This is a genomic window from Candidatus Cloacimonadota bacterium (assembly GCA_034722995.1).
Taxonomy (GTDB): domain Bacteria; phylum Cloacimonadota; class Cloacimonadia; order JGIOTU-2; family JGIOTU-2; genus JAGMCF01.
This window is the reverse complement of record JAYEOL010000022.1, coordinates 1-57,671: the sequence shown is the minus strand read 5'-3', so window position 1 is coordinate 57,671 and position 57,671 is coordinate 1. Positions and strand designations below refer to the sequence as shown.

Annotated in this window: 56 protein-coding genes, 3 tRNA genes and 1 pseudogene (1 of these 60 running past the window's edge); 15 read left to right on the top strand and 45 right to left on the bottom strand. The window is 32.8% G+C overall.

Features of this window, described 5'->3' with window-relative positions; genetic code table 11:
• The 9 genes from U9R23_02935 to U9R23_02895 all read right to left on the bottom strand — a co-directional run.
• On the bottom strand, positions 1–77 hold the 5' end (the start) of the coding sequence (locus U9R23_02935; GenBank protein MEA3475388.1) for a DUF86 domain-containing protein. Its footprint begins 373 nt before the window's first position; 77 of the gene's 450 nt are visible here — the first part of the coding sequence; its start codon is at positions 75–77; its stop codon lies beyond the left edge, outside the window.
• 43 nt (positions 78–120) lie between these two features.
• Entirely contained in the window at positions 121–273 is a 153-nt protein-coding gene (locus U9R23_02930; GenBank protein ID MEA3475387.1) for a hypothetical protein, read from the bottom strand.
• An 8-nt stretch (positions 274–281) separates the two neighbouring features.
• Entirely contained in the window at positions 282–1,301 is a 1,020-nt protein-coding gene (locus U9R23_02925; GenBank protein MEA3475386.1) for a Gfo/Idh/MocA family oxidoreductase, read from the bottom strand.
• Positions 1,302–1,402: 101 nt separating this feature from the next.
• Positions 1,403–1,942, bottom strand: coding sequence for a UpxY family transcription antiterminator (locus tag U9R23_02920; GenBank protein MEA3475385.1), 540 nt, complete (start codon positions 1,940–1,942; stop codon positions 1,403–1,405).
• A gap of 27 nt (positions 1,943–1,969) precedes the next feature.
• On the bottom strand, positions 1,970–3,130 hold the full coding sequence (gene metK / locus U9R23_02915) for a methionine adenosyltransferase (protein MEA3475384.1): 1,161 nt from the start codon (positions 3,128–3,130) through the stop codon (positions 1,970–1,972).
• Entirely contained in the window at positions 3,127–3,681 is a 555-nt protein-coding gene (locus tag U9R23_02910; GenBank protein MEA3475383.1) for a DUF6036 family nucleotidyltransferase, read from the bottom strand. The genes metK and U9R23_02910 overlap by 4 nt, the downstream gene beginning before the upstream one ends.
• Positions 3,666–3,896 carry a hypothetical protein gene (locus U9R23_02905; GenBank protein MEA3475382.1) on the bottom strand — a complete coding sequence of 77 codons (231 nt, stop codon included), beginning with the start codon at positions 3,894–3,896 and terminating at the stop codon, positions 3,666–3,668. Before U9R23_02905 ends, U9R23_02910 begins: the two co-directional genes overlap by 16 nt.
• Before the next feature lie 36 nt (positions 3,897–3,932).
• The gene (ahcY, locus tag U9R23_02900; protein MEA3475381.1) at positions 3,933–5,192 is read right to left on the bottom strand and encodes an adenosylhomocysteinase; all 1,260 of its coding nucleotides are present in this window, start codon (positions 5,190–5,192) and stop codon (positions 3,933–3,935) included.
• Positions 5,193–5,301: 109 nt separating this feature from the next.
• A complete protein-coding gene (locus U9R23_02895; GenBank protein ID MEA3475380.1) occupies positions 5,302–5,613 on the bottom strand; it encodes a hypothetical protein in 312 nt (103 codons plus the stop codon).
• Between the two features lie 474 nt (positions 5,614–6,087).
• Here U9R23_02895 and U9R23_02890 point away from each other — a divergent pair, with 474 nt between their 5' ends.
• Positions 6,088–6,288, top strand: a complete 201-nt coding sequence (locus U9R23_02890; protein MEA3475379.1) for a hypothetical protein — start codon at positions 6,088–6,090, stop codon at positions 6,286–6,288.
• Between the two features lie 333 nt (positions 6,289–6,621).
• Here U9R23_02890 and U9R23_02885 read toward each other — a convergent pair whose 3' ends face one another.
• The 13 genes and pseudogenes from U9R23_02885 to U9R23_02825 all read right to left on the bottom strand — a co-directional run bounded on the left by U9R23_02885 (position 6,622) and on the right by U9R23_02825 (position 18,597).
• Positions 6,622–6,864: a hypothetical protein gene (locus U9R23_02885; protein ID MEA3475378.1), complete on the bottom strand. Its 243-nt coding sequence runs from the start codon at positions 6,862–6,864 to the stop codon at positions 6,622–6,624.
• A 116-nt stretch (positions 6,865–6,980) separates the two neighbouring features.
• A pseudogene (gene alr / locus U9R23_02880) lies at positions 6,981–8,138 on the bottom strand (alanine racemase).
• A gap of 8 nt (positions 8,139–8,146) precedes the next feature.
• Complete coding sequence (locus tag U9R23_02875) at positions 8,147–9,298, bottom strand: amidohydrolase (GenBank protein MEA3475377.1); 1,152 nt, start codon at positions 9,296–9,298, stop codon at positions 8,147–8,149.
• Between the two features lie 3 nt (positions 9,299–9,301).
• Complete coding sequence (locus tag U9R23_02870; GenBank protein MEA3475376.1) at positions 9,302–10,786, bottom strand: aminotransferase class III-fold pyridoxal phosphate-dependent enzyme; 1,485 nt, start codon at positions 10,784–10,786, stop codon at positions 9,302–9,304.
• Between the two features lie 38 nt (positions 10,787–10,824).
• Positions 10,825–11,646 carry a hypothetical protein gene (locus tag U9R23_02865; GenBank protein MEA3475375.1) on the bottom strand — a complete coding sequence of 274 codons (822 nt, stop codon included), beginning with the start codon at positions 11,644–11,646 and terminating at the stop codon, positions 10,825–10,827.
• Positions 11,646–12,596 carry a phosphoesterase gene (locus U9R23_02860; protein MEA3475374.1) on the bottom strand — a complete coding sequence of 317 codons (951 nt, stop codon included), beginning with the start codon at positions 12,594–12,596 and terminating at the stop codon, positions 11,646–11,648. The genes U9R23_02865 and U9R23_02860 overlap by 1 nt, the downstream gene beginning before the upstream one ends.
• 12 nt (positions 12,597–12,608) lie before the next feature.
• Complete coding sequence (locus U9R23_02855; protein MEA3475373.1) at positions 12,609–14,183, bottom strand: APC family permease; 1,575 nt, start codon at positions 14,181–14,183, stop codon at positions 12,609–12,611.
• 294 nt (positions 14,184–14,477) lie between these two features.
• On the bottom strand, positions 14,478–15,575 hold the full coding sequence (locus tag U9R23_02850; GenBank protein ID MEA3475372.1) for an alanine racemase: 1,098 nt from the start codon (positions 15,573–15,575) through the stop codon (positions 14,478–14,480).
• Positions 15,563–16,021 carry a GNAT family N-acetyltransferase gene (locus U9R23_02845; protein MEA3475371.1) on the bottom strand — a complete coding sequence of 153 codons (459 nt, stop codon included), beginning with the start codon at positions 16,019–16,021 and terminating at the stop codon, positions 15,563–15,565. Before U9R23_02845 ends, U9R23_02850 begins: the two co-directional genes overlap by 13 nt.
• 525 nt (positions 16,022–16,546) lie before the next feature.
• Complete coding sequence (locus tag U9R23_02840) at positions 16,547–17,221, bottom strand: Ig-like domain-containing protein (protein MEA3475370.1); 675 nt, start codon at positions 17,219–17,221, stop codon at positions 16,547–16,549.
• Positions 17,222–17,603: 382 nt separating this feature from the next.
• A tRNA-Ser gene (locus U9R23_02835) sits at positions 17,604–17,694 on the bottom strand.
• Positions 17,695–17,850: 156 nt separating this feature from the next.
• Positions 17,851–17,940, bottom strand: a tRNA-Ser gene (locus tag U9R23_02830).
• Between the two features lie 141 nt (positions 17,941–18,081).
• Positions 18,082–18,597: a nucleoside deaminase gene (locus tag U9R23_02825; protein ID MEA3475369.1), complete on the bottom strand. Its 516-nt coding sequence runs from the start codon at positions 18,595–18,597 to the stop codon at positions 18,082–18,084.
• Positions 18,598–18,727: 130 nt separating this feature from the next.
• Here U9R23_02825 and U9R23_02820 point away from each other — a divergent pair, with 130 nt between their 5' ends.
• The 14 genes from U9R23_02820 to elbB all read left to right on the top strand — a co-directional run bounded on the left by U9R23_02820 (position 18,728) and on the right by elbB (position 36,355).
• A complete protein-coding gene (locus tag U9R23_02820; GenBank protein ID MEA3475368.1) occupies positions 18,728–20,017 on the top strand; it encodes a cation:proton antiporter in 1,290 nt (429 codons plus the stop codon).
• 151 nt (positions 20,018–20,168) lie between these two features.
• Positions 20,169–20,993, top strand: a complete 825-nt coding sequence (locus U9R23_02815; protein MEA3475367.1) for a PTS sugar transporter subunit IIA — start codon at positions 20,169–20,171, stop codon at positions 20,991–20,993.
• Positions 20,994–21,571: 578 nt separating this feature from the next.
• Positions 21,572–22,885, top strand: coding sequence for a PDZ domain-containing protein (locus tag U9R23_02810; GenBank protein ID MEA3475366.1), 1,314 nt, complete (start codon positions 21,572–21,574; stop codon positions 22,883–22,885).
• Between the two features lie 154 nt (positions 22,886–23,039).
• Positions 23,040–24,950 (top strand): S9 family peptidase, encoded by a 1,911-nt coding sequence (locus tag U9R23_02805; protein ID MEA3475365.1) that lies wholly within the window; start codon positions 23,040–23,042, stop codon positions 24,948–24,950.
• Positions 24,951–24,995: 45 nt separating this feature from the next.
• On the top strand, positions 24,996–25,802 hold the full coding sequence (locus U9R23_02800; GenBank protein ID MEA3475364.1) for a DUF4097 family beta strand repeat-containing protein: 807 nt from the start codon (positions 24,996–24,998) through the stop codon (positions 25,800–25,802).
• Between the two features lie 269 nt (positions 25,803–26,071).
• On the top strand, positions 26,072–26,644 hold the full coding sequence (locus tag U9R23_02795) for a DUF4390 domain-containing protein (protein ID MEA3475363.1): 573 nt from the start codon (positions 26,072–26,074) through the stop codon (positions 26,642–26,644).
• On the top strand, positions 26,641–27,804 hold the full coding sequence (locus U9R23_02790) for an ATP-binding protein (GenBank protein MEA3475362.1): 1,164 nt from the start codon (positions 26,641–26,643) through the stop codon (positions 27,802–27,804). Before U9R23_02795 ends, U9R23_02790 begins: the two co-directional genes overlap by 4 nt.
• 139 nt (positions 27,805–27,943) lie before the next feature.
• Complete coding sequence (locus tag U9R23_02785; GenBank protein ID MEA3475361.1) at positions 27,944–30,019, top strand: hypothetical protein; 2,076 nt, start codon at positions 27,944–27,946, stop codon at positions 30,017–30,019.
• A 125-nt stretch (positions 30,020–30,144) separates the two neighbouring features.
• Positions 30,145–31,497: a sigma-54 dependent transcriptional regulator gene (locus tag U9R23_02780; GenBank protein MEA3475360.1), complete on the top strand. Its 1,353-nt coding sequence runs from the start codon at positions 30,145–30,147 to the stop codon at positions 31,495–31,497.
• A 64-nt stretch (positions 31,498–31,561) separates the two neighbouring features.
• The gene (locus U9R23_02775) at positions 31,562–33,382 is read left to right on the top strand and encodes a DAK2 domain-containing protein (protein ID MEA3475359.1); all 1,821 of its coding nucleotides are present in this window, start codon (positions 31,562–31,564) and stop codon (positions 33,380–33,382) included.
• A gap of 10 nt (positions 33,383–33,392) precedes the next feature.
• Positions 33,393–34,274 (top strand): DegV family protein, encoded by an 882-nt coding sequence (locus U9R23_02770; GenBank protein MEA3475358.1) that lies wholly within the window; start codon positions 33,393–33,395, stop codon positions 34,272–34,274.
• Between the two features lie 11 nt (positions 34,275–34,285).
• Positions 34,286–34,879, top strand: a complete 594-nt coding sequence (locus tag U9R23_02765) for a glycerol-3-phosphate acyltransferase (GenBank protein ID MEA3475357.1) — start codon at positions 34,286–34,288, stop codon at positions 34,877–34,879.
• A gap of 44 nt (positions 34,880–34,923) precedes the next feature.
• Positions 34,924–35,670 (top strand): Mut7-C RNAse domain-containing protein, encoded by a 747-nt coding sequence (locus U9R23_02760; protein ID MEA3475356.1) that lies wholly within the window; start codon positions 34,924–34,926, stop codon positions 35,668–35,670.
• 13 nt (positions 35,671–35,683) lie between these two features.
• On the top strand, positions 35,684–36,355 hold the full coding sequence (elbB, locus tag U9R23_02755; protein ID MEA3475355.1) for an isoprenoid biosynthesis glyoxalase ElbB: 672 nt from the start codon (positions 35,684–35,686) through the stop codon (positions 36,353–36,355).
• Positions 36,356–36,708: 353 nt separating this feature from the next.
• Here elbB and U9R23_02750 read toward each other — a convergent pair whose 3' ends face one another.
• The 23 genes from U9R23_02750 to U9R23_02640 form a co-directional block, all read right to left on the bottom strand.
• Positions 36,709–36,861: a hypothetical protein gene (locus tag U9R23_02750; protein MEA3475354.1), complete on the bottom strand. Its 153-nt coding sequence runs from the start codon at positions 36,859–36,861 to the stop codon at positions 36,709–36,711.
• Positions 36,862–36,973: 112 nt separating this feature from the next.
• Complete coding sequence (rmuC, locus tag U9R23_02745; protein MEA3475353.1) at positions 36,974–38,278, bottom strand: DNA recombination protein RmuC; 1,305 nt, start codon at positions 38,276–38,278, stop codon at positions 36,974–36,976.
• A 62-nt stretch (positions 38,279–38,340) separates the two neighbouring features.
• Positions 38,341–40,134, bottom strand: coding sequence for a FlgD immunoglobulin-like domain containing protein (locus U9R23_02740; protein MEA3475352.1), 1,794 nt, complete (start codon positions 40,132–40,134; stop codon positions 38,341–38,343).
• Between the two features lie 347 nt (positions 40,135–40,481).
• Positions 40,482–41,321 carry a 5'-nucleotidase, lipoprotein e(P4) family gene (locus U9R23_02735; GenBank protein MEA3475351.1) on the bottom strand — a complete coding sequence of 280 codons (840 nt, stop codon included), beginning with the start codon at positions 41,319–41,321 and terminating at the stop codon, positions 40,482–40,484.
• Positions 41,322–41,428: 107 nt separating this feature from the next.
• Positions 41,429–41,629 carry a hypothetical protein gene (locus U9R23_02730; GenBank protein ID MEA3475350.1) on the bottom strand — a complete coding sequence of 67 codons (201 nt, stop codon included), beginning with the start codon at positions 41,627–41,629 and terminating at the stop codon, positions 41,429–41,431.
• A 243-nt stretch (positions 41,630–41,872) separates the two neighbouring features.
• Positions 41,873–43,111 carry an ABC transporter permease subunit gene (locus U9R23_02725; protein ID MEA3475349.1) on the bottom strand — a complete coding sequence of 413 codons (1,239 nt, stop codon included), beginning with the start codon at positions 43,109–43,111 and terminating at the stop codon, positions 41,873–41,875.
• Entirely contained in the window at positions 43,104–43,853 is a 750-nt protein-coding gene (locus tag U9R23_02720; GenBank protein ID MEA3475348.1) for an ABC transporter ATP-binding protein, read from the bottom strand. Before U9R23_02720 ends, U9R23_02725 begins: the two co-directional genes overlap by 8 nt.
• Positions 43,854–44,087: 234 nt before the next feature.
• Positions 44,088–46,073: a FlgD immunoglobulin-like domain containing protein gene (locus U9R23_02715; protein MEA3475347.1), complete on the bottom strand. Its 1,986-nt coding sequence runs from the start codon at positions 46,071–46,073 to the stop codon at positions 44,088–44,090.
• Positions 46,074–46,295: 222 nt separating this feature from the next.
• Entirely contained in the window at positions 46,296–47,651 is a 1,356-nt protein-coding gene (locus U9R23_02710; GenBank protein ID MEA3475346.1) for a phosphomannomutase/phosphoglucomutase, read from the bottom strand.
• A 285-nt stretch (positions 47,652–47,936) separates the two neighbouring features.
• Positions 47,937–49,646 carry a choice-of-anchor Q domain-containing protein gene (locus U9R23_02705; GenBank protein ID MEA3475345.1) on the bottom strand — a complete coding sequence of 570 codons (1,710 nt, stop codon included), beginning with the start codon at positions 49,644–49,646 and terminating at the stop codon, positions 47,937–47,939.
• Positions 49,647–49,704: 58 nt separating this feature from the next.
• Positions 49,705–50,304, bottom strand: coding sequence for an RdgB/HAM1 family non-canonical purine NTP pyrophosphatase (gene rdgB / locus U9R23_02700; protein MEA3475344.1), 600 nt, complete (start codon positions 50,302–50,304; stop codon positions 49,705–49,707).
• A gap of 120 nt (positions 50,305–50,424) precedes the next feature.
• Complete coding sequence (locus U9R23_02695) at positions 50,425–50,763, bottom strand: four helix bundle protein (protein ID MEA3475343.1); 339 nt, start codon at positions 50,761–50,763, stop codon at positions 50,425–50,427.
• A 145-nt stretch (positions 50,764–50,908) separates the two neighbouring features.
• A complete protein-coding gene (locus U9R23_02690; protein MEA3475342.1) occupies positions 50,909–51,406 on the bottom strand; it encodes a YkvA family protein in 498 nt (165 codons plus the stop codon).
• Entirely contained in the window at positions 51,403–51,918 is a 516-nt protein-coding gene (locus tag U9R23_02685) for an NUDIX hydrolase (GenBank protein ID MEA3475341.1), read from the bottom strand. Before U9R23_02685 ends, U9R23_02690 begins: the two co-directional genes overlap by 4 nt.
• Before the next feature lie 5 nt (positions 51,919–51,923).
• Positions 51,924–52,484 (bottom strand): elongation factor P, encoded by a 561-nt coding sequence (efp, locus tag U9R23_02680; protein ID MEA3475340.1) that lies wholly within the window; start codon positions 52,482–52,484, stop codon positions 51,924–51,926.
• Positions 52,485–52,526: 42 nt separating this feature from the next.
• Positions 52,527–53,126, bottom strand: coding sequence for a recombination mediator RecR (recR, locus tag U9R23_02675; GenBank protein ID MEA3475339.1), 600 nt, complete (start codon positions 53,124–53,126; stop codon positions 52,527–52,529).
• On the bottom strand, positions 53,123–53,449 hold the full coding sequence (locus tag U9R23_02670) for a YbaB/EbfC family nucleoid-associated protein (GenBank protein ID MEA3475338.1): 327 nt from the start codon (positions 53,447–53,449) through the stop codon (positions 53,123–53,125). The genes recR and U9R23_02670 overlap by 4 nt, the downstream gene beginning before the upstream one ends.
• 198 nt (positions 53,450–53,647) lie before the next feature.
• Positions 53,648–54,724, bottom strand: a complete 1,077-nt coding sequence (locus U9R23_02665) for an AI-2E family transporter (GenBank protein MEA3475337.1) — start codon at positions 54,722–54,724, stop codon at positions 53,648–53,650.
• A 1-nt stretch (position 54,725) separates the two neighbouring features.
• Positions 54,726–55,220 carry a cyclic nucleotide-binding domain-containing protein gene (locus U9R23_02660; protein MEA3475336.1) on the bottom strand — a complete coding sequence of 165 codons (495 nt, stop codon included), beginning with the start codon at positions 55,218–55,220 and terminating at the stop codon, positions 54,726–54,728.
• Between the two features lie 10 nt (positions 55,221–55,230).
• Entirely contained in the window at positions 55,231–55,914 is a 684-nt protein-coding gene (locus U9R23_02655) for a small multi-drug export protein (protein MEA3475335.1), read from the bottom strand.
• On the bottom strand, positions 55,902–56,591 hold the full coding sequence (gene pcm, locus U9R23_02650; protein MEA3475334.1) for a protein-L-isoaspartate O-methyltransferase: 690 nt from the start codon (positions 56,589–56,591) through the stop codon (positions 55,902–55,904). Before pcm ends, U9R23_02655 begins: the two co-directional genes overlap by 13 nt.
• A 45-nt stretch (positions 56,592–56,636) precedes the next feature.
• Positions 56,637–57,395, bottom strand: a complete 759-nt coding sequence (gene surE, locus U9R23_02645; GenBank protein MEA3475333.1) for a 5'/3'-nucleotidase SurE — start codon at positions 57,393–57,395, stop codon at positions 56,637–56,639.
• Between the two features lie 149 nt (positions 57,396–57,544).
• Positions 57,545–57,621 (bottom strand) — tRNA-Asp (locus U9R23_02640).
• Positions 57,622–57,671 lie beyond the last annotated feature (50 nt).

The window sequence follows — 57,671 nt, the reverse complement described above, 5'->3', positions numbered from 1 at the left end:
CGCTTTCTAATATTTTTTAATCCATTGAAACATCTAACTAATCTTTGCAAGTGATCATTTATTTTATAATCCAACATATCCTAATTTCTCAAGAAAAGTTTTATCAAACTGGTCACGAAATTATTTAAAATCTAAATCACTAAGAGGTTTTAAGTTACCAGTTTCAGCACTATTAGATACATAAAAAGCTACTATGTTTTTATCATTCTTTAAAAGTTTTACCAACTCTGGAAATTTTTCTAATACATTCTTGGGAAGTTTATTGAATTTCATTTTGAATTTTAAATTTTTTCCGGTTGCCCATTATTTTCTAAAGACTTTTGAGCAGCAACCAAAACTTTAAGCACATCCAGTCCATTCTGCCCATCAGTCAAAGGTTTTTCATGATTCATGATACAATCTATAAAATGGCTGTCCTCTCTTTTTAATGGTTCACCAAGATTGATTTTCGGAATAGTTATATCACCATCGTGAAGAATAAGAGATTCAGCAAAGGAATCATAAGTTACATGAGATGCATCCACACCTTTGTCGTAGATTCTGATTTTCTCCCGTATTTCCATATCATCAAAAGTGACCATTTTTTTGCTTCCTACAATAGTAAATTTTCTGATTTTATGTGGGTCAAGCCAGCTAACCTGTCCTGTTGCTATGACTCCATTTTCAAAATAGATAGTGAAAAATACGACATCGTAAATCTGCTCTTTTTTCTGCAAAAAACTTTGTCCCGTTGCAGAAACTCTAACAGGTTTTTCATTTATAAGAAAAAGCATAATAGAAATATCATGCGGTGCAAAACTCCAGAGTGCATTTTCTGTTGAACGAACCTTGCCGAGATTTACTCTTTGAGAATAAATATAAAGCACATCACCAATTTTTTTGTCATCAACTAAATTTTTTAAATAATCAATAGCAGAATGATATAAAAGAAGATGACCGACCATCAAAATTAGTTTATTTTGATTTGCTAAATCAACCAACTCTTCAGCTCCATTAATGTTCAAAGTGATAGGTTTTTCAACAAAGCAGTGCTTTCCCGCAATAAGTGCATTCTTTGCAATTTCATAGTGGGTTTCTGCGTTGGTTGCTACAACCACAGCGTCTATGTCAGGACTGATAATAATCTTTTTATAGTCATTTTCCGTATTAACATCTGGAAATTGCTTTTTTACTCTTTGGAGATTTTCTGGAATTAGATCACATACACAAACAAGTTCACAATTTTTTAATGAATAAAAAGTTCTTACATGGTTAAAACCCCATGAGCCAGAGCCGATGACAGCAATCTTTGGTAAATTCATAATATCCTTTCAAGTAGGCGCACTTCGTCCCCGTCAGTTGCAATTTTTATTTTTCGCAACTGATTAGTATTATGCAAATTACATAATTTATTAAATAAAATTTAGACTAAATAGATATCCCGAGTATCAATTTCAACAGCTACAGCTTGTTTGATTAATTCAAGGTTGATAACAAATTTGTATTTCCCCTTATAATGTGATATTTTTCCCTCAAAATCTTTAAAAGGACCTCTTATAATTTTAACTCTTTTTCCTTTTTTTAGAAAAGAATGTGGAAGTAAATTAGCACTTTGTTCTTTTATATTATATATTTGTTGTAATTCGCTGATAAATTTTTTCTGATTGAATGCTTCTATGAATTTACATATATGACCTGTATAGTATAAATCTTTTTTAGATTTAGAATCACATCTACAAAAGATATAGCTTGAAAATAATGGTTTTTTAAAAATAACAACTCTGTTTTTATAATGTCTAATACTGTCCTGCAAAGGCAAATAATATGATATTTTATAATCTTTGCAACTTTTTGCCACTTTCTTTTCGTGCCGTGATTTGGTATAAATTGCATACCATTTTGTTCCATCATTTGGAATATCCAAATCACCATAAATTTCAGCAACTTCAGAATTATTATTCATGTTGCTTAGCCCTTTTTAGTAAGTAAATCAGACTAAATATTTATTTATTTCTTTTACCTTGTCAACTTTTTCCCATGTAAAAGTCTCTTCTGTTCTACCAAAATGGCCGTAAGCTGCTGTTTTTTTGTAAATTGGTCTTTTTAGATTTAAATATTCAATAATTTCAGCAGGTTTAAGCGGAAAGACTTTTCTGACGATTCTTGCTAATTCTTCATCAGGTATCTTTCCAGTCCCAAATGTATCTATAGTTACACTTACTGGTTCTGGCACGCCAATGGCATAAGCTAATTGCAGTTCGCATTCTGTCGCAAGATTGGCAGCAACTATATTTTTCGCAATATATCTTGCCATGTAAGAACCGCTTCTATCAACCTTAGACGGGTCTTTGCCTGAGAAACATCCTCCGCCATGACTCCCTTTACCTCCATAAGTGTCTACAATTATCTTCCTGCCTGTCAAGCCAGTATCACCCATCGGACCACCTATTACAAATCTACCAGTTGGATTAATATGAATCTTAATATCTTCATTCCACAAATCTGACGATATTACATGTTTAATAACTTGTTCTGATATATCGTTTCTCAGTTGTCCAATTTCTATATCAGGTGAGTGATGAGCAGATATTACAATATCAACAATCCTTTGTGGAATACCATCTTCGTATTCAATAGACACTTGAGATTTACCATCTGGCTTTAAGTATATTAGTATTCCATCTTTCCTGACTTCAGCTAATCTTCTCACTAATTTATGAGCTAACATTATTGGTATAGGCATAAGCTCTGAAGTTTCATTGCAAGCATATCCAAACATCATACCCTGGTCGCCTGCACCCTGTTCGTGAGTATCTGTTTTATTAACACCTAATGCTATATCAGGAGACTGCCTATTGATTGTAGATAATACAGCAGTTGTCCGATAATCAAATCCTAACTCTGGTTTAGTATAACCAATCTCTTTAACAGTTTCTCTTACAATTTTGGGAATATCAACATAACATTTTGTTGTTATTTCTCCACCGACTAACACCAATCCTGTTGTAACAAATGTCTCACAGGCAACTCTGCCTTCGGAGTCACATCGTAAAACTTCATCCAAAATTGCATCAGAAATCTGGTCAGCAATTTTATCTGGATGTCCTTCTGTGACCGATTCAGAAGTAAATATGTGTTTACTCTGATTCATCTTCCTTCCTTTCTGAACTCATTGAACTTTTTCATTATTGTATTAGTCTCTAAAAGAAGTGAGAGCTCCTCCACTTCTGTTTCTAAATATTTCCAATCAATTTTTTCCATATTGCTTTTCACTAAAAATTTAACATCATCAATATCCTTTATCCTATCTGAAACAAGTTTCATTATTATCAAATTTTCCAGAGTTATTATTCTTGTGTCAATATCAAATATCTTTATCTTTTTTGCCTTCTTTATAGCGGCATCTTCAAAGGATATCAAAGAAAAGACTAAATCAATTGTAACATTAGTTTGTTTATCCTTTATAGGTAAAACTTTTGTTTGCTGGATAAATTCAAGAGGATTCTTGGGTAAAATTGTATATTGCCTTTCTAATTGGCTTATGAGTAAAGATTGTCTGTTATTCTCACAACTAATCAGAATGTCTATGTCTTGTGTTGCTCGTGGATTACCATAAAAAGAATTAGCAAGTCCTCCAATTACAGCATACTCTACCCTATTTTCACTTAAATGGCTGATGATCTTTCTTAATGTTTTTTGCATGATGTAAATTTCTTTTGTAAATTTTGGTAATATTCCATCTTATCCCAATGAATCTTGCCTTTTTCTTCAGGATGTAATCTGTAGAAAGTCAACATCAAGGCAAAATATTCGTTTACCCTTTCTTCAGGAGACATCTTGCTAATACGGGTTAATGTATATGCTGTCTTCCAGTTGTTAAAATTTTTCCACTTTTTGGCAATATCAGCATACTTCATATCAAGTTATTTGTAATTTGAATTATATCATTTTATTTATGTTCCAATTGACCAGGAGGCTAAATACTTCTTCTGCTCTTTTGTCAGCTCATCTATCTTTATATTCATAGATTCAAGTTTAAGTTCAGCAATATGGTCATCAATATCTTTAGGAACAGGCATTACTTTAATTGGTAATTTCTCACCATTTTTGAATTTTTTAACAAAATATTCAGCAACTAAAGATTGATTAGCAAAACTCATATCCATAACAGCAGCAGGATGTCCGTTTGCAGCAGCCAGATTTATCAGTCTTCCTTCTGCTAAAACATAGATACTCTTGCCATCAATTTTATATTCATCAACAAATTCTCTGACTTTTTTCTTGCTCTCACAAATTTTATTTAATTCTTTTAAATTTATTTCCACATCAAAATGTCCGGAGTTGCATATAATCGCTCCATCTTTCATTTTCTTTATATGATGAATATCAATAACATTTATATCTCCTGTAAGAGTAACGAACAGGTCGCCAAGGGGGACTGCATTAATCATTTTCATCACACGAAAACCATCTAATACAGCTTCAATTGCCTTCAGATGGTCAACTTCTGTGATAATGACATTTGCACCCATACCTTTAGCTCGCATTGCAAAGCCTCTTCCACACCAGCCATAACCAGCAATTACAACAGTAGAACCGGCAATAAGCATATCAGTAGCTCTTATAATACCATCAATTGTACTTTGTCCAGTGCCATAACGGTTATCAAAAAAATGTTTTGTTTTTGCATCATTTACTGCAATGATTGGATATTTCAAAGCACCATCATTATGCATACTATGAAGTCTAATTATACCTGTAGTGGTTTCCTCACTACCACCAATTGCATCTTTGCATTTTTCAGGATATTTTGAATGAATTGTTGAAACCAAATCACAGCCATCATCTTGTGTAATCTGCGGATTAAATTCCAATACGCTGTCAATGTGCTCATAATAAGTTTTATTGTCCTCACCAGTGATTGCATAAACATCAATATCAAAATATTTAACAAGTGCAGCAGCAACATCATCTTGAGTTGAAAGTGGATTAGAAGCACAAAGTCTGACTTTAGCTCCGCCTGCTTTTAAAGTCCGCATCAAATTAGCAGTCTCAGTAGTTACATGTAAGCAGCTTCCAATTCTAATATTTTCCAGGGTCTTTTCTTTTTCAAATCTTGTTCGTATTTTTCGTATTACGGGCATATTTTTTTCAGCCCATTGGATTCTTTCTAATCCTTTTTTGGCTAGGCTTAAATCTCTTATATCATACATAGATTTTTATCCTTCCTTATTTATTTGTTTTATTAATCTTCAAAATTTATAGAAAAATAGCTAAACTGATATTTCAGCCAGCTATTTTTACAGCAATAAAAGGAATTGCTTATCTTCCCTGGATTATTGATTTCTTGCCTTTTTTTTGCACAACAATTCGTATTCTATGACCACGACGCTCTATGCGCTGCTCTTCTTCACCTTTCTTTGAGGGATTATCCCCTTTCTTTTTCATGGGACCAAATACATCATCTGTCTCATTAGAATCACATTCTAATATTGTAGATTCAGGAGTTAATATTCTAAGAACCGGTAAATCAAGCCTGAATGACAAATCAGGTATGGATTCAACTTCATTAGAAAAGTATAATGTTGGCAAAAACAAAAAACCAAGTATTATAATAATTATTTTTTTTCTCATTTTTCACTTTTCCATTGAAAAGTACACTGAAATTGTCTCTTTAAATTTTAATGTCAAGCAAAAATTAATTCTTTTTAATTTACACTTCTTTTTAAATAAATTATTTTGATTAAATATAATACAAGTTTTCTCTCATTTATTTATTTTGGTAACTTGCATTATATAATTGAGTTGTTAACGAATAAGATAGGATGTTAGACTGGAATATGCAGTATAATTATTAGTTAGACAGAAATTCTTTTATTATGAACAAAAACTTCAGTAAATAAGGTATGTGATGTTAAAATATCCGCCAGTTGGCGGACCAAATATTTTGAAAGTAAGTTTTTGATAAAACGACCTTATCTTAAAAAGGAATAGTATATTCGGGTTTTAGAGAAACCAATTAAAGTAGAAAGACAGGAAGGTAATAGATATCCTTTTTGGGTATAATCCCTGAGTTGGGTGACAAATTTCTTCGTGTGATGACTTTAGATGATAAAAAAACAATTCATAATACCTTCCCGGATAGGAGATTTAGAATTAGACAATATTCCTTTTCCCGATAACATAGAAGTAAAAATTTTTATTACTCCTAAAATAAAACTATCAGAAATGTCTTTCAATAAAATTAGAGAGTTAAGAAAATCTATTAAAGGTAATATTTCAAAAGAATTTGATTATTTCGATTTCTAATTTACCAAAAATTGAGTTTCGTTTAACTTTTTTAAAAAAAGTAAGGGCTTTAGAAATAGATCTTTCCCATTGGAAATAACTTTCACTTTATTTTGATTGGGGATATCCATTCTCCGTAGCAGTGCTACTGCGAAGGATGAAAAGCCATCCACAATTATCCCCGAGTAAATCGGGGAAGGGATACCTGTCAGTTGGTGGGTAGAAACAGGTTTATCCTCTTTCGGATTTAAAAGATTTAGGTGGAGAGTTTAGCATCTAAAATGGCAACTTCATTTTACCATTGTCAATGATGCCTGCTTTTAAAATATGAAAACTAAACTGTTTATAAAAAGTCTATAATTCAGTATTGAATAAAATCTGCCTACACTTAACACATTCATCCTTCAAATCTAAACTCAAATCTAAAATAGGACGGATTATCATTGGTTTTCCAATTTCTTTACCCTGATATTGATATTCTAGATGAACCATTAGGTTTACCAAAAAAGCATCAGCAATTCCATCACTTATAACACTAAGATAGCCAATAAGTTTTGAACCATCACAAACAGAATATAGACAGTAAGCTTTTAGCATCTATTTTATCCCCAATTATTCCAATATCAGAAACAAAAGGTTCTGATAAAGTTCCGTCATAGATGGTTCCGTTTTTAATAATGATGTCGAACATAAAAGAGATATATTATTTATAATTAGTTATTAGTTACATATCTAGGAATTTCCATAGGCAATCTGGAGAGCAGTTCATAATTCACAAAATTTGATAATTCTGAAAAAGATGCTACGCTGATTTTATTTTTCCCTTGTCTACCAATTAACACCACTTCATCACCTTTTTGTGCTTCTGGAGTTGAGCTTACATTTGCAATGAACATATTCATATTAACCATACCAATAACAGGTGTTTTTTTACCTCCGATCAATACAAAACCAACATTACTCAGGCTACGTCGATATCCGTGGAAATAACCGATAGGTATAGTGGCAATTTTTGTTGTTTTTGTGGTTAGAAATGAGTTTCCATAGCTAATAAATTTTCCTGGTTTTATAATTTTTATGCTCATTATTTTACTTTTCCATTGAAGAATCTGATGTAATGGGTCACGGGTAAACTTTGTATCATCATCAAGTAGATTATACATTTTTGTTTCCATACTTGGCCAGAAACCATATTGAGCAATTCCGATACGAACCATATCCATCCGTGAGTGAGGATAAATTAGAGCAGCAGACGAACTAGCAGTATGACGATATTTTGGAACAATTCCTTTTTCTGCTAACAAACGAGTAAGTTTATTGAATTGTTTAAATTGTTCTTGAACTCTAACATAATTTGCAATTGTTTCTGCTCCTGCATAATGAGTGCAAATACCTTCGATAAAAAGATATTCTCTATTCTTCAGGATTAAATGAACAGCTTTTTCCAGCTCCTCGTTTTCAAATCCTGTTCGGTTTAGTCCTGTTTCTAATTCAATATGAATTTTCGCTTTTTTATTTATTTTTTTTGCAGTTTTTATTGCTTGCTCCAAACGATCTAACTCAAAAACATAGAAAGAAATATCATTTTTAATTGCCTAGTTCAAATCAGAATTGTCTATCATTCCCATAATCATCAATGCTGTATTGGGATTTTTTACTTTATAAGCTATTTCAGCTTCATAAGCATCAAAAACGGCAAAATAATCTATACCGCATGATTCTGCCATTGGAATAAATTCTTTTATCCCGTGTCCATAAGCATTTACTTTTATTACCGATGCAAACTTCACGGAATTTCCAAATCTTTTTTTTAGATATTTTATATTTTGCTTGAGAGCTTTCTGATCTAATTCTATGTAAGAAGAATGCATTATCTTTTTCATTTTCTCCTTTGAACCTCATTTATTATTTCAAAAAAGATGTTAATCCCATCTTCAATAATATCATCGGGAAAATCATAGTTTGAATTATGCAGTTGCGGAATATCTTTCCCTGAACCTAAACCGAAAAAAGCTCCTTTGAATTTTTGTGTAAAATAGGAAAAATCCTCAGTCCAGGCGAAAGGATGTTTTTCATATATGATCTTTTTCCCGAGGTTTTTCGCAGCAGCTTCGATAATATCTACAGATTCATCATTATTAACAATTGCCGGGAAATATTCAACCCATTCTATTTCATAATCCAAATTAGCTGTTATTGCTTTTTCTTTTACAAGTGAAATTGCTTTTTGAGTCATAATTTTCATATCTTCATCTTTGTGAGAACGGAATGTAGCCATAACTTGAGCATATCCAGGCGAAGTACCGAAAGCCCTTTCTCCTAATTTCGCGTGAATTATTGTTATCAGAGCAGAATTGTTTAAAGAAGTAAACTTCTGTGGAATTGCTATCAAGCCTTTAATGATAGCAATCATTGCAAGAACTGGATTATTGCCGCTTGCGGGCTGTCCAGCATGAGCAGATTCACCTTTTAATCTTACTATCATTCCTTTAGAAGATGATGCAAAAATACCTTTGCGAAGAATTATTGAACCTTTTTCAAATCCGGGAAGATTATGAAACGCAAAAATAAAATCTGGTTTGAGTAATCTGAATTTTGGGTCTTTTAGAACAAGTTTTGCACCTTCTGCTATTTCCTCTGCTGGTTGGAATAAGAGGATAATTTTCCCTCTTAGATTGCTGATTTCCAGTTTTATTTTCTCTGCAAGTCCGACAAGGATTGTCAGGTGTCCATCGTGACCGCATTTGTGCGAAACTCCGGTATTCCCGCTTTTATAAGAAAAATTATTTGATTCAATGATAGGCAAAGCATCGAGTTCCGCACGGAACATTATTGTTTTTCCGGGTTTCTTTGAATCAAAAATTGCAGCAGTTCCAAATCCACCAATTTTAGTGATGATTTCGTCCGGAGAGAGTTTTTTCAATATCTCAATAATATATTCGGATGTATTTTTTTCTTTTCCTGAAAGCTCTGGATTTTTATGTAATTTCTGTCGGAAATCTATGAGTTTAATTTTCTCCCCTTTATTCATGAATTACATGTCTTCTAATGCTTTCTCAATTGCAGATAATAAAAATTTTCCTTCAATTTCAGAAAGAATCAAAGGAGGAAGAAATCTAACAGTGTTATTCGTTGATAATGATGATTTAACTCTATATTTAACAAGTAAATCCTGGAATTTGTTTACATCATCTGCTGAAGGTAAATCAAAACCGATCATCATTCCCATACCGTGTGGATTTGAAAAAATATCAAATTTTTTGTCAATTTTGTCTAATCCATCAAAAATCTGCTTAGACCTTTCTACAACATTTTTTGTTATATTCAATTCCCGCATTTGTCTCGTTGCTATCAGAGCAGCAACCATAGCCATTGGATTTCCTCCGAATGTTGAACCATCATATCCGCCTTTCATTGCATCGGATATTTTATCGTTTGAAACTACAGCAGTAACAGGATATCCGCCACCGAATGATTTTCCAATTACCATAATATCAGGAATAACATTATAAGTGTGACTTGCGAACCATTCTCCTTCTTTTTCTGCTACGCGACCAAAACCGGTTTGCACCTCATCACAAATCATTACTCCATTGTATTTATCGCATATTTTTCTTATCCTGCTAACAAAGCCCTTCTCTAGAGGATTAATACCAGCTTCTTCTCCTTGTACCAGTTCTAAAATAATTGATCTTGCTTTATTTTCTTTAAACAAATCTTCTATTTCATCAATCTCTCCCGGTTTAACAAAATGAACCCAATCTTCATTCTCCAATCCAAAGGGTTTTCTATACTTTAAATTGTAAGTTACAGCTAAAGCACCATGAGTTCTACCGTGAAAGCCATTTTCTAATGCAATGACACCACGATGACCAGTGAAGGCTTTTGCAATCTTGATTGATTTATCTACAGCTTCACCACCACTATTTTGCCAATAAAAATTCGTAAGTCCTTCTGGCATCATTCCCATGATTCTTTTCAGAAATCGAGATCTGGGGATGTGCACTCTATCTTCTTTCATAGAAATTAATTGAGATGCCTGATTATATAATCCTTTGGCAATTTCTTCATTATTCATACCAAGATTTGTAGCACTATAGTTACTATCCATATCTAAATATGTTTTTCCTTGATTACTTACAATCCACGCACCTTCTCCACGAACAGGAATAATATCTTTTTCAAGGTGAGATACAGGAATTTTAAATTTCTCATGAAGTTCAATTGCTTCTTGTGTTGAAATTTCCGAATCCTGAAACATTAATATTATTCTTTGCAGTTGATCATAGTTGATATTCTCTAATATTAAATCACAAATCGAATTAGCTTTTTCCTCTTCTATTTGTGCTCGTTTATTCTTAACATTGAATAACTTATTATTACAGATATTTTCTGCTTTTTCTTCTCCTATGACCATTTTTAATACTTCTTCGATTCTTTCAATCGAAACATTTATTCTTTCCGGATGTTCATTAACATCATTAATAAATGTTTTACATAATTCATTTTTTGAAAACATTTTTTTCTCCTAGTTTTATTAATTATTAATTTTGGTTATCATCTCTCAACTTCTTCAACTTCTCGATACCATTTCATTTTATCACCAATTTTAGAACGCATTTTCCATTTCAAAGTTTTAGGTTTCTCTTCTATTAGACGAGATAAAATATCTAGTTTTTCTTTTACTTTATCGGCGTCATTTTTAGTAAGGTGTTCATTAGCAAATTTTCTTGTCTTTTCGATGTTGGAAGTTGCTGTCTTCCACCAGCCCCAATCTCCGGAACATAATTTTGCTAAATAATGTCCGTCTATCTCATCAGTATTATTGTCTGTTTTGGAAATTGGAAACTGGCTGAGAAGAACCACCGTATCTACTAAATCCTTCTTGTTAATTTCGACAATTTGAAGCTTCCCTAAAAGTAGATCAATCAAACTTACTGTTGGATAATCGATTTTTAATCTTTTCTTAAGATCAATTTCATGACAAAATCTCAATTTATTAATGAAAATATCTGAATGAATGTTTTCATCAGGATGATAGAAAATTCTTCTTTTATCACCGAACAGTCTTAAAATATTTTGATTTTCTGTCCAGCCAAGTTCAAAAAAGACATCCTGAACTTTTATAATCTCTTTTGAATAAGTAATAAAATCAATATCAGCGAGATAGTGTTGATTTTCGTACTCTATATATTTATAATCAGGGCATTTTATTCGGAAAGCAAGTGAACCGACAACTCGTATTGTGACATCAAATTCTTTTGCTTTTTCCATAATTTCATTGAGGACTTTCAGAAAAGCGGATTCTTGCTTTCTTAAAGATTTTTCATTGATTTCAATTCCATCAGGAATACAGGGAATATCTTTGGCGATCATCATTAACCTTCTACTTTCCAATAATTGATAATTTTCTTATCTTTTATTTCGACAATAAATCCACGCAAAATTCCTTCGCCATATTCAGAGCCCGGATTCACAACCGGAGTATTTCCGATCTTATCATGACCGTATGATTCGTGAATATGTCCGTGAAGCCCAATTAATGGCTGATATTTTTCAATAGCTTCTGTAACAGCTTTACAGCCGACATGCACAAAATTTACCTGTCCGGCAACAGTTACCGGTTTTTTATTTGCATCGAGTTCTGGAGCAAGATCGAGCATGGTTCCATAGGGAGGTGCGTGAAAATTGAAAATTGATTGAGATGGGTCATCGAGTTTTTTAATAAGTTTCTTAAGACGTTTTTTCATTCCTTTCTCATTATCTTCTCTTGGTGTGTCCCACGGAGTTGGATTTACATAATCGAGACTTATAGTAGGAATTCCCAGAATATCAATTGCATCATCCAGACACCAAATTACTCCTTTATCTCCAAAGGATTTTATAACTTCATCGATTTCATGATCATCATCATTTCCGGGCATAGCAACTACATCAACTTTGGAAAGATCGATCTTAGCGATGAGCATTTCCATCCAATAATGAATTCTATCTTTTATCATTTGCATCATCAGTTTTTCAACTTGTTCAGGATTATTTTCAAGTTCTTTAATTTTGTCGGAATTGCATCTCAATGTATAAGCTCCTGCATCCTGAATTCGCTTTTCCATTTCATCCGCTTCTTTTCCTTTTTCCAGAGTCCAATTTCTCCCAAAATAATAGGCATTGTATTTACCTTTTCCTTTTTCAATTAAGGGAACAAGTGATTTTCCAGTTAGATCACCACATAATAGAAGTGCATCAACTCCATAAAGTTCGGGAATCCGCAGCCATTTTCTCCAAACACTATTTGCGCCGTGAACATCAACTGAAAAGAATAATTTCGCCAAAAATAAACTCCTCTATTCAGGTGGAATTTGTGAATATATTTTACTCACATCCACACCATCTTTTTTGTTCTTATTTTGCTGAACTAAATAAACGACCATTCCAATCAACATCACACCAATTAAGGTTAGCATTATAACTGGTGAGAAATTTCTGATAGACAGATAGATAAAAAACCAGCCAACAATAAATGTAAATGCACCTAATATACTCATGACCGGAATTTTGAAGATTTCCCATTTTACCGGTGAACGATTATAAATCTCCGGTTTATGATATGGAAGCAACATTGCGCTTAAACCATATGGCCAGAAAATAAAAAAGGTGGTAACTGTTAATATCGAAAGAATCACATTTACAGAAAGCAGCATTATCAAAACGCCGATAAAGCAGAAAACCGCATTCAAATGAACAGCATTTGTGGGAGAACCTGTTTTTCTGTTTACTTTTGCAAGTGATTTCGGAAATGATTTATCCATTGCTAAAGCAAAAGCTAACCTGGAATTTGCAAGAAATCCGGGAAGAATGGAATTTGCAAACCATAAGGCTATGGAAACTGCAACGATCAAGCCGAACCAGACATTTTTGGCAATTGACATAAAATAGAAAGGAATGGATGGTTTAACAGTTTCTCCCATAATTCCAGCAAGAACTTTTGGATGATTATCAAAAAGAAAATCGTAGCAACCTATAAAATTTCCGAATGCCTTATAAACAGCAACTACAATTATCACATAAAACAATCCCACAAAAATAGTTCCCAGCATAAAACCTCTTATCATACTGGTTTTGGGAGTTTTTATTTCACCGCCTGCATAGTTGATAATCGTAATACTGGAATATGCCCAGATTACTACGATAAGAGAACTGATGGTTGTTCCCCAGTTAAAGTTATGAGCTTTCCAACCCAATTCAGCAGCTTTTTGTTGAATGGCTTCAAATGCTCCTGCTCCCCATGTTTGATTAAAAGCAGCAGATACACTCTCGATTCCACCAGAAAGGAAAAACCAAAAAATTGCGATTACTGTCCCAACTAAAGGAATAAAGAAAGCAATCCGCATTATTTTTTTAACTTTTCTAATTCCTGTGTAAGCTATATACCAGAAGAAAATTACCCAGATAGTTCCACCGACAAGTTGACCTGCTGAGGTCTGCATTATTTTTCCTGCATTCGCTAACCAGCCAATTCCGCTGCTTAAGGCTGCTGTAGAAAATCCCGAACCTATCAAACCAACCACAAGATAACCCAGAACTCCACTGGAAATTCCATATCCAATAAATAATAGCCAGGAACTTATGAAACCCATTGTTGGTCCTAAAACTCTACTAATCGCAATATATAAACCACCTGAACGCGGCATTGTTGCTGAAGTAATTGCAACTAATAGCATAATCGGTAAAAAAATGAAAAGCCCGATCAAAAAAGCTAAAGGTAAACTTGCTCCCGGAAAATCTGCTGCCGTTGATACAGAATAGAACATAACACCGGATGCAGCAGGACCTGCAACAACAAAAATAAATACATCAAACCAGGATAATTCTCTAACGAGTCCTGAGGCGCGCCTTGTAAAAATTATTCCTTCTTTCATCTTTCCTCCAATTCTTTTTAACTTAATGAGTTCTGCAAAATAGAAGTGGAAACCGCTGAAGCGGTTGTTGTTTGGTTTATGTTATATTTTGTCCCACAGTTGATCCGACAACTGCCGGATAATGTCATATAATGTATTGAATTAACCCGCAACTGTTTACTCCGGCTCAAACGGATCAGTTGTGGGAAGTAACAACGAAACGAAAAGAAAGTTTCAACCATTTTAATGGTTTTTGAAATTTTCCTTAATTTTGCAGAACTCATATAAATATTCTAAATTTTGCGAAAATATTGTTTAAACAATTTTCTTTTCAACAAATTTCGAACTCATCAATCTTGCAACAGCCATATAACTGGGATGAAAACTTATCTGTTTACCAACTCTATATTTTGTTCTTTGAAATTTTGTTAAATTAGGACCTATATCATAAACAGTCATATCGGAAGTAGTTCCAATGAAATTTATATTTTTATCTTTTAGTGTAAGTTCATTCACATCAACATCTAAAATCCCAAAATCGAGAATAGCTTTATAACTTTTTGGAAATGAAGCATCTTTTCCCGCTTCTTTTATATGACCAACACTGCCATCACTTATTATACCATCAGGTTCAACTTCCTTTTCCTCTAATTCAATAATGTTTGCTTTAAATTCAAATGCTTCAGTAGAAAAATTGCGAAATTTTTTATTATTAAAAGGAGATGTCCCAAAAAATGCTGCTTCCCCTATTCTGAAATGATTTACAGCTTTTGGAATTTTGTGCTTTCCTATTAATGGAAGTGTTATGGAACTCCCTCCGGAAATCAGGTTTAATTTTTTATTGAATTTCGTTTCTAATAATTGTTTATAAAGCGACAATTGTATCAATTTATCATAAGTCGGTTCAATTCCATACATACAACCTAAATTAGTTCCTAAACCAATAACTTTAACGTTGGAGAGTTCAAAGATATTTGAATAAAAATCAACAATATTTTCCCGAATAATTCCTTCTCTTAATTCTCCCATTTCAATCATGATAATTATTCTGTGAATCTTATTGTTTTTTTTTGCTTCTTCATTTAATGCTAAAATAGTTGAAAGAGTTGTATTAAATGAAATATCTGCGAATTTGATGACAGATTTAACATTTTTGATAGCAGTAGGTTTGATATACATTGTAACTATGTCCGGAGCGACTTTCTTTATTACTTTCAAATTTGAGAGTCTTGAATCACCGATCGAATGGACCTTTTTTATCAGAGGATTTGAAAGTATCGAATGCAATAATTCTTTATGACCGGAAAGAACTTTTACAATTAATGACCACTTGATGTTATTATTGCCCAAATATGTATTAATTTTATCAATGTTACTAATAATTCTGTTTTTTTTAATAATTACTTCTGACATTTTTTATATCTCATTTCAACATATTTTGTTGAAAAACCAATTCTTTTATAAAGTTTTATTGCAGCTTTATTATCATATTCTACATGTAAAGAAATATCTCCCTCCGAAATATCAAGCGCTTTTTCCATAAGATATCTTCCTATACCCTTAACTACTCTATAATCTTTATGAACCGCAATATAAACTAAAACATTTTCAGGAATATATTCAGTCATTCCAGTTTTATTTATTACAACAGCTCCTACAATTTTTCCCTTTTCTATTGCAGTAAGAATAAATCCACCTTTTCCGCTTTCTTTGGAAAAAGCATAATCAATAGATTTAGAAATTGCACTTTTGGTATCTCTAAAACGGTCTAAATGTTCATAGAGAAAATCAACAATTGAATTTTTTGTTATTGTTTCATTTAGATGATCTTTCGTTTTTAAAATTTTGATTTCAAACATAACTCCTCATATAAATTACTTTTTTAATGAAAAATCGGGCAAAAATGACTAAAATATTTTCAAGACATGAAAAAAAACCAATAAAAATCATTACAAACACATCTCCAAAAACACAAAAAAAATATTTCTTGTCAACCAAGAAATTTTATTAAGTTAAAAAATCTTAATAAATCTGTGATGTTTTTGATTATAATGAAGTATTATTCTTTCCCTCTTCATTCTTATTTTACAAAAATCTAAAACATAAGTAACTGTTTTTATTCGTCAAAAATTGGGTATCTACAAGGCTCTTATATTATTAAACAGATATGCTTTCTTTAAGAAGAAAACTGCAAAAAATTTAAAAGGGCTCTGATTTCTTGACAGATAAGTGTATACAAGATTACTTTTTTTTAAATTATTAGTATGAATTTTTATCAATCTTTATTCTATACAGGAAAGTTTATTTTGTGTTCACACTATTTAATTACTTTAATAAATTGTTTGGGCAACAATATTAAAAATAGATGCATTTTTAAATTAGACTTACTCGTCCGTTAAAATAAAATGGAAAGGTGGACTATATTCACTCCAAAGAGTCCATATATTTTGGACTTGTACTGTCCAGGTATAATGACCAAGACCAGCAGTATCAGGAATACTGAAATTGAGAGTTGTATCAGGGTGTGCAGGGGGTAAAGTTTCGGTTGTCTGTTGTATAAATGTAAAGGTGGTATCGTCTTCTTTTACAATTTTCATAGTATAGTACTGAGCATCAGGAAGACTTTTCCATTTGAATTCTATCGGATTTTGCACTTCACTACTATCTTCAGGCTCCAGTAATGTGGGATATCTCTTAGCATCTTCTGAGACTGTAATAGTTATGTTATCAGATCCCGGAATATTATTAATATCATAGGCTGTTGCTTCAATAGTATGCTTTTGCCCATCTGCCCAATAAAAATCAGACCATTCGCATTCAAATGGTTGGGTCTGGTCAGTATATATCCCTTCATCATCTATACTAAATGAAACATTATCAATATCTTCATCGGCTGATACTTCTATTTTTATCAAAGTAGTTGATGTAAAAAGTGTATCTCCATCCACAGGTTGGGTTATCGTAACAGAGGGAGTTGTGGGATTATTATCTGTGCTTGATGAGCAATTAACTATAAATAACATAGTCAAAGATAATATTAATACCATAAATTTTTTCATAGTATCCTTTCTTTAAGTTTTTTCTGTATATTTTTAAAATATCAAATTTATTCACCTTTTTGTCAAAGCTTTAATTCATTTTTTTATACCATTAATATCAATCTCATCTCCAGCATCATTTTGGGGAAACCTGATGTTTTATTTTTACCAGAACTATTATTATATTCTGTTCGTGTCAGTTAGTGCATACCCGGTGAAATAATCCTGATATATCAGGATTATTTCACCCGTCTGGGCGCCTGTCGGGGCTTGGCCCCGCCAAGACTGGCCGAGCCTGACAGGGTAAATTCGTGGCTCAATCTTATAATAAAATGGCTTGCCATACGACACTCCTCCTCCATCCCGATACATCTGGATGGCGAGTGGAAGTTTTAACGAATTATGGCGGAGAGAGTGGGATTCGAACCCACGTTCCCGATAATCGGGAAAACGATTTTCGAGACCGTCCCATTCAACCACTCTGGCATCTCTCCAAGAACTTCTTTAGCCATGAACATACACGAACTGGCACGAATAAAATATAATATTACCGTACAAAATAGATATTATAATAATTTGTGCGAGTTCGCGTTAGTTCGTGGCTCAATCTTATAATAAAATGGCTTGCCATACGAAGTTTTAACGAAGTATGGCGGAGAGGGCGGGATTCGAACCCGCGGTTCCGTTTCCAAAACACACGCTTTCCAAGCGTGCTCCTTCAGCCACTCGGACACCTCTCCTTTTTGTAGAGCGTAGAGCATTGAGCGGGGAGCATATATGAGTTGGAAACTTCTATATCTGATCTGCATTTCACTCTCTTCGCATTTCGTTCTACTCCTAACTTCAATTATTTATGTTAATTTGCCTGCCTTGCCGTAGTCTTAACGCCCGTTCTCCGTAGTCCCGATTTCATCGGGACGAAGGGTGAAAAGGCAGGTGGTTGAAATTCTCTTTTCATTAAAAAATCTCTTCAAGAGTTCACTGGATTCTTTTGCGAAAATACCAGATTTTACTTCGGGATTATGATTAAATCGCCTATCTGAAAGCAAATTATATAAAGACCCACATGCCCCGTTTTTCTCATCAAAAGTACCAAAAATTACTGATTTTATTCTTGAGAGAATAATCGCACCAGCACACATTGCACATGGCTCGAGTGTTATATACAATCTGCAATCACATAACCACTTTCCCAATTCCTGTTGAGCCAATTCAATAACTAATTTTTCTGCATGAGCCAGAGGACTATTTAATCTCTGCGTGCTATTATGAGCTCGGGCAATAAGTTTATCATTGCATACCAAAACTGCACCTATGGGAATTTCATCTTCTGCAAAGGCAGTTTGTGCTTCTTCTAATGCAATATTCATCCAATATTCATCTGAAAGTTCTTTCATATTAGATACAAACTTTCTTATGATTCTATTTTCTATGTCAATTTTTTAACACTTTTTTAACTTTATCTTGACATCAATGTCCAATCCACAAGAAAAATCTTCCCATAAAATTTCTTAAGAAAGATAGATTATGTCAACAACTTTATCTGCTATCTGCATCATTCTCAAAGATGGACTAATCTGGCTGAGAACAGCAGTTAGTCAGCATATTCTCTTTGCAATTGGAATCCTGCTAATTGCTGGATATATACTTGGCAAACTTGCTGAAAAAGTAAAACTTCCTGTAATTACTGGCTATATTATAGCAGGTATACTCTTGGGAGAATCTATTGGTGCAGTGATTGAGCTCAAAATGGTTCATGCTCTACGGCCTATTACAGAAACTGCATTGGGACTGATTGCTCTTGTAATTGGAGGTGAATTCTCAAAAGTAAAATTAAAAGCTATCGGCAGGAAAGTTGCGATTACCACATTTTTCCAAATAGGAATGACCTTTCTTATAGTAAGCTTAGCATTAATTTTAGCCGGATTTAAGTCTGAATTCGCTCTCCTTTTAGGAGCAATTGCTACTGCAACAGCACCGGCTGCTACAGTGGTTATTGTCCAAAGTTTGCGAGCACGTGGAAAATTTGTTGACTATCTTTATGGTCTTGTGGCTCTAGATGATGCAGGCTCAGTGCTCCTTTTTAGTATTGTTCTTGCTTTAGTAGGCTCTATAATTTCAAAAGCTAATGGTACCTCAGTTGCTGTTGGAATTACGATTGCAAAGGCGTTCTGGGAAATATTATTCTCACTCATCATTGGATTCTTGGGAGGATATATTCTGCATAGGGTAACTTACAAAAGACAGAATAAAAGTGAGATTATGATTGTCTCTCTGGGTATTGTCTTTATTATAATTGGACTGGCGCATCCACTCCATATCTCACCACTTATGACAAATATGATGGTGGGAGCAACTTTGGTAAACCTATCTGCAAAGAATGAACGTATTTCAAGAATATTAGAACCGCTTACTCCACCGATTTATGCTGCCTTTTTTGCTATTGCTGGAACAGAATTACAGCTTGGTATCTTTACAGGTCCAAAAATTTTATTCTTTGGTCTAATATTCATTCTGGCAAGACTGATTGGTAAATATTCTGGTGTATACTTAGGTGCATCTTGTAGCAAATCAGAACTAAATATTAGAAATTATCTTGGCTTCTGTATGTTTCCACAAGCCGGAGTGGCAATTGGATTGGTTCTAATGGTTCAAGCATCACCGATTATTGTTCATGCAAGCATTCAAATGCAAAGCATTGCAGTAACTATGGTAAACATTGTTATATTCTCAGTTTTTGTAAATGAATTATTAGGTCCAGGTCTATCTAAATGGGCAATTATCAAGGGTGCTGAATTGGGAGATGATGTATATTGAACTATAAAACTATAGAAAAATAAATTAGTAAATTGGTAAATTAGTAAACTGGTAACTAGTCCACGAGTTCACAAATTCACGGGTTTACTAATTATCTTCGTGTCTTTGTGGTAAATACTTATCTACCTGTCGGTAGGCAGGAAGGAAAATTATGAAACTATATGAGATATTATCTAAAGAATGCTGTAAGGTAAATTTGCATTCAAGGAAAAAAGAGGATGCACTAAAAGAATTAGTAAGTCTTCTTAAAAATTCTCCAATTTTGGATAACATAGACGCGCAGACAATCTTGAATTCTTTCTGGAAAAGAGAGAAACTTGGTAGCACAGGATTGGGCCAGGGCATTGCAATTCCACACTGCAAAATGGAAGGGCTCTCAGATTTCGTATTAGCAATTGCTACATCTGAGAAAGGTGTTCAGTTTGAGGCACTTGATAATAAGAAGGTCCATATATTCTTCCTTATGGTGGGACCACCTGACAAACCTAATGACCATTTGAAACTACTATCTGCCATTTCTTTAATGTTGCGAGATGAAAAGATCAGAAATAAACTGCTAAAGGCACCAACTCCAGAAGAACTCTATGAAATAATAGTTATGGCCTGTGGAGAAGGAATAAAAAAGCCAGTGCCTGCTGAAAAACAGAAACTGTTAATTATCATCCTTTATGAGAAAAGATTTTTGGAAGACATCCTTGAACTCTTTATTGAACTGGGAATAAAAGGTTCAACTGTGATTGATTCCATTGGAATGGGAGGAATTCTAACTAAAGTCCCACTGTTCGCTGACTTTATCAATTTTCTGGGACAGCATAAGAATTACAGTAAAACAATTTTAGCTCTTGTAAGTGAATCAGAACTTTCTACTTTGGTAAAGGAAGTGGAGGGATTAATCGGAGATTTGGATAAACGTGGTGGTGCTGCTCTGATTGCTCTTGATATATTATTTGCCAAAGGAACAATGGAATATATGTAATAGAAATTGCAAATTACAAATGACAAATTACAAATGAGATGCCTAAGGTAGATGCCAAACCCCGATGAAATCGCAGGAAGATGGTCTTTGGCAGGCAAGCGTCTCTGTCGGAAAGTTCAAAAGCTAATCCACAAAATGAGTTATAATTTTGCAATGGAAACCTGAGTTGGTTAGTAAATACTAAATAGTGAATTATGATAGATTCAGATGCTATATCAGAATGATATATTAATATATCAGATTTATAGAAATCACATTTAAAAATGAAATATTCGTTGCACATTCTAAATATATGTAATCAACTGTATGGAAGTAAATTAACGCACATTTTATATTTTTGGCACGAAAATTGTCTTATAAAAAGGTAAAGATAATAATGGAGGTACCAAAATGAAAAGGTATTCAATATTAGAAATCTGGCGCAGGCGAGTTGCATTATATAACTTGCCAAGGAAATTAACTTAGCTTCTCCCAAGCTAAAAGAGCCGGCTCTTAAAAAGCAGTTAAGTTAATTATATGGGTAAAGTAAATAGTAAAAAAACAAAAAATATCCCGTCAATCGGGAAAAAGGAGAAAAAATGCTGAAACGAAGTGTAAGTCCCGACTTGTCGGGAAAAAAATTAACACTCATCGTAGTAGCCTTGTTTATAATGGCCACAAGTATCTTTGTTCATAATACTGTGTGGGCACAAGAACCAAATGAAGAGGTTGAAAAAGCCTTAGAAGAAGCTGATAAAGAAGTAGAAGAAGCTATGCAAAAAGTGGAAAAAAGTCTCTCTGAAATATCCCCATCATCGGAAATAGAAATTGAAGAAAAGAGCGAGTCTGCTGAAACACCTTTTATGGGTGTCTATCTTGATGACATTGACTTTGAAGATGCTTATGAAATGCACTATGACTATAACTATGGTGTGCTTTTAGATGGAGTTGTAAAAGGTGGTCCTGCTGATAAAGCCGGATTAATGGAAAGTGATATAATTATGGAATTTGATGGGCAGAAAGCAAGATTTGAAGACCACCTGACGAGATTAATTAGAAGCAAACAGGTAGGCGATAAGGTTGAAGTCAAATTCTTCCGAGATGAAAAAATAATGACAACTACACTCACTCTGGGTTCCAGAACGACAAAGAAAGAAAGAGAGTATGAAGAAATTACAAAAGAAGGAAAAGTTATTCGTAAAAGGAAATTGTCTGCTGGATACGGCGGTGGAAGCTGGATTCCTGTATGGTACCAACCAGACCTTAAAGATATTAACAATATTCTTTCTAATCTTGGCTACAAAAAAGAGACCTTTTCTGAAAATGGATTTCTCTTACAAGGTGGTGGAGGTAAAGGTAATGTAGGCAAAGGCTGGTTCATTGGTGGAATGGGTGCAAGTTATGAAAATTCAGAATCCACAAGACACAATTGGATACACTATAATAATGAAGGTATTTTAGATACAGCTAATGTTTCCAGAAACGCAAAATACAAAATCAATTTTTGGGGTGTAACTTTGGATAAGAGATTTGCACTATCAAGAAAATTTGTGAGTTCTGTTGGATTTCTAATAGGAAGTGGAAAAAATAAAATAACGGTCTCTCAAATTGATAAAGCTGATATTGATAATTTTGATTTTGAAGATGACCCCAGCGAACAAATGGACGAGTTCTATGATTACAAAAGCACTCTTTCTTTGGAACAGAAATCTATTGTATTTCAACCAAAAGTTATGATTATGTGGCGAATAAAAAAATGGCTGGGGATTCGTGCAGAAGCAGGATATATGACAAGTTATTCACCGAATGGATGGAAGGCAAAACGCAATGGAAAATCTGTTAAAATAGTTAATGGACCTGATACTTCTATGAATGGCTATACATTCACCATCGGTCCCTGGTTTGGATTCTAAGCTCCTTCAATCTATTAGCCCCGTCTGAAAATTGGCGGGGCTTTCTTTTATCTTTCTTTATTATAATTACTGGTGAAAAACTATTTTATAAAAAATATAGACAATAAAAATTTGGTCATACTGAATTAATCTCATAAATAAAAAAGGAGAAAAAATGAGTATTAAAAGAGTTACAATTGCTTTACTTTTTCTATTTATAATTGTATCCTGGGGATGTTCTTTTCAGGAACGACAACCTATAATTATTCCTATGAAGGACTTCTTTAGAAATCCTGAGAAAGCAAGTTTTCAACTTTCGCCTGATGGAGAGCACATCTCTTTTCTACAACCCTGGGAAAATCGTATGAATGTTCATATTCAAAAAATCGGAGAAGACAAAGTAACAAGAATTACTGACGCAACAGAAAGGGATATCTGGTATTACTTTTGGGTAAATAATAATCGTATTGTATTTCTACAGGATAAAGGTGGCGATGAATTTTTCAAATTATACGCAGTGGATATTGATGGCTCAAATTTGAAAGTATTAACTCCGTTTGAGAAAGTAAAGATTAGAATGGTTGATGACCTGGAAGATAATGAAGAAGAAATGATAATTTCTACGAACAAACGCAATCCACAAATCTTTGATGTGTATCGTATCAATATAAATACTGGTAAAATAGAAATGATAGCTAAAAATCCAGGCAACATTTCATATTGGGTTACAGACCACGATGGTAAATTGCGTATTGCAATAGCTACCGATGGTGTAAACAAAAGTTTATTATACCGTCCTACGGAAAAAGAACCCTTTCAGGTTATTGAAAAAACCTCTTTCAAAGAAACTATTGCCCCACTATTTTTTACCTTTGATAATAAAAACCTTTATGTATCTTCTAATATTGGTCGGGATAAAGACGCTATTTATGAATATGATTTAGAGAATAAAAAACTGGGAAAATTGATATATGAAAATCCAGAAGTTGATGTCGGCAGATTAATGAAATCTCGTAAGCGTAAAAAAATTACCGGGGTTAATTATTATACAGATAAAGCTCAGGTGCATTTTTTGGATGATGAAAGAAAACAATTACATGATGATTTAGAGAAATTGCTACCTGAATATGAAGTTGCTACTTATGATTTTAGTAAAGATGAGATGAAATGTCTGATTGTTACTTATAGCGACCGTAAACGTTCTACTTACTATTATTACAATCGTGAAACAAAAGAACTGATGAAGCTTGCTGAAACGAGTCCATGGATAAATGAAGACGAAATGGCTGTAATGAAACCAATTACTTATAAGTCCCGTGATGGATTGACAATTAATGGTTATTTAACATTACCAAAAGGAGTAAAACCGAAGAATCTTCCTGTTGTAATAAATCCTCATGGTGGTCCCTGGGCACGAGACAGATGGGGATATAATCCGCAAGTCCAGTTTCTTGCAAATCGTGGATATGCTGTTTTACAGATGAATTTCCGCGGTTCTACAGGATATGGTCGTAAATTCTGGGAAGCAAGTTTCAAACAATGGGGCAAAACAATGCAGGATGATATTACAGATGGTGTAAACTGGCTGATAGAAAAGGGAATAGCTGACCCGAACCGAATTGGTATCTATGGAGGTTCTTATGGTGGATACGCTACTTTAGCAGGTCTAGCTTTTACTCCCGATTTGTATGCCTGCGGTGTAGATTATGTGGGAGTTTCTAATATATTTTCCTGGATGAAAGCATTTCCGCCATATATGAAACCTTATATTGAAATGATATATGAAATGGTAGGAGACCCTGAAAAAGATAAGGAATTATTAGAATCTGCATCCCCTCTTTTTCATGTAGATAAAATCAAGGCTCCTCTCCTTATTGCACAAGGAGCTAATGACCCAAGAGTTCCAAAAACCGAATCAGACCAAATAGTGGAAGCACTTGAAGAAAAGGGTATTGAAGTGTCTTATATGGTTAAAGATAATGAAGGACATGGATTTATGAATGAAGAAAACCGTTTTGATTTCTACAGAGCTATGGAAAAATTTCTGCATGGACATCTTGGCGGTAGAGTGGAGAAACAGAATTAAAGAAATTCGTAATCTCAAATACTGAATTAAATTTAAGGCGTTCTTATGATAAAAGCAAAATTTCTAAAGCTAAAAATTATTATCATACTTTTTATATTTCTTTTTTCTCTTTCCGCTTGCATAGAAATTCACATTAATGGTGAATCTTTTAAGTATGGCGATAAAGTAAAAGTCAAAGGAGTTGTATTAGAAAATAAAAGAACCATCCCGATTAGAGACTCAAAAAATTATGGAAAGTTCAATGCTGAAATTCATCACGGAAATATTGAACTTATAGGAAATAATATCTACGATTTAGAAGTGGAGATCTACGAAATGACCACTGACGATGTTACTTTGTTTTTTGATAATGGCATACTTACAGCTAAGACTAAATCCGACGCACCTTTTGCAATTGGAAGTATAAAGGGCACTGTGCCTAATGATATTGAGATTTCAATAGACTCTGGTGCTGGCAATTTTCAGCTAAGCGATTTTACTGGCAGTGATGTAAATTTTGATTCAGGCGCAGGAAATGTAAAGATTAGAGACTGCAATATAAAAAATCTAACTGGTGATACGGGTGCCGGAAATGTAAAAATGTCAAACTTAAGAGCGGAAAATATTGATATTGATACAGGTGCTGGAAATATAAGACTGACTGATGTAATATCACGAAGCATTGATTGTGATACAGGTGTTGGAAATATTTCGGCTACTACCTGTGCAGCTCACAATGTCTATCTTGATACAGGTATTGGAAATATTTCAATTTCGGATTGCCAATTCAAAGAGAAAAATATTTCAACTGGGCTCGGTAGAATCAAAAATACAAATATAAAACCAGAAAAGTCAAATGTAAAAGAATTATAACTTCTACTTAGGGGGTGTAATAAAACAACATATTCAAATCTAATACATAAGTAACTGTCTTATGGAAAGTTGTGAAAAACAAACATACATTTTATTCTATTATACCCCCTTAATATCAAATTTTATAATTTATTAACCACAAAAGGGAACTGGCAAAATGCTTGATTCCCTTTTTTATATCATGAATATTTTAATATTTTAAAAATAAAACTTGCCAAAAAAAATTCGAAAAATGAATCTATGTAATAAATTCATCTGAGACATAAATTATGCTAAGTGCAATAACACAAAAAATAACCTCATTAATCGTTGCTGCTGGCTCTCTATTTCTATCATCAGTAACAGGTACAAATGCTGTTTTTAAAGATGTTGAAATAATCAGATATGACAATAAAATTGTATGCTCAGCAACTCTTTCTAATTGCTTTAATGAAGAATTGGATAAAATTTTTCTATCTGGTGAGATAATCAGGATAAATTTTGTAATCCAGACTTTTGAAAAAGGTAATAAAGAACCAATTGATGAAAAGAACTTCTATCACCACATTAAATACGACCTTGTTGATCAATATTTTGAAATATATCTTTCTGAAAAGGATGATGATATTATCTCAGAAGATATTACTGAATCAAAAACAAAACTTGCAAAAATAGAAGAATTTGAAGTTATTAAAACTGACCTTTTGGAATTAGGTAGAAAGTATTACATAAAATTAACTGCTTCAATGGAACCTATATATTTAAATGCTCTGAAAAAAAATATTGATTTGATGATATATTGGAATAATAAAAAGGCTTCCTGCAAATCAAAAGTATTTGAGAAATCTATATTAAAATCATGAAATTACCTTCTTTCAGAATTCAAATACTAATAATTTTTCTTATACTATTTTCAGCTTTTGCGATTTTTACAAGAAATTTTTTTATTAACGAATTTCGAGGATATGTTAATGATATCAAAGCCATTGAACTGGAACAAAAGATCCGTAATATTTATAATAAACACAAAGATGTTGTAAAAAAAGAAGAAGTTGAACCGGCTCTTTCCGATTTATATCAAATACAATTAGCTGCCGATCATTTTGAAAAAAACATAAAAATATATTCTATATCTATTGTTATTTTTATCGTCCTGGTAGTTTTTGCTATATTTATGATTTTTACCAGCATGATAACCAGACCTCTAAGTCGGTTGCAAGAAATGACAGAAAAAGTAGCAAAAGGTGATTTGAGTGCCAGAGCTAAAGAAAGCAAATATTCTCCAATTAACAAATTAATTGTTACCTTCAATAGAAGAATCAGTGAATTAGAAGCAAGCCGCGATAAACTAATCCAAGCGGAAAAAGATATGATGTGGCGTGAAATGGCTCAAGTTATAGCTCATGAAATCAAAAATCCACTCACTCCGCTGCGATTATCTGCTCAAAGATTAGAACAGAAATATTATAATAAAAATTCTGACTTTGATAAAGTTTTCTCGGATTCAATTGAAATTATAAATGACGAAATAGATAATCTCCAAACTTTAGTGCAAGAGTTTTCAAAATTTGCCAGAATGCCTTCTGCCAATTTTATCCATTATAATCTGAATGACCAGATTAAAGAAATTGTAACTCCTTATGAGAGTAAGGTAAACATCCAACTTGACTTAGACGGAAATCTGCCAAAGTTTTATGGTGATAAGATGCAGATGAAACAGGTATCTGTAAACTTGATTCAAAACGCAATTCAATCAATCAAGGGTAGCGATGGTGCAATATCAATTATTACAAAATATGAATCCCCAAAATTCATCATCACAATAGAAGATAATGGAGAAGGAATAAAGGATGAGGATATCAATAGAATTTTCCGACCATATTTTACAAAAAGAGAAAAAGGAACTGGGCTTGGACTTGCAATTGTAAAAAGGATTGTCAGCCAACATAATGGCAGAATTGAGGTGGAAAGTGAGAAAGGAAGAGGAACGAAATTTACAATAACCTTCCTTCCAAAGGGTTGAATTCCCAATTCAATTGGGGATTCGGAATGGTTGTGTAATCTGTCATGGAATGGTCCATGACATCCAAGTAACTTAAGTGAAGTTGAAATGAAGCAAAACCGGATAAACCCGAAGTAAAATAAAGAAAGGTTATTTTCAAGTGAAAAAATATCTTTGCATTTTGAGTTTTATTGTAGTAATTTCAATGTATTTATACGGATTTTCAATCCCATTTTCAGAAAACGAAATAAAAACTGAAAACAATCACCTGTCCGAGTTTGTCCGTGTTAGTCCTGATGACTCACTCACCTGTCCGCTTGCAACCGATGTCTGGCTCTGGCATAATGGGAAGAATCTATATGTTCTATGGGAAGCAGAAATTGATGAGAAATTTGTAAAAGGAACTTTTGCTGCAAATGACACCTGGATAGATGCAGATCTCTTCCGCCTCCAAATTATTACAGATATAAAAAGTTATTATGCTTATATGTATTTTGCCTATCCTTTGGGAAGCAAAAATGACGGAATTCGTAAATCAGATATGGATATTGATTCTGATTGGAATAGTTCTTATGAATATGAAAATGATATTTCTGACAATCTCTGGAAATGCTTGATGACTATTCCCTTCAGAGATTTGCGTTTCTGTGGCAATCCTCCACATAATTGGAAAGTCATTCTTACGCGTTATCAATATGTAAATGACTTTTATTATTCCATTCCTCATCTAACTACAAAAATGAAAAAGGATTATTTCAGAAAAGCAAAGGATATTACAATAAACGAAGGAATTGAAAAGAGTAGAAATTATCGTTTCAGACCATATTTAATAACAAAGTATAATATGATAGAGAAAACTGCTTCATTTGACGCGGATAATGTTGGTCTGGACTTTTCCTTTAATCCAAATTTTTCTACGAAAGTAAAATTAAGTATAAACCCAGATTATTCTGATATTCCAATGGATACCGAAGAGGATATCTATAATATGCGATATGCACCCACCTATGAGGAAAATCGCTATTTTTTCATTGAAGATCTGAATGTCTTTGGCATTGGAAATAATAGTAGTGAAACAATTTTTTATTCCAGACATATTATGCAACCAAGATACGCTTTCAAAATTACTGGCAATGCAGAACACTATTCGTATGGTTTCCTTTCTGCTTTAGATAAGAAGATAACAACAAATGGAGAGATTACAAATCCTGATGATTTATACAATATGGCAGCATATAAACAAAAAGGTGAGAATGCCAGCCTTCAACTCACTCTGCTTAGTAGAATGAACAATGATTATCACAATGAAGTACTTCATATTCAGCCGAACTGGGAATTTATTAAAAATCATTCTTTGTGGGCGGAAGTCAATCTTTCATTAAAAGATTCTGCAAAAATAAGTAATAAAGGCTATTATAGTCTTTTTGGCTATAATGGATATGAAGGAGATATTGGTTGGTCAACTTGTTTTGCTAAAGTTAGCAAGAACTATACAGCTGATATGGGATGGATAAATGTTACTGATTTATATGCTTATAACCTAAATGCATGGTATGACACTAAACCCAATAAGAAATATCTTAAAGAATATGGTTTGTCCTTCTGGTGGCATAAAGCAATGGAAAATAAAACTGATAATTTGCTTGAACACAATGGAGGAATAAATTTCTGGTTAAATACTCCACAGAAAATAAATTGTTGGACTAATTTTAACTTAGGAAGAGAAGGTTATGAAAACGAAATCTATAAATGGCATCAATTTTCCACTGGTGGTTCATGGAATAAACTTAATTGGTTAGGTTGTAGCTTCTCTATCGGGAAATGGAAATCTCTGGTCTACGACTTGAGCAGAACCTATAACAGCACTGGACTTGATTTTGGTTTATGGGGAGACATCAGCAAATATGCTTCATATAGCCTGAATCTCTCCAAAAGAATCTATTATGATTTCCCTAAAAATGCAGATTCATTAGGATTGGATGACGATTATTGGATTGGTAATGGAAGTTTAAATATAAACCTATCCAATAATCTATCTTTAACAAATGGTTTGCGGTTTAATAATTATGAATCTGAAGACCAAACAATGCATTTTGGCTTCTTCACAAATTTCCGCTGGGAATTTAAAAAGTATTGTAATTTGTATTTGGGCTATAAAACTGTGTCCAACGAAATTGATAATAAAGTAGAAACTGGGTATAAACAAACTTATATGAAAGTTAGCTATACTTTTTAGTATGGAGTCCTTTTCTCCAGAAAAGGGCTATTCTCAATCTGGAGATTGAAAATCCAAATATAAAATCTTTCTGTCCCTGCATCCGCTGGGATTGGGTCTTTGTGGCAAAAATAGCGAGGTAATCAATGAACATATTAGTCGTTGACGACGAAAAAAATATTCGCCGAACACTTACAAATATTTTAGAAGACGAGCATTATAAAGTCATTACAACTGAAAGTGGCGAAAACGCATTAAATATATTATCAAAAGAAATTATAGATTTAATGCTTCTTGATGTAAAACTACCAGGAATGGACGGCATAGAAGTTTTAAAACTGATTAAAAAAGATTTTCCTGGTATTGATGTAATTATGATTTCCGGACATAGCACAATTAAGATTGCTGTTCAAGCAGTAAAAATGGGTGCTTATGACTTCTTAGAAAAACCACTTTCTTTACATAAGATTGTTATCTCAGCAAAAAATATAGCTGAAAAGAGAAAACTATTCCAAAAATTCCAGCAGGAATCCAAGGATTTAGAATCACAATACAGAATGATAGGTGTTTCTGCAGAATTTTATAAAATACGAGATATGATTAACAAAGTTAGTGCCACTGACAGTAAGGTTCTAATCAGAGGAGAAAGCGGTACTGGAAAAGAGCTTGTTGCATTTGCTATTCATAATAAAAGTGCAAGAAAAAATACTCTATTTGTAAAATTTAATTCTGCTGCAATCCCAAATGAACTCGTAGAAAGTGAACTTTTTGGATATGAAAAAGGAGCATTTACTGGAGCTAATAAGCAAAAATTTGGTAAACTTGAAATTGCTGATGAAGGAACTCTGTTTTTAGATGAAATTGGCGATATGAATCTTAACGCACAGGCAAAAATTCTACGAGTAATCCAAGAAGGCAAATTTGAACGAGTCGGAAGCAATAAAACCATAAGTATTGATGTTAGAATCTTAGCTGCTACAAATAAAAATCTTGAGAATATGATTGAATCAGGAGAATTCCGCGAAGACCTGTTCTATAGATTGAATGTAATCCCAATTATAATTCCCCCATTAAGAGAAAGAAAAACCGATATCGCTGTCCTATTAAATTATTATCTTGACTATTTTGCAGCAGAACTAAAAGTTCATCCCAAAAAGCCTTCAAGCTCAGCAATGAAAATCTTGCAGAATTATAGTTTTCCCGGTAATGTACGAGAATTAAAAAATTTGGTTGAAAGATTATACATCTTAACAAGCGAAAATACAATTACAGAAGATGATGTTAAACCGCATATTATTAATTATAAAACAAAAAATTCGAATCCTCCATTTTTTGAAACAAAATCTTATTCTAAAGCGAGAGCTGAATTTGAAGTCTATTATTTAAAAAAGCAATTAGAAAAATTCAATTGGAATATAAGCATTACTGCGAAAAAATTATCCCTTCAGCAATCAAATCTATCACGAAAAATAAAGGAATTAGGAATTGAAAAGCACTGATTCAGTTTTCAAATTCAAATGTAATTTAATAATGAATTAAATCTTAGTTTTCCATAAATATTCTATGGCAAAAAAAATATCAAAAGAAAATGTTTTAACAACAAGTCAATTAGACAAGATTATTCGTGATGGTTTCTACTTTCTTTCCATAAAGAAGAATGCTATTAATAATCTCAATGTATTTCCCGTTCCTGATGGCGATACTGGCTTGAATATGTATCTTACACTTCAGAGTCCTTTAAATGATTTAAAGAAATATAATCTAAAAAAATTATCTATAATTCAATATCTACAGATATTTGCAAATAACACAATTCTCAATAGTAGGGGTTGTTCTGGGGTTATTTTAGCACTCTTTATTAAAGGTATAACAGAAAAACTCCAGACCATAAAAAATTCAAATGATATACTTAACAGCGATGTGGCTTCAGCTTTAAAAAATGCCTATAGATTAGCTTACAGGGAAACAACTAACCCAAAAGAAGGCACAATCCTTACTATGATGAGAGTGTTTTCGGATTCCTTTTCTAATCTTTCTTCCGATGACAAAGACCCAATTGGTATTATTAGAACTATACTACCTATCATGGAAGATACATTGAGTAAAACTCCTGAAATGTTGCCAATTCTGAAAAAAGCAGGGGTTGTTGACTCCGGAGCATTAGGTTTTCTTATAATTCTAAAAGGAATGTTTATTGGTATGGAGTATAATGGGACAATAATTAAACCTCTTGCAAATATCTCAAATATCCTTATGATAAATAGATATATGAAATCAATCTTTCTGAAAAATAAACATAGAAAAAAAAGTAACATCATCAAAACCATACTTATGAGTTTTCCCACCAAAAACATCAATAACTTATCACTTGCCAATATATTGAAACAGGCTAATAACCTTCTGCAAAAAGACGATAAATCAATCAAACAAAATATTATACAAAAAAGTAATGCTTTATCTGAATCATGGAATCCAGATTTAGTTTACAGATATTGCACAGAATTTATCTTGGTATCCGATAGAATTACTAAGAATAATTTACAGAGAAAATTAGAAAGTATTGGTGACAGCCTTATTATTATTCAAGATAAAAATCATTATAAAATTCATATCCATACAAATAAGCCAAAAGTCTTACTAAAACAGTGTTCTGATTACGGAGAAATCTCCTCAACAAAAATAGATGATATGAAAAAACAACACCGCAATCTAATATCTGAAGATAAAGCTTATTATGACAAAGACAAAGCCGTGCTGATTATCGTAAATGGTGATGGCTTTGCAAAAATATTAACAGGCTTGGGAGCAACAGATATCCTTAATTACAATAAAACTAAACCTTCTGTTAATCATATACAAAATGCCTTATTGAAAACAAGAGCAAAAAATGTTATTATTGCTTGTGATGATAAAGACATCTTGCCATCAATTAAATCCGCTATAACATTCGCTAAAAATAATGTTGAACTCATTGAAACAAAGGATATTATACAAACCATAAGTATGATGTATAATTATTCAAATACAATTGATATTATTAATAATGCAAAAATAATGAGAAGTAATCTTAATAATATCAAACATTGTAAAATTGCTCGTGCAACAAGAAATTTTGAAGAAAATGACTTCTTTGTTAATAAAGGTGATTATTTTACAATCTGTCAAAATAAAATCATTCTTTCAGGAACAAAAATTATTGATGCAATTATTCAATCTATTAATAAGATAAAAAAGAATGAGTCTTTGATAACTTTGTATAAAGGTAAAATTAAAATAATTGATAATAATTTCTTACCTATTTTAAAATCAAAATTTAATGGTATTGAATTTGAAAAATATTATGGTGGACAGAGAAAATACAACTATTACATAACTTTTGAATGATGGAGATCAAATGAAAAAGAAAATATTAATTATAACCGAAGATAATCTCGGAATGGCAAATAATCAGATTGAATATGATGATATTAAGTTTCTTAGATATCCTGTAATAATTAATGATAAAGAATATCGTGAAAGTGAAGAATTTACTGCACAGTATCTAATCAATCGTTTCAAAAAAGAAAAGATTTCAGTTCATTCGCAAGCTCTCATAAAAAAAGACCTGGTAGATATCATTGAAGAAAATAAAAACAAATATAACATCATCATACATGTTGTTATGGGAAGTAATATGTCTGCTGCTACTTTTCGGATAGCAGAATCAGTTAGAAAAGAATATGAAAAGGTTATTCCTATTATTAATATTGATACAAAACAAGTCGTTTCTGGCGTTGGCTCAATTCTTATTAGACTTACAGAAATTTTACAAGATATTGATGATATTAATGATGTAGAAAAACTTATAAAAGAGGTTATTGAAACAACATATACATATTTTGTATTGCCTGATTTAAATTTCCTATATCGTGGTGGTAGGATTGGAAAAGCAAAATCTCTTATGGGTTCATTATTAAGAATTATTCCAGTCGTTGGCTTGTTTGGAGAAGAAGAAGATCCAAAAATTATGCCTATTGGTAAAGCAAGAACTTTTTCTGGAGTTAATAAAATAATAATTGACAACATAAAATCAAAAATGAAAAAATATAATTTAGAAAAGATTAAATTAGTTACTTTATATGATACAGAAGAGAATAAATCAGATGCTCTTAAAAATTTAAAAGAGCAAGTAAAGAATGAAATAAATTTTGAAAAGATGGTTATAGGTAAATTAAGATTTGTAGAAGCTGTTTATATAGGACCCAAAGGATGGGTAATTACATTTGTTCTTAGATAATAGGAGACTTAATGGATGAAACACTTTTAACATTTATTTTAGCAATAACAGCCTATTTTCTCGGTTCAATATCTTTTAGTTATATCATTACAAAGAAGGTTGCTGGTAAGGATATTCGCAACATTGATATAAAGAATGCAGGAGCTTATAATGTCGCACTAAATGTCGGTAAAAAATATGGTATTATCGTTGGAATATTAGATGCCTTGAAAACACTTGTTATTGTTTTGGTTGGGAGCTTAATTGGGCTAAGTCCAATAAATACTATCATTGCTGCATCATTGGGCATAGTTGGTCATTGCTTCCCGATCTTTCACAATTTTTATGGCGGTAAAGGTGCTGCAAGTGCAATCGGCATTTTTGCTTACTACATTCCATTTGAATTGCTAATAAGTCTTATACCTGCTGTAATTATTGCACTCACTATTCATAAATTAGGGACTACACCAATTTTCATTATCGGATTTTCACCTATTATTTCCATTATCACAAAAAGACCAGCATCTATTATTTTAGCTTTAACATATATCGCATTACTTACAGGTATATTAAATGCAATAATAATTATTGCAAAAAGAGAGAAGAAAGTAATGGCTGAACGATAAAAATAGGACCATTTTAAATTCTTTCTAAAATTTTATTTTCTAACATGAAAACAGTACATTTGAGATTTTATGAAGAATTAAATGATTTTCTGCCATTAGAAAAAAGAAAAATAAGATTTTCTCACTCATTTAAAAATAATCCATCAATCAAAGATATGATTGAGTCTTTGGGAATTCCTCATACTCAAGTTGACTTCATTCTTTCTAATAACAACGCTGTTGATTTTAATTATATTGTTCAAAACGGAGATGAGATTTCTGTATATCCTGTTTTTGAATCATTAGATATACAAAATATATCAAAATTGCGACCAACACCTTTACGACAAATAAAATTTATTGCTGATGTGCATCTGGGAAAGTTGGCTCGGTATTTAAGGATGCTCGGATTTGATACACTTTATCAAAATAATTATACCCCAAACCAAATCTTAAAAATATCTAAATTAGAGAAAAGAATTATATTGACTAAAAGCAGAGAGTTGCTAAAAAGAAAAGAGGTAACTCACGGATATTGTATTACCGAATCAAATCTTGAAATACGATTGAAAAGAGTTCTAAACCGTTTTAACCTTTATGATAGCATCATTCCTTTTTCCAGATGTATGATTTGCAATACAAACTTGGAATCAGTTAGCAAAGAAAAAATTATTGATAGAATTCCAAAAAAAGTTAAAGAATGGCAGAAGGAATTTAAAATCTGCCCTAACTGTAATAAAATTTATTGGAAAGGAACTCATTACGAAAGTATGATGAAATTTATCAATTCTTTGAATAAAAATAAAACATAATTTAGGAGAAACTATGGCATTATATACTAACAAAAAAGTCGGCGTAGTCCTTGCTGGATGCGGAGTTAAGGATGGAAGCGAAATCCACGAGGCTACATTAACTTTGCTTTATCTGGATAGAGCAAAGTCAGATGCAATAATTATGGCTCCTGACTGCAACCAAATGGATGTGGTCAATCATCTGACTGAAGAAGTGATTTCAGCTGAGTCCAGAAATATACTTATTGAATCTGCCAGAATTGCAAGAGGGAATATTAGAGATATTAAGAAAGTTAATAGTGGTGATATGGACGGCTTGATTTTCCCAGGCGGATTTGGAGCTGCCAAGAATCTCTGCGACTTCGCCGTGAAGGGTGAAAATTTTACCGTTAATCCAGAAGTGGAAAAGCTTATCTTAGAAATGCACGAAGCAAAAAAACCTGTGGGATTTATTTGCATAGCACCTGTAATTGCTGCCAAAGTACTTGGAAAATTCCACCCAAAGATTACTATTGGTGATGATGAAGGAACCGCGAACATAATTGAAACACTCGGAGCCCAACATATCAATTGTCCGGTAAATGATATTATCGTTGACGAAAATAATAATATTGTTACTACACCTGCATATATGCTTGGACCAAGCATTGCTTATATCAGTAAAGGAATTGAGAAGTTGGTGAATAAAGTGCTGGAGTTGTCTTGATACGAATTGACAATAACTTGGAATTTCTAAATGACAAAATAGGCAAATCGTCTCACTGGTATTGGTTTTAGTCATTTGATATTGGACATTTTATTTGGCATTGGAAATTAGTAATTTGACATTATAGCTGAATTTTTCACCGGAAACTAAATAGCAAGACTATATTCTGTTTCCTTTAAAAGTTTGTCTCATACTTTTTAATTTCAAACGGATTTCACTTTTAAGAAGAATAATAAAACTTTTGACATTTTTTGGAAAAAAGGATATTAAATAGAATCCTTATTTAAGGATGAGAAGTGAAAATTATAAAAACAGAAGTTTAGCTCATTGGAATGAATAAAATTAAAAGTCCCTTAAATGAGATCTGCAAAATGTCTGTCCTGTCCTGCAATTGGACGAAAGAAAAAGAATTTATACAACTTTTCATCCTTATTTATTCGCATTAAATATGGGTCATTGTTAGGAGATTTGCTCTCTTGCATATTACTTCTCTTTTGTTTTTTCATTTAAATTTTATTGTGGATTGCCTCCCCAATTAGATTTGGGCTCATCGGCAATTACATTCTTTTCTCTTTTACCTTTAATCTTTTTTTCTTTGATCTTCAATTTATGTATTTTTTATTCTTTGGGCAACTTTCTTATTGTTCTTTCTATAGGTTCAATTTCCAGAGCCTCTTTCTTGGTCTGTTTCACTCCGAGTTCCTGCAATTTCTTTGCACCAGGAATTACTCTTCTTGAGAACGAGCCAACTGCTTTATTATAAGTATCAACCGCTGAATCTAAACTACCGCCAATTTTTCCAAGGTGCTCCTGAAATGTGCATATCCGTTCATATAATTCTGCACCAACTTCTGCAATTACTTTTGCGTTTTCAGCAACTTTTTGCTGCTGCCATGAGAACGCCACCGTTCTTAAAAGTGCTATCAAAGTAGCTGGCGTTGCAATAATAATTTTATTATTTATTCCATCTTCAATCAAATTTTTATCCAACTCAAGTGCGGCGCTAAAGAATGAATCTCCAGGAAGAAACAATATAACAAAATCAGGACTTTGTTCAAACTGTTTCCAATAATCCTTTTTAGATAATGCATTCATATGGTCACGCACTGCTTTTGCATGTGATAACATTGCTGTTTCACGTTCTTTATCCGTTTTCGCTTCATTTGCATCCAGAAAGAATTTTAAAGGAGCTTTTGCATCAATAACAATTGAACGTTTCCCCGGAAGGTTTACAATCATATCTGGACGCAATCGCCCTTCATCTGTGTCTATACTTGTTTGCTCAGTAAAATCACAATGTGCGGACATACCAACCAATTCAACCACTCGTTTTAAAGTAATTTCTCCCCATCTACCGCGGACATGTGGCCTTTTCAATGCATCTACAAGAGCTGATGTTTCGTTCTTCAACCTTTCATGAGTTATAGTAAGATTACTTAGCTGTTCTCTCAATCCCCCATAAGCATCTTGCCTATCCTTTTCCATTTCCTTAATCTCATTATCATATCTTTTCAAGGCTTCTTTTAAAGGTTGTAATGTATTTGAAATCGCTTCTTTTCCAAATTCACTTTTTGTTTTCTCTAAAATTGTTTCCAGATTTTGTTTGGCTAATTTCAAAAATTCTTCATTGCTGTCTTTCAAAGCTTTGGCTGATAAGGCTTCAAATGTATTAGATAGCTGTTCGGTTGCTTTTTTTAGTAATTCCTTTTGCTCTTCTACATTTTTTCTTGCTTCTTCAAGCTTGGTCTCCGCTACTATTTTTGCACTTCTCAAAGTATCAATATCTTCCTGTTTTGTAGAAAGCTCTTTCTTCAAGTCATTAGTTAGTTGCCTTTGTACAGAGGATTTTCCGCGCAAAATTAGTATTGTTGCTATAATCCCAACAATTAATCCAATAAGTAGTGAAATAATTATTTCAATCATTTTTATTCTAATATCCCTTCAAAATTTACTCTTTGATAAAATCATTAAATTTTTACTGCAATTCATCTTAATAACAACATCTTTTTATTTAAATAATAATCATCTATCTTAATCTGATAAAGATAGATACCATTGGGAAGAATGGTATTATTATGATTCCTCCCATTCCAAACAATATTATGAGACCCTGCTTTCATTCTTCTATTTACTAATGTTTTAAGCCATTTGCCTTTAATATCATAAATATTTAATTCTACATAGCAATCTTTTGGAATAGAAAATTTAATCGTAGTTTGTTTGTCAAATGGATTAGGATAATTTTGTATGAAGGCTTTTTGATTTATAGATATATCATCCGTTGCTGGTGGAGTACTAGAAACCGAAAAAGCAGACGGGGTAATTGATGTTACAGTATCTGTTACTGTCCAAACAGTATAGCGGATATAACAATCTGATGAGCTGATTCGTGCAATTGTCCATTGATAACGACCATTATTAGGCAAACTATCTGCAATCATTGCCCAAGGACCATTATTCCCAAATCTTGAATACTCAAGTTTAACAAGCGATGAGTCATCATCAGGTACAGCGGAAACCCAATCAATAAATTGTGTAGAAAATCTGATGAAATACTCATTCCCTCTTGGAGACATCGGTGTAATTGTCAGACTTTCTGCTACGGCAGTTTCTTTAAAACAATGCAAATGATTATATGAACTAGGCCATGAACCCTCATCAGAGACTAATACTATATCGGGAAAACCATTATGGTCTATATCTCCACCTACTCGGAATGCTTCACAATAGCCATAAAGTGGTGTGTTAAATTGAGCATCTTGGTCCCAGTTTCCTGCCCCATCACCAAGCCATAAAGTAAATGTGCCATTCCCAAAAGTACATAAATCTATGTATCCATCAACATTCATATCATATAATTGAGTTGCTTCATAACCACCGGTTGTAGGAAGATTCCCTGAAAAATCCGTCCATACTTCCTGGCCTTCATCCCATACCCAGACCTTTACACCTGCATTTGAATAACCTGTAACAAATGAAATATCCTTTCCACCATCATTATCTACATCGCCAAGAGCTGTTCCATATTTGCTATAAGATGGTAGATTTCCATCTGCATTGACAAAGTTTCCAGTTCCGTCACCAAAATAAACAGTTCCATATTGATGTTTGGCAGCAAAATCTATATTGCCATCGTTGTTGATATCGCCAAAAATGAAGTCCATATCAGAGTTTCCTCCGAGAAATCCAAAAGACTGTATCCAACTGCCATCACCTTGATTTAGATAAATATGCACACCTGCACCAGAACCAAAAGAATTACTTCCAATATCTAAATCACCATCATTATCAACATCTGCGAAATCAGTGCCAAACATTCCCCAAGTTTCACCATTTGTTGCCAATCCATCATCCCAGGGGGTCCAATTCATTCCCGTTCCATCGCCCAATGCAACTTCAATAAGCTGGTTTCCAAAATCACTACTTGAATAATTGTGATGCATTGCATATCCAACATCCAGCAAACCATCATTATTGACATCTCCGACTGCAATACCTCCATAACCAAAATTTCCATTCTGATACACACCCCAACTGCCATTTCCATCTCCAAACCAAACCATAATGCCATGCTCACTGGTATTAATATAAGGTGAACCATGGTCACCAATGGACAAGATGTCAATATTACCATCTGCATCAATATCTGCAAATTCTAATTCGGTCCTTCCACCGTCTAATTGTGGAATATTCAAGCCACTGGAACTCTCAATATAATCCAAACTGAATAGTTGTGCAGAAAAGCACATTGTCAATAGATAAATTAGTAATTGTTTCATATTACTTCTTCCTATATTTTCTCATATAATTTCCCTTCAGCCAAGTGATCAAGAAATATTTAAGAATTAATATTCAAATTTTTTGTAAAAGACATATTTTGTCAAGTTGCATATATGTGAACCAAAAATAAGAGTTCTTAAAAATTCGTGTGTAGGTTGCTGCTCAGAAATATTTTCTGGAATGAATTACTCCAGAAGTAAATTTGTTACTTTTCACAGAAATAATTTTGCAAATCTCTTTGAAACTATGCTTGTTTAAGAAAACTAATTTGAGCTAACGCTAACAATCAAATACTTTTCAATTCTTTAATTTTTTCGTTCCGATACTTAAATGGTCCAAGAAAATATTAATAGCTTTTTAAATAACGGATAATTCTTTGAGTTCTTTCTTCTTTGGATAAATTCCTGTCGTAATCATATAAAGCTTTGAACCAAGCTCCGTGCATTGGGTTAGGTAAAACTATAAATTTTTTACCAAAATTCTCTTTATAATTTTCTACAGAAGCAAGACGTCCCTCTACAGATTTTATATCAAAAACTTCAGAAAAATCAATTAGATTATCACCTATTAATAAAGCAATATAATGTGTTTTTGCAACTTCCTGTCTTCTTCCTTCCTTACTTGAAATATCTTCTTTCAACAAAACATGACCTTCTTCAACTTGTGGAAAACCTAATTTTTTAAGATTTCTTATGGTGCCATCCAAACATCTTACTCTTCGATTTGATATATAGAATACATCACAACCTTTAGAAACTGCATAGTCTAAAAATTCTTTAGCACCAGGAATAGCTTCTGCTTTTGCCAAATCAATCCAGTGATAAAAATCATCTGGATAGACCTGTTTATCAGTAATTTCTTTAGCATTATATCTGGAATTGTCTAGCACTGTTTCATCAATGTCAACTATCACTGCTCTTTTCTGGTTTCTACTAATTTGTAATTCTTCATCAAGTCTTAATCTGGCGATATTATAAGCTTGATAAGTCAGAGCTCGATACTCCGCAGAGGCTTGACACCATAACACTGCCATCAATGATGCTTCATTTTCAAAAGCAGGTTTTATTGTTTCCTGATTCTTTACATTTTCTATCTTTTTAGTATTTTGATTATTGCCACCTGATATTAATAACAAACAAGAAATAATAAATACAAACAAGAATACATTTTTGATACTTTTATTCATTTTACCTTCTTAATTATTTGTGAGTAATCCTAATGTTTCGAAAATATCATTCAAAAGATGACATTAATGTCATATCAGAATATTAATAATGGTTTGAAAAAAGTTTACTATTTTTTATAAAATACATACATAGGTCTTATTCCACATAGAATTGCTAATGCTACAAACCACCAGATACTAATAGTAGTGATTTTAGGTATTAGTTTAACTATAATAAGCATAATACACATTGCAGCACCTTGAACAAGTTTTATATCAAAAATAGTAAGCTTTTTGACCCTTTCATTCATATTTTTTATTAGTTCCATTTTGTCTCCTTCTTGTGAAACGAATTTTTTCAACTGTCATACAATGGACCATTAAAAGTAACACATAGAGTCGTCGTCGCAAGCTCCTTACAACTCGAAAAGGTCTTTTGTTGATGAATTCTAATTAACATTTGATTCGCCAGCTGGCGAATACCTTTTCGCAGAATTGAAGCTACATTTGCTTAAGGTGTCTTTTGTTTCTTTTGATTTCATAAAAAATCCATCCTATTATTTATTTTATCCTCAAATCCTGAACAATATCCTCTCATCCTTAAACATTTTCAGCATATAGTAAATCAAAATTCCTGCTAAGATAAGGCAGCTAAAAGCAGAAATCAATACATTCCCCCAGATTGCATTTTGCATAAAAATTGATTTAAGTGAGATAAGAGAATTAAAAATTGGAGTATAAATCATCCATGTAGATGGGGTCTCACTCATTCTCATAGTTGAAACTCCAATAATCATCACAACAAAATATACGGGCATAATCATACCTTGAGCTTCTTTAATATTTCTGGCATAAGTTGATAAGATCATAACAATAGCTACTACCAACATCGCTACAGGGATTAATATTATCGCAAATTGGAGATAATCTTTTGCGAGTAATACAAAACCTTTCATTTCCTTCATTGAACCACCAAACATTGAAATAAAAAAACGAGAGCCGATAATAAGTCCAGCTACTGAACTTACAGCACCGACAAACGCGGCACATATCACAGAAAGCATCTTCCCAACTATTATAGAAAGTCTATCAACCTGATTCACCAGTAGAATAGCAAGAGTTCCTCGCTCTTTCTCACCAGCAACTGTATCTGTGCCAACAGTTAAAGAATTTGAGAATAGGTATATTAAAATAAAGAATGGGAGCAATATCCCTAATAATTTGCCAGCAATACTTCCTTTCTTTGCAAGATTAGCTTCCTCTGGAGTAATAGTTTTATTTATTGTAAAAGGACTGAGAATCTCAGTAGGTAGTTTCATTCTTTCCAATCTCTCAACAATAAGAGTATCACCAATTGCATCAAACGAATTCCTTGTTTTATAATATATATGAGAGGAATAATCAGAACTTGCATTATAATATAATTGAATATCAAATGGAGCCATATCTCCAAATCTTTTCTGTATGTTATCTGGAAATACTATCAGTAATTCCGACTCTTTTTCTGTTATTAAATCTTTTGATATATCAATTTGCTGTTCAGGAATTATATTCAACTTAGCATTGAATTCTTTAAGTTCATTATGGAATCTATCAAATACAGATGTTTCATTTTGTTCACCCGGATAAACAAAAATGTCTGCTTCGTATTCACTTATATCTTTGTGTCTTACTTTTTCCATATAACCCATAACAGAATACATTACAGGTAATATAAGTAAAGGGACTAATACGAGAAGAAATATCATTTTTCTATCTGTAAAAAGTCTCTTTAATTCTTTGTTCATTATTATTAAAGAATCTCTAAACATTTTCAACTCCTAGATGCTTAAAAAATACATCTTCTAAATTATCTGCTTTATTTTTTGAAAGGATTTCAGAAAGGGTTCCAAGTTCTTTTAATTCACCTTCAATTAAGATGCCTATCTCGTCACAAAGTTTTTCTGCCACACTCATAATATGTGTAGAGATAATAACTGTCTTATCTTCATTAGCAGATTTGCGTAAAAAATCCGTAACATTTTTTGCAGTAATAACATCCAGTCCACTCGTTGGCTCATCAAACACAATTATGTCAGGGTTATGAATAAGACTGATTGCAAGTGAGGTTTTCTGTTTCATTCCTGAAGACAGTTTATCAATCTTAATATCAATGAAATCTTCCATTTCTAATTCTGAAAATAATCCCTCTTTTCTCTGTTTGATATTTTCTGAACTCATTTTGTTTAGTTTTCCAAAATAATCCAGCATATAATTTGGTGTGAAATAACCATCTAACTTCATATCACTTGTAAGAAATCCGATAATTGCACGAACCTTTTTTTCGTCCTTAAGAATATCATATCCATTAACTTTAATTAAGCCAGAAGTTGGCTTAATAAGTGTAGAAATACAACGCAGAGTTGTTGTCTTACCTGCTCCATTTGGTCCGAGTAAGCCAAATATTTTTCCGGGTTTACATTCAAAATTGAGATTTATTACAGCTTCTTTTTTTGTTGTAACACCTTTTTTCTTATTGATATAAGTCTTACATAGGTTCTCTATTTGAATCATAAGGATTTTTATCCTTTCTAAATTAGTTGAAGTAAACTATCACACTAAATCAAGGAAAGCATCATTAATGATTTTAAATGATATTTCAAATAGGATGCTTTAGCATTCTTTTATTGATTTACCCCGTAAGATACATTATAAATTACAAGTAAAACTTATTCTAATCTACTTATTATCATACGGGGTAAAGCGAGAATATTTATATTCTCGCAATATTTTTCACACTCCAAAATATTATCTCAAAATCACACATTTTTTTGTATCAATAATCTTATCGTCAACTGTCAATCTGTAGAAATAAATTCCATTAGAAAGTAGTTTGCCATTTTCATCTTTTCCATCCCATTCAATTGACGATTGACAATTGACTATTGACAATTGTTTTACAATCTGTCCTTTGACATTGTAAATTTTTATTAGTGCTTTTTTGTGTGATTTTGTGGCTAAATTGAAAGAAATCATGGTTGATCCCCGATTAAATCGGGGACTAAACGGATTGGGAAAATTCTGATATAATACAACACCTGATGAGTGTGCAGGTCTCTCATCAATACCAATCTCCGGAATGACCAGACTTGCAGGTGGATAATAAATATAAGATACTCCACCAAAATCTATACTCTCCAGCCAATACCAAATAATATCTCCTGAATTGGCTTCCAAATCCGGATCTTCATAAATATAACTATGTGGTTCAGTTGTTGTGCCATAGCCAGGAATCAACCCAATATTTATCATCTCTGCACTGGCAAACAAACCATCATTTATTGAACGATAAATATTCCAGCCTAAATTATCTGTCTCTGATTGTGTTATCCAATAAAGAGTTGGAGTATTATCTAAATATTGTGCAACAAAAATAGAAAGGACACAATTTGGAATGAGTAAATTGGTTGGTCCATAAATATGGAATTCTCCACCAAAATCTACACTTTCCAGCCAATACCAATATTCATCCATTGGATATGGTACTATGCCAACATCTATAAAATAATAATCATGGGGTTCTGTTGTAGTGCCATGACCGGGGATTAAACCAGAAATTAGTTCTGCTGTGCTAAAATCAGGCTCATCATTACGATAGATATAAAAACCAATAACATCTGTTTCAGATTCAGTTCGCCAATGAATAATTGACACATTATCCGAACTATTCCAATGTGCTTCAAATACAGAAATATTACAAGGACCAGGTTCCAAATTTGTTCCTAAATAAACTCCATTGTCAGTGCCAACCATAATGTTGTGACAATATATCGGATATGTTTCAAAACAGTAAACATCCTCAAAATCAAGTTCTGTGCCTATTTGATGTATTTCACCCATTTCTACTGGTTCTACAAGCCAGAGACCCTCTGAATTTAAACATCCAACTACAAGCCAATCTGTATACTCATAAATTTCATTCGGATAAATTGCCCAGTTTATCAAAGTAAGCCCTGTAATCTCTCCATCTTCATATTCTACTTTATAAATTCCATCAGAATCAGTGCCATCTCCACAAGCAATAAAAACCTCTTCTGTTGGGTAATGGCAAACATAAATATCATTTACTGGCAAATCAGTATCAAATGAGCTAAAAGTAGTATCGTTTGCAATACAAATTTCATTTCCCGCTGCAACAAAGAGAGTGCCATCACTTGTCTCTTCAATATCTCTTACCACTTTATTGTTAAAATAATCAATGCTTGCCCAGTTATCTCCATCAACAGAATGAAACAATCCTCCGAACCAATCCCATCCAAAGCCAAAGTAATATCCTGATGCAAGTTTTTCTACAAAATTTGGATTAAAAGCCCATTCTATTAGTTCAAATTGATGTGTAGCAACATCAAATTCATAGAGTCCATCACTATAACTTCCACAGCCAAAAGCACAGAAAATACGGTTGTTTGCATTATCAGGTGCAACAGAAACTGCTCCCAGATTTGTCGCAATATTAAAGATACTAAAGTTTCCAGGACTATCAAAATATCCTAATCCTCCACCGCTATCAGCAATAGCAAAAATCAAACCATATTCAGAAATACCAGGGATTTCTGAAAATTCCATATCAGCAACTGGACCATCAATTTCTGGATAAAGTTGCATCCAATTTTCTGCAAAAAGCTGTGTTGATAATAATAAGGCAACCAAGAATAAATATAGAATTTTCCATTTTAACATACCAAATTGCTTGTATGTCTCAGATAAATTAGCATTTAAATTTTGTCTCTTCATGTTATCCTCCAAGTTTTTAGTTATTATTCCTGTCCCGTGAAATCTGTTTTTCTATTTCACTTGGATTGGTTGTTTTGAACAACCTTTTATAGATTGTAGAATAGTATTTTAAATATCAAGATTTATTCTTATAACCCTAAATAAGAATAATCACCTTTTACTTATTTTCCTGTTTTAGGATTCATCGTTTATAATAAAAGTAACAAACGCTATTGTTGATTTCTATTTAATAAACTCCTGCACTTTTTCAGTAATCATTTTTTGAATTTCATTTAATCTTTCCTGGGAGGTGCTCTCAAATCTTAAGACCAAAGCCGGTTGAGTATTTGATGCACGCACGAGTGCCCAGCCATCATCAAAAGTTATACGCATTCCATCAATATCGTTTATATCATAATTCTTTTTTGAGAAATAACTTTTTACTTGTTCCACAACTTCAAATTTTATCTCATCAGGACAATCAATTCTAATTTCTGGAGTATTATATGTTTCAGGAACATCTGCAAGTAATTCACTTAGTTTTGAATCAGATTTAGAAAGTATTTCCATAAGCCTACCTGCTGCATAGATTGCATCATCAAATCCGAAATATCTATCAGCAAAAAACATATGACCACTCATCTCACCACCAAGTAAAGCTCCTTCTTCTTTCATCTTCTGCTTGATTAGCGAATGTCCTGTTTTCCACATAATTGGGATACCATCATGTTTGCTAATATCATCATATAGATTCTTAGATGATTTAACTTCAGAAATAATTATTGACCCGGAATTTGTTTCCAAAACATCTCTGGCAAATATCATCAATAATTGGTCTCCCCAGATAATATTACCATTTTCATCAACTACACCAATACGGTCAGCGTCGCCATCAAATGCTATACCTGTATCGGCATTTTTAGACTTCACGGTTAAAATCAGGTCTTCCAAATATTCAGGAATAGTGGGGTCAGGGTGATGATTGGGAAAATTTCCATCCATGTCTTCATATAAAGATATAACTTCACATCCCAATCTTTCAAATAGTTTCGGAGCAACTGGACCTGCCGTGGCATTTCCAGAGTCTACCACAACCTTCAATTTTCTTTTCAAATTCAAATTATTAACTAAATAATTCTGATAATCTTGAATTACTTTTTTATATTGTTTACATTTTCCATTTCCAGCAATATATACTCCATCTTCAATAATTTCTCTTATTTTTTGTATCTCTTTTCCGTAAATTGAGAAAGTTCCAACACAAAGTTTGAATCCATTGAACTCTGGCGGATTATGACTTCCAGTAATCATTACTCCACCATCAGTTTTTAGATGTTCAATTGCAAAGTAGAGAACAGGAGTTGGTACAGTGCCTACATCAACCACATCACAGCCGGTTTTTAGCAATGCATTAGAGAATATCTGGCGAAATCTATCAGAACTTAAACGGCAATCACTACCAAGGGCAATGCTCTTTAAATCCTTGTTTCGAATATAAGTACCAAAACTCAAAGCAATGTCTTCGACAACAATATCTGTTAAGTCCTTATCAACCACTCCCCTGATATCATATTCGCGGAATATCTGTTGATTAAGCATTTTACCTCCAATGAATCAACTTTGCCATAAAATTTCACAAAAATCTATAATTCTTATTAAATAGTGTCTGTCCGTAAATGTAGAACGAGGTTCTAAGCTCGTTTTCTTAAGGCACATTTTCCGTGGAATCTGCCTTTGGCATGAAAAGCCTATTTACATTAACGACCTTGGTCAGTCTCGGCGCCCAGACGGAAAGGTCGTTCTACAAACAATGACCTTACGGACAGACACTAAATATTTTCATTTTTATGATGTTGTTTATATCTCTTATTTAACATTTCACAACTATTTCAACAAAAGGCACTTCTTAATGTCAATAATTTTATCTCCAACTTCCAATTTATAGAAATAAATTCCTGAACTTAATGGATTACCATTCTCATCTTTTCCATCCCATTCGATTGACGATTTATTATTTATCCCGATAGCAATCGGGAACAATTGCTTAATTAATTGTCCTTTTACATTATAGATCTTTATTCGTGCCTGCCCCGTTAGATGCTTGCTATCTAATGGGGGGAATTTGTGTAACCTCGTGGCTAGATTAAATGAAATAGTTGTCGAAGTACTAAATGGATTAGGATAGTTCTGGAATAATCCAGTAGCTATTGAAGATTCATCAAACCCATCTACTCCAACTTGCTTTTGCCATTCATAAGCACCCATATCTATTATTTCATTCACTATTCTTGGATTTCCATCTAAATCAAAGGGTGGTAGATTAAGCCCAGTTGTATCAGGATTACCAGCATCTATACAAGGAGACATAGTAGAATCTTGTATTGGAAAGTTCGCCCATGTTAAATGGAAATCTCCATTTTCCGGGTCAGCAAATAATGGGTCTGCGTCTATGTTGCCTTCACCAGTCCAGCCACCTTGAATATCTGAATAAGTTGAAAAAACATTTCCAGAATATACATAGATTTCTTGGGGAGTATCATTCCATAGAATACAATTTACTAAACTGGGAGATGAATTAACACAGTAGAGCCCACCCCCATAATAAGCAGTATTACCACTGACTGTGACATTGGTTAACATCGGACTTGAATCTCTACAGTAGATACCACCACCATCATATTCAGCAGTATTTTTACTGATTGTAACATTGCTCAATATGGGACTGGAATTATCCCAACAGAAAATCCCACCACCATCATATTCTGCAGCATTTTCACTGATCGTAACATTTGTAAAACTCGGACTGGAATTATTATCACAAATAACGCCACCACCATATAAACCAGCATTTCCTATAATGGTAACGTTGGTTAAACTGAGATTGGAATTTGAAAAGCAGCAAATTCCACCACTATAACCTGCATTTCCAATGATAGTAACATCGATTAAAATTGGATTTGACTCACTACAGTAAAAACCACTACCATACCAATCAGCAGTATTTCCACTTATAGTAACATCACCTAAAATAGGATTAGAATTATCCCAACAGAAAACTCCACCACCATTACCGTTAACAGCAGTATTGCCACCTATTATAACATTATTTAAACTTGGGCTAGAACTACAAATACAGTAAATCCCACCACCATGTTGTACAGCAGTATTTTCAATAATAGCTACATTTGTTAAACTTGGACTGGAAGAAAGTATACATAAAATCCCACCACCTCTTAAAGCAAATCCATTTGTAATTATAAAACCGGCTAAAATTGCTGTTGAATCCTCCCCACCGCTAAATTCTACCACATGTCCATCCTCGTTACCATCAATAATGGTTTGTGAAATATAGATTGTATCCTGGGTTGTTAGGAATAATGAGCCAACTGTGATGTTCTTCCCGTTATAATTAATGTTTTCTACATAGGTGCCAGGTTGAACTAAAACTGTATCGCAATTATCTGCAATATCAATTCCATCTTGTATTGTCGGCTGGTCATTAGGTACATTGATTATCTCTGCTATTGCAAGACTGAAAGAAAATAGGATGATAGCAATTAGTAACAACTTGGATAATATAATTATTTTTTTCATTGTTCCTTTCTCCTCATTCTAACTTAATTTTTTTTGTTATTTAGTATAATTTGGTGGTTTATATATTCTTAATATTTTCCTCAATTATACTTCTTATTTTTCTGAGAGCAATACCTCTATGACTGACTTTATTCTTCTCCTCTGAGGAGAGTTCTGCAAAACTTTTATTTACATTATCATAATAAAAAATAGAATCATAACCGAAGCCATTTTTGCCTCTTTCTTCAAATCCAATATAACCTTTGCATTCACCATTAACTACGAATTTGCTACCTTTTTTGTCAACAAAAACAATAACTGTTTTAAAGGTTGCTGTTCGTTTTTCTTTTGGGATATCCTTTAACATATAGAGGAGTTTTTCTCTATTTTGTTCGTATGTTGCATTCTCGCCAGCAAATCTGGAGCTATATACACCTGGTTTGCCATTTAAAGCATCAACGAATAAACCTGTATCGTCAGCCAAAACAGGGAGTTTGAAATTTTGCCAAATTGCTTGAGCTTTTTTCCCCGCATTACCTTCTAATGTTAGCTTATCTTCAATTGTATCAGGAAAAGAGTCAAAATCTTTGAATGTTAAAATGTCTATGTTTAAATCTTGTAAAAGGGATTTTATCTCTTGTATTTTGTCTTTGTTTTTAGTTGCAAGAACTAATTTCATAGATTTCACTATTAACACATTAATAAGATAAGATAATGTTTCCCCTTTAGCGTAAGTTACTGATTAAATGGAAGTAGCAGTAGCAGTTAGCAGTAGCAGTTAGAAGGGGGGCAGCTGTATTTATTTATCGGGGATGAACCGCTCAGGATGATTAGCCATGCTACCTAACATTTTTCCAACTTCACCATATCTTCTAGTTAAAGTTTGATAAATACCTTTAGAAATATAACTACAGTCTTTTGCAAAATTTATCCAGACTATAGTCTCACTGGCTTCTCCATCTGCATCTGTAATTTTTGAAGTAAAATACTTTGGATAACGTCTTTTGCGATAAGCTTCTACTATATTCGAACAAACTGAACGTGAAGAACGCCGGATTTGGTCAGTTAAGGCATAAATTTCTTCTTTTGGGAATGATTTTGATATATTAAAAATTTCCATAGCTAACTCATAAGCCATTTGGTTTACCCCGTTGGATATAGAATTCTTTACTATAAATATGGGTTAAAATGCAATTTAGTATCCAACGGGGTAAACCTTTAAATCCTCAAAGCCCCCTAACATTTTTTACCTCGTTCTTTACTGCCGCTGCTTCTGCTAACTGCTACTTTATTCCCGCTCTTTTGTTCACCCAACGAGTTATCTTACCAATTATTCTGTTTGACAAAATATCATTCCCAAGTTTTATAATTGATTGAATCCTTTCTAAAATATCTCCTTCACCACTCCAATGCTTTTGTAAAATCTTTTTATCTGTTTTTACAAAAATGGTGTTCAAGCCAATCGCAATTAGAACCAAATCATCCACAAAACCAATTACTGGTATAAAATCAGGAATCAAATCAATAGGAAGGAGTACATAAGCAGTGATAGCTCCAATAAATAATTTTTTCTCTTTTCCTATTTCTTTATCAAGCATCAATCTCCATAAGAGCATAAAAAAATCTGGAATAAGCAGAACATATTCTATAAATTTTATATACCTTTTACCAACATAATTAGTAGCAGATTTTCTAACTCGCTTTCTAAGCAAATCGTAAATTTTTTTACTTTCATTTTTATCTATATTTAGATTTTCTTTAATATCTTTCTTTTCTTTCATAAGATTCCTTCTTCCTTTTTGATTATCTCAATAAACCTTCTATGAGAAGAAAATGGTAAATACGGCATTTTTGAGACAGTAAAAAATTTTGCCTCAAGAGCATCATCACCTGGCTTTAGTTTTCCACCTATTTTTTCTAAATAAAATCCAAAAGAGATAACTCTTTTACAAATGGGAGATTCTTGCACAAAATATCCCAATGATTTTTTGATTTTGCCTTTTAATCCAGTTTCTTCTTCTAATTCTGCAACAGAGCATTCTGCAGGATTCTGATTAATCTCAACATAACCACTTGGAAGCGCCCATTTGCCGGCAGAAGGTTCAACTTTTCTTTTTATAAGCAAAATCTCATTCTTCTCATTCAGGACAACGCAAGCAGAAGCAGGAACAGGATTCTCATAATATGTCCATCCACAATCAGGACACCATTTTCTTGTTATGTCTCCTTCTTTTTTATCTTTTAGAAGGCTTCCGCATTTGATACAATATTTTGGTTCAAGAACTGAATTCATAATAATTACTTAACCCTCTCTATGTATTCTCCTGTACGAGTATCTATTTTTACAACATCCCCTTGATTTACAAACATTGGAACATTAACTTTCAAACCTGTTTCCAATAATGCACCTTTTGTAGACCTCGAAACCGTATCACCCTTTACTCCTGGTTCACATTCAGTTACTTTCAGGTTTACAGTAGTAGGTAATTCAACACTGATTATCTCATCACCAATTGTTAAAACAGCAATTTCTATATTTTCTTTAAAATACAACTTTTTATCTCCCAAGAAATCTTCTGCTATCTCAATTTGCTCGTATGTAACAGGATTCATAATGACATAATTACTTCCATCAAAATAAAGATATTCCATCTTATGCTTTTCAAGACGGATTTCTTCCATTTTTTCTCCTGCACGAAATGTATTATCAATCACAGCTCCAGTTTTGACATTTTTGAGTTTTGTTCTTACAAATGCTCCACCTTTCCCTGGTTTTACATGTAAGAATTCTACAATTTCATATAAATCGTTTTTGAAATTAATTATCATTCCATTTCGGAAATCTGCTGTTGATGCCATAACATAATCTCCATTCTGTCGTTAAATTCAAAATAGTAATTTCTATTTTATTTCATTTCTATTTTTAATTGCGCTTGCTAAGGTTTTTGAGCTGATAAACTCAATATCTCCACCAATAGGAAGTCCTGTTGCTAATCTGGTGATTTTTAGGTTCTTGCCATTAAGTTCTGATGTGATGAATGACATTGTAGTTTCACCATTACTGCTTGGATTAAGTGCTAAAATCAATTCAGTAATATCACCTTGACTTATTATCTTTTGTAATTTCGGGAAATTAATTTGCTTTGGTCCTATTCCATTAAGGGGAGAAATTAAATTTCCAAGGACAAAATATCTGCCTTTATATTCGCTTGTATTTTCAATTAAATAAACATCCTGAGTTTTTTCAACGATGCATAAAACATTTTTTAATCGTGTTTCATCTTTACAAAAGGAGCAAGGACTTTCCTCAGAAAGCATATTGCAAATTTCACATCTTTTAATAGAGTTAATAGACTCTTTAATTAAGTTTGCAAGATCTAATGCGGATTGTTTATCCCCACTTATAAGATGGAAAGCGAGTCTTTCTGCAGTCTTTTCCCCTATTCCTGGAAGCTGTTTAAATCCGTCCTTTAATTTATCTAAATTTCCTTCAAACTTCATAAACTTAATCCTGGAATTTTAATACCACCAGTCAAACCTGACATCTCAGACTCAATCATTTCTTTAACCTTTTGTCTTGCCTGTTCAATAGCTGCAACTATCAGGTCTTCTAACATTTCCACATCATCGGGATTAACAACTTCCTTATCAATTTTTAATGAGAGTATCTCTTGATTACCGTTCAGGGATACCTTTACCATTCCACCACCGGAAGAAGCTTCAATTACTTTATTTGAAAGCTCCTCCTGACTTTCCTGAATTCTCTTTTGCATTCTCTGTGCTTGCTTTAATATCTCTTGTATACCTTTTCCACCTTGATACATTTATAATCCTCCTATAATATACTGCGATTATTTTCTTAAATATATAAATTATACATAAACTAAAATCTATTTCTTAACTGTCAACAATTTGAATGGGTGAAATAGAATTTTATATTCCTTTAAATAATTTATTCCTAAATTAATAAAATTTCTAATTAATCCTACACCTCTATATTTTTAAAATACGAACCTCATTAGTTATATTATCTCAAACTGTTTTAAACTTTTGGCAGAAACCTGAACAATTGTTTTTATTAAGAAAACAACTGGAACAGCAAAAAGCATACCTAATATACCAAAAGCATATCCACCGGCAATTACTGTTAACAATACCAAAAGAGGGTGCATATCTATACTTCTGCCAACAAGCCAGGGAAATAATATTAAACTATCTATCTGTTGAACAATGAAAAACATTATTGTGACCCATATCAAATAAATATCAGGGGTGGGACCAATTAGAATTACAAACATAGTTGGGATAGCTCCGATAAATGGACCAAAATACTTTATAGGATTCGCAAGACCTACAATTATACCAAGTATCAATGCATAAGGGATACCGAGAATAAGTAAACCTATAACTGACATTAGAGCGACAAGTATAGTCTCTAATAATAAAGCTCTAAAGAATTTGCCAAAACTTTCTTCTATCTTTTCAAAAAGATGAAGACAGAATTCAAAATAACGATTGCTGATCTTTGAAAAAATATTTCTCAAGAAAACTCTTTCGTCTCTTAACATAAAAAAACAGACAACAGGTACAATAATTAAGAAAGCAAATATATTAATTATGCTACTTATTGATTTAAATAAAATTTGTGGAATTTGTTCAAATAGTTTTATTAATCTTTCACTTACAAGTAATTCATATTTTTCAATTCCTAAAAACGGAAATTTTTCTGCCAATCGGTCAATAGAATTAGATACCTTTTCCAAACCCAAGGACTTTAAACTAAGGGCTTCAGGATTTTTCAGTAATTCCTTAAAATTACTTGAAAGATCTACACCCTGATCTCGTATTTGAGGAATCACAACATAAATCATAAGTACAATAAGCATAGCAATAACAAGATAAACTATTAAGATTGATAGTGTGCGTGGGATATGATACTTTTCAGCATAATTGATAATTGGTGAAATCAAATAAGATATTATAAAAGCTACAATAAGATATGAGATAATAAATCTATAAAAAAGAATAGCCGCTACAGTCAAAGCAACGCAAACGGCGAATAGTATCCACCTGATAACCTTTGCTCTTTCTATTGCCATATTACTTTTCTTTCCCTTCAATTAATTCCTTGTTCAGTTTTATAATGTGCTTGCTAAGAATTTCTCCAGATTTGTAAAGTATTTTAGTACCAGCTCTGGGAAATCTATCAATAAAATTTGCTAAGTCCTTTTTTGAGACCCCTAACAAAACAGAATCTTTAACTGCGACAGCAGATGCTGTGCGCTTTTCGTCCAAGAACAAGCCAATTTCACCAAAAAAGTCAAATGGATAAAGTGTATTCAAAACATGCGACTTATCTTCTATTTCTAAATAAACATTAAGCTCTCCCTCTTTAACAATATAACATATTACATTAGGATAACCTCTCTTAAATACTTGCTCACCAGCTTTGAAATTTCTCACATATATATATTGCCTTAAGTTTTTTCTTTCATTGTGAGTAAGATTTTCAAATAAAGCTACGCTGGATAAGAATTTAATCAACTCCTTTTCTTCATTGATACTTTTTAAATTCTTCTTTTTAAATCTCTTCATTTTTTTTCTCCTACTGTTTCTCTGGGTTCTGTATTGGTCGCTTTTTAATACTATTAACAATCCAGATAACAAATAATATAATCAAAACTGCAGTAGCAATTACAGCTCCCCATATTCCAAACAAGCTAAGAATAGTGACAATAACTCCTGCAAGACAAATTCCTATCAAGATACATATCAAAGATGGAACAAACTTAATACCAAAAAGATAAGCAGCGATACTTCCTGTCCAGGCTCCTGTTATAGGAAGTGGTATCATCACGAATAATATTAGTCCCAATTCTTCATACTTCTGGACAACTGCCCCTTTTCTCCGAGTTCTTGCAAAAAGCCAATCAAAAAATCTTTTTAGAATTGGAATTCGTGTCAAAAGTTTAATCCCATATCTCAATATCAACAAAATAAATGGAATTGGCAAAAAATTACCAATTATTGCTAATAAATATGATTTATGCCATGACATTTTAAATTCAGGATGATTTATTGCAAAGGGAATAGCAAGTCTTAATTCAAAAATCGGAAGAGTAGCAAGAGCAATAACTATCGCATCCTTAGAGAAATTCCTTTTTTCTAAATACTCTGAAACTTTCGCTTGCTTCTTTATGTCTGTTTCTTTTTCTATTTCACAAAGAAGAATATTGGACAAAAAAGCAAGTAAAACAAATAAAAGTATAAACCTTTTCACTGCTTCCATCCATGTTCTCCAATAAGGGGAACAAACATACAACCACCAAAATTTTCTCTTTTAATTTTATTATTTCTTTTTGAAATTCTTAACAAATCTTGTGAGAAGTGCTTACCATACGGAATTACCATTCTTCCATTATCAGCAAGCTGTTCAATCAATTTCTGAGGCATTTCTGGTGCTGCGGCGGAAACGACTATAGCATCAAACTTTATGTCAACTTCTTTATAATTGCTCAGCACATTTTCATTCATTGAAAAATCGCTATGTGTCCAGCCAAGTGTTCCATCGCCAACCTTTATAATAATATTCTTATAGCCCAATTTCCTTAATCTTTCTTCAGCACTTCTTGCCAATGGTTCTATCCTTTCAATTGAATAAACATATTTAGATAATTCTGCCAATAAAGCAGTTTGATAACCTGACCCAGTTCCAATTTCTAAAACTATATCATCCTCATTTAATTCTAACAACTCAATCATTAAAGCAACAATATAAGGCTGTGATATTGTTTGCCCATAACCAATACTTAAAGGGTGGTCATAATATGCAAACTGAGTCATAGATTTTGGGACAAAAAGATGTCTTTCAACTTTCAAAAAAGCTTTTAACAACCGCCTATTATGAATACCACGAGCTCTGATTTGATGCTCAACCATTAATTCTCGCTCTTTGAAAAAATCCATAATTATACTCTGATAGATACTAAAAATCAGTATTTATTTGTCTTGCTATGATTGAAATTTTCTCTTAATCCAATTTTCTATTTTGGGGAAATATGAATAATTTGTCATATCAATATTTACAGGGGTAATTGAGACATATCCGGCTTTTATAGCATCAAAATCCGTTTCGCCATCTTCTGACCATTCAGGAATCTGTCCTCCAATCCAAAAGTATTGTTTGCCTCGTGGATCCGTTCTTTCTTCAATAAAGTCAGAATAAATACGGTGTCCTAGTTTTGTTAGTTTAATCCCCTTAATTTCATTTATTGATAAAGGTGGTATATTGACATTAAGAATAGTTTTTGGTGAAAGTATTGATTTTAAATCTTTATTAAGAAGTAAATCAACGATGGCAGAGCAATCGGCAAAATTTCCTTTTTGATAAGATGCCAATGAAACAGCAATCGCTGGATAACCCATATTCATCGCTTCAATCGCAGCAGAAACTGTGCCAGAATAGAGAATATCCTCTCCTAAATTGGGTCCGTTGTTGATTCCCGAAATAACCAAATCAGGTTTATTATTCAAAATGCTATTGATTGCCAAAATCACACAATCAGTAGGAGTGCCATCAATCGCATATTTATTTTTGCCAACCTTAACGATTCTAAGTGGATGATGCAAAGTCAAGGAATGTGATGCAGCACTTCTTTCTCTATCTGGAGCAACAATGGTAATATTATATTTTTTCTCCAGAATTCTTGACAACTCTCCGATGCCTTCTGCAAAAACTCCATCATCATTGGTTAAAAGAATATTCTTCATATAAAAAAAATCTTCTGTTCAGAAATTGATGTCAATGTTTTATTGTTCTGGTTTGTAAAAAAAGGCGGAGCAATTCCGATTAACAAATCGGGACGACCTTTCCGACCTGTCAGGACATTCTAACCAACTGAACTGTAGTAATTTTTCAATGGCGGGAGCGACGAGACTCGGACTCGCGACCTCTAGCTTGACAGGCTAGCGTTCTAACCAACTGAACTACGCCCCCGCAATTTTAGTTTCTACTTATACAATCAGATTGTTATGTCAAGTATTTTA

Bases quoted from the DNA above. Each gene is read 5' to 3' on its own strand.
- U9R23_02930 (MEA3475387.1), bottom strand. From the start codon at position 273: ATGAAATTCAATAAACTTCCCAAGAATGTATTAGAAAAATTTCCAGAG.
- U9R23_02925 (MEA3475386.1), bottom strand. From the start codon at position 1,301: ATGAATTTACCAAAGATTGCTGTCATCGGCTCTGGCTCATGGGGTTTT.
- U9R23_02920 (MEA3475385.1), bottom strand. From the start codon at position 1,942: ATGAATAATAATTCTGAAGTTGCTGAAATTTATGGTGATTTGGATATT.
- metK (MEA3475384.1), bottom strand. From the start codon at position 3,130: ATGAATCAGAGTAAACACATATTTACTTCTGAATCGGTCACAGAAGGA.
- U9R23_02910 (MEA3475383.1), bottom strand. From the start codon at position 3,681: ATGCAAAAAACATTAAGAAAGATCATCAGCCATTTAAGTGAAAATAGG.
- U9R23_02905 (MEA3475382.1), bottom strand. From the start codon at position 3,896: ATGAAGTATGCTGATATTGCCAAAAAGTGGAAAAATTTTAACAACTGG.
- ahcY (MEA3475381.1), bottom strand. From the start codon at position 5,192: ATGTATGATATAAGAGATTTAAGCCTAGCCAAAAAAGGATTAGAAAGA.
- U9R23_02895 (MEA3475380.1), bottom strand. From the start codon at position 5,613: ATGAGAAAAAAAATAATTATTATAATACTTGGTTTTTTGTTTTTGCCA.
- U9R23_02890 (MEA3475379.1), top strand. From the start codon at position 6,088: ATGATAAAAAAACAATTCATAATACCTTCCCGGATAGGAGATTTAGAA.
- U9R23_02885 (MEA3475378.1), bottom strand. From the start codon at position 6,864: ATGCTAAAAGCTTACTGTCTATATTCTGTTTGTGATGGTTCAAAACTT.
- U9R23_02875 (MEA3475377.1), bottom strand. From the start codon at position 9,298: ATGAATAAAGGGGAGAAAATTAAACTCATAGATTTCCGACAGAAATTA.
- U9R23_02870 (MEA3475376.1), bottom strand. From the start codon at position 10,786: ATGTTTTCAAAAAATGAATTATGTAAAACATTTATTAATGATGTTAAT.
- U9R23_02865 (MEA3475375.1), bottom strand. From the start codon at position 11,646: ATGATGATCGCCAAAGATATTCCCTGTATTCCTGATGGAATTGAAATC.
- U9R23_02855 (MEA3475373.1), bottom strand. From the start codon at position 14,183: ATGAAAGAAGGAATAATTTTTACAAGGCGCGCCTCAGGACTCGTTAGA.
- U9R23_02850 (MEA3475372.1), bottom strand. From the start codon at position 15,575: ATGTCAGAAGTAATTATTAAAAAAAACAGAATTATTAGTAACATTGAT.
- U9R23_02845 (MEA3475371.1), bottom strand. From the start codon at position 16,021: ATGTTTGAAATCAAAATTTTAAAAACGAAAGATCATCTAAATGAAACA.
- U9R23_02840 (MEA3475370.1), bottom strand. From the start codon at position 17,221: ATGAAAAAATTTATGGTATTAATATTATCTTTGACTATGTTATTTATA.
- U9R23_02825 (MEA3475369.1), bottom strand. From the start codon at position 18,597: ATGAAAGAACTTTCAGATGAATATTGGATGAATATTGCATTAGAAGAA.
- U9R23_02820 (MEA3475368.1), top strand. From the start codon at position 18,728: ATGTCAACAACTTTATCTGCTATCTGCATCATTCTCAAAGATGGACTA.
- U9R23_02815 (MEA3475367.1), top strand. From the start codon at position 20,169: ATGAAACTATATGAGATATTATCTAAAGAATGCTGTAAGGTAAATTTG.
- U9R23_02810 (MEA3475366.1), top strand. From the start codon at position 21,572: ATGCTGAAACGAAGTGTAAGTCCCGACTTGTCGGGAAAAAAATTAACA.
- U9R23_02805 (MEA3475365.1), top strand. From the start codon at position 23,040: ATGAGTATTAAAAGAGTTACAATTGCTTTACTTTTTCTATTTATAATT.
- U9R23_02800 (MEA3475364.1), top strand. From the start codon at position 24,996: ATGATAAAAGCAAAATTTCTAAAGCTAAAAATTATTATCATACTTTTT.
- U9R23_02795 (MEA3475363.1), top strand. From the start codon at position 26,072: ATGCTAAGTGCAATAACACAAAAAATAACCTCATTAATCGTTGCTGCT.
- U9R23_02790 (MEA3475362.1), top strand. From the start codon at position 26,641: ATGAAATTACCTTCTTTCAGAATTCAAATACTAATAATTTTTCTTATA.
- U9R23_02780 (MEA3475360.1), top strand. From the start codon at position 30,145: ATGAACATATTAGTCGTTGACGACGAAAAAAATATTCGCCGAACACTT.
- U9R23_02775 (MEA3475359.1), top strand. From the start codon at position 31,562: ATGGCAAAAAAAATATCAAAAGAAAATGTTTTAACAACAAGTCAATTA.
- U9R23_02770 (MEA3475358.1), top strand. From the start codon at position 33,393: ATGAAAAAGAAAATATTAATTATAACCGAAGATAATCTCGGAATGGCA.
- U9R23_02765 (MEA3475357.1), top strand. From the start codon at position 34,286: ATGGATGAAACACTTTTAACATTTATTTTAGCAATAACAGCCTATTTT.
- U9R23_02760 (MEA3475356.1), top strand. From the start codon at position 34,924: ATGAAAACAGTACATTTGAGATTTTATGAAGAATTAAATGATTTTCTG.
- elbB (MEA3475355.1), top strand. From the start codon at position 35,684: ATGGCATTATATACTAACAAAAAAGTCGGCGTAGTCCTTGCTGGATGC.
- U9R23_02750 (MEA3475354.1), bottom strand. From the start codon at position 36,861: ATGAAAAAACAAAAGAGAAGTAATATGCAAGAGAGCAAATCTCCTAAC.
- rmuC (MEA3475353.1), bottom strand. From the start codon at position 38,278: ATGATTGAAATAATTATTTCACTACTTATTGGATTAATTGTTGGGATT.
- U9R23_02740 (MEA3475352.1), bottom strand. From the start codon at position 40,134: ATGAAACAATTACTAATTTATCTATTGACAATGTGCTTTTCTGCACAA.
- U9R23_02735 (MEA3475351.1), bottom strand. From the start codon at position 41,321: ATGAATAAAAGTATCAAAAATGTATTCTTGTTTGTATTTATTATTTCT.
- U9R23_02730 (MEA3475350.1), bottom strand. From the start codon at position 41,629: ATGGAACTAATAAAAAATATGAATGAAAGGGTCAAAAAGCTTACTATT.
- U9R23_02725 (MEA3475349.1), bottom strand. From the start codon at position 43,111: ATGTTTAGAGATTCTTTAATAATAATGAACAAAGAATTAAAGAGACTT.
- U9R23_02720 (MEA3475348.1), bottom strand. From the start codon at position 43,853: ATGATTCAAATAGAGAACCTATGTAAGACTTATATCAATAAGAAAAAA.
- U9R23_02715 (MEA3475347.1), bottom strand. From the start codon at position 46,073: ATGAAGAGACAAAATTTAAATGCTAATTTATCTGAGACATACAAGCAA.
- U9R23_02710 (MEA3475346.1), bottom strand. From the start codon at position 47,651: ATGCTTAATCAACAGATATTCCGCGAATATGATATCAGGGGAGTGGTT.
- U9R23_02705 (MEA3475345.1), bottom strand. From the start codon at position 49,646: ATGAAAAAAATAATTATATTATCCAAGTTGTTACTAATTGCTATCATC.
- rdgB (MEA3475344.1), bottom strand. From the start codon at position 50,304: ATGAAATTAGTTCTTGCAACTAAAAACAAAGACAAAATACAAGAGATA.
- U9R23_02695 (MEA3475343.1), bottom strand. From the start codon at position 50,763: ATGGCTTATGAGTTAGCTATGGAAATTTTTAATATATCAAAATCATTC.
- U9R23_02690 (MEA3475342.1), bottom strand. From the start codon at position 51,406: ATGAAAGAAAAGAAAGATATTAAAGAAAATCTAAATATAGATAAAAAT.
- U9R23_02685 (MEA3475341.1), bottom strand. From the start codon at position 51,918: ATGAATTCAGTTCTTGAACCAAAATATTGTATCAAATGCGGAAGCCTT.
- efp (MEA3475340.1), bottom strand. From the start codon at position 52,484: ATGGCATCAACAGCAGATTTCCGAAATGGAATGATAATTAATTTCAAA.
- recR (MEA3475339.1), bottom strand. From the start codon at position 53,126: ATGAAGTTTGAAGGAAATTTAGATAAATTAAAGGACGGATTTAAACAG.
- U9R23_02670 (MEA3475338.1), bottom strand. From the start codon at position 53,449: ATGTATCAAGGTGGAAAAGGTATACAAGAGATATTAAAGCAAGCACAG.
- U9R23_02665 (MEA3475337.1), bottom strand. From the start codon at position 54,724: ATGGCAATAGAAAGAGCAAAGGTTATCAGGTGGATACTATTCGCCGTT.
- U9R23_02660 (MEA3475336.1), bottom strand. From the start codon at position 55,220: ATGAAGAGATTTAAAAAGAAGAATTTAAAAAGTATCAATGAAGAAAAG.
- U9R23_02655 (MEA3475335.1), bottom strand. From the start codon at position 55,914: ATGGAAGCAGTGAAAAGGTTTATACTTTTATTTGTTTTACTTGCTTTT.
- pcm (MEA3475334.1), bottom strand. From the start codon at position 56,591: ATGGATTTTTTCAAAGAGCGAGAATTAATGGTTGAGCATCAAATCAGA.
- surE (MEA3475333.1), bottom strand. From the start codon at position 57,395: ATGAAGAATATTCTTTTAACCAATGATGATGGAGTTTTTGCAGAAGGC.